This is a genomic window from Nonomuraea basaltis, assembly GCF_005893125.1.
GTDB lineage: Bacteria > Actinomycetota > Actinomycetes > Streptosporangiales > Streptosporangiaceae > Nonomuraea > Nonomuraea basaltis.
In genome coordinates, this window is sequence record NZ_VCJS01000032.1 from 1 (window position 1) to 54488 (window position 54488).

Annotated in this window: 67 protein-coding genes (1 of these 67 running past the window's edge); 18 read left to right on the top strand and 49 right to left on the bottom strand. The window is 68.7% G+C overall.

Annotation, left to right across the window (positions count from 1 at the left end):
* Nucleotides 1-23 precede the first annotated feature (23 nt).
* Nucleotides 24-833, top strand: coding sequence for an SDR family NAD(P)-dependent oxidoreductase (locus EJK15_RS17330; RefSeq protein WP_138711471.1), 810 nt, complete (start codon nt 24-26; stop codon nt 831-833).
* 263 nt (nt 834-1096) lie between these two features.
* Nucleotides 1097-1462 (top strand): cupin domain-containing protein, encoded by a 366-nt coding sequence (locus EJK15_RS17335; RefSeq protein WP_138711472.1) that lies wholly within the window; start codon nt 1097-1099, stop codon nt 1460-1462.
* 155 nt (nt 1463-1617) lie between these two features.
* Here the strand turns inward: EJK15_RS17335 and EJK15_RS17340 are convergent, their stop codons facing one another.
* Complete coding sequence (locus EJK15_RS17340) at nt 1618-1959, bottom strand: VOC family protein (protein ID WP_171074359.1); 342 nt, start codon at nt 1957-1959, stop codon at nt 1618-1620.
* Nucleotides 1960-2057: 98 nt separating this feature from the next.
* Here EJK15_RS17340 and EJK15_RS17345 point away from each other — a divergent pair, with 98 nt between their 5' ends.
* Entirely contained in the window at nt 2058-2357 is a 300-nt protein-coding gene (locus tag EJK15_RS17345) for an ArsR/SmtB family transcription factor (RefSeq protein ID WP_276615401.1), read from the top strand.
* Nucleotides 2354-2776 carry an SRPBCC domain-containing protein gene (locus EJK15_RS17350; RefSeq protein ID WP_171074360.1) on the top strand — a complete coding sequence of 141 codons (423 nt, stop codon included), beginning with the start codon at nt 2354-2356 and terminating at the stop codon, nt 2774-2776. Before EJK15_RS17345 ends, EJK15_RS17350 begins: the two co-directional genes overlap by 4 nt.
* Here the strand turns inward: EJK15_RS17350 and EJK15_RS17355 are convergent.
* Genes EJK15_RS17355 through EJK15_RS17365 form a run of 4 tightly spaced genes read right to left on the bottom strand, consistent with a single transcriptional unit; the run spans nt 2773 to nt 4794 of the window.
* Nucleotides 2773-2985, bottom strand: a complete 213-nt coding sequence (locus tag EJK15_RS17355; protein WP_138711476.1) for a hypothetical protein — start codon at nt 2983-2985, stop codon at nt 2773-2775. The genes EJK15_RS17350 and EJK15_RS17355 overlap by 4 nt on opposite strands.
* 3 nt (nt 2986-2988) lie before the next feature.
* Nucleotides 2989-3162: an alpha/beta fold hydrolase gene (locus EJK15_RS70620; protein ID WP_171074361.1), complete on the bottom strand. Its 174-nt coding sequence runs from the start codon at nt 3160-3162 to the stop codon at nt 2989-2991.
* Complete coding sequence (locus EJK15_RS17360; protein WP_138711477.1) at nt 3159-3770, bottom strand: LysE family translocator; 612 nt, start codon at nt 3768-3770, stop codon at nt 3159-3161. Before EJK15_RS17360 ends, EJK15_RS70620 begins: the two co-directional genes overlap by 4 nt.
* Nucleotides 3771-3822: 52 nt before the next feature.
* Entirely contained in the window at nt 3823-4794 is a 972-nt protein-coding gene (locus EJK15_RS17365) for a helix-turn-helix transcriptional regulator (protein ID WP_138711478.1), read from the bottom strand.
* A gap of 43 nt (nt 4795-4837) precedes the next feature.
* Here EJK15_RS17365 and EJK15_RS17370 point away from each other — a divergent pair, with 43 nt between their 5' ends.
* Nucleotides 4838-5593: a DeoR/GlpR family DNA-binding transcription regulator gene (locus EJK15_RS17370; RefSeq protein ID WP_138711479.1), complete on the top strand. Its 756-nt coding sequence runs from the start codon at nt 4838-4840 to the stop codon at nt 5591-5593.
* 46 nt (nt 5594-5639) lie between these two features.
* Entirely contained in the window at nt 5640-6782 is a 1143-nt protein-coding gene (locus tag EJK15_RS17375) for an MFS transporter (protein ID WP_240777034.1), read from the top strand.
* A gap of 29 nt (nt 6783-6811) precedes the next feature.
* Here the strand turns inward: EJK15_RS17375 and EJK15_RS17380 are convergent, their stop codons facing one another.
* From EJK15_RS17380 to EJK15_RS17405, 6 genes are all read right to left on the bottom strand, one after another.
* A complete protein-coding gene (locus tag EJK15_RS17380) occupies nt 6812-7573 on the bottom strand; it encodes a sulfite exporter TauE/SafE family protein (protein ID WP_138711481.1) in 762 nt (253 codons plus the stop codon).
* Between the two features lie 88 nt (nt 7574-7661).
* The gene (locus EJK15_RS17385; protein ID WP_138711482.1) at nt 7662-8867 is read right to left on the bottom strand and encodes a M20 family metallopeptidase; all 1206 of its coding nucleotides are present in this window, start codon (nt 8865-8867) and stop codon (nt 7662-7664) included.
* A gap of 312 nt (nt 8868-9179) precedes the next feature.
* On the bottom strand, nt 9180-9797 hold the full coding sequence (locus EJK15_RS17390; protein ID WP_138711483.1) for an ATP-dependent Clp protease proteolytic subunit: 618 nt from the start codon (nt 9795-9797) through the stop codon (nt 9180-9182).
* 1 nt (nt 9798) lies between these two features.
* Entirely contained in the window at nt 9799-10362 is a 564-nt protein-coding gene (locus EJK15_RS17395) for a ClpP family protease (RefSeq protein ID WP_138711484.1), read from the bottom strand.
* A 193-nt stretch (nt 10363-10555) separates the two neighbouring features.
* A complete protein-coding gene (locus EJK15_RS17400) occupies nt 10556-11416 on the bottom strand; it encodes a DUF2268 domain-containing putative Zn-dependent protease (protein ID WP_138711485.1) in 861 nt (286 codons plus the stop codon).
* 46 nt (nt 11417-11462) lie between these two features.
* Nucleotides 11463-12233: a hypothetical protein gene (locus EJK15_RS17405; RefSeq protein WP_171074362.1), complete on the bottom strand. Its 771-nt coding sequence runs from the start codon at nt 12231-12233 to the stop codon at nt 11463-11465.
* Between the two features lie 56 nt (nt 12234-12289).
* Between EJK15_RS17405 and EJK15_RS17410 the strand changes: the two genes are divergently transcribed.
* From EJK15_RS17410 to EJK15_RS17435, 6 genes are read left to right on the top strand one after another with little or no spacing between them, the layout of a single operon-like run.
* Nucleotides 12290-13291, top strand: coding sequence for an AAA family ATPase (locus tag EJK15_RS17410; RefSeq protein WP_138711486.1), 1002 nt, complete (start codon nt 12290-12292; stop codon nt 13289-13291).
* Nucleotides 13292-13336: 45 nt separating this feature from the next.
* A complete protein-coding gene (locus tag EJK15_RS17415; protein ID WP_138711487.1) occupies nt 13337-14275 on the top strand; it encodes a DUF58 domain-containing protein in 939 nt (312 codons plus the stop codon).
* Nucleotide 14276: 1 nt separating this feature from the next.
* Nucleotides 14277-15224, top strand: a complete 948-nt coding sequence (locus EJK15_RS17420) for a VWA domain-containing protein (protein WP_138711488.1) — start codon at nt 14277-14279, stop codon at nt 15222-15224.
* Nucleotides 15225-15235: 11 nt separating this feature from the next.
* Nucleotides 15236-15826 (top strand): class I SAM-dependent methyltransferase, encoded by a 591-nt coding sequence (locus EJK15_RS17425; RefSeq protein WP_138711489.1) that lies wholly within the window; start codon nt 15236-15238, stop codon nt 15824-15826.
* On the top strand, nt 15823-16359 hold the full coding sequence (locus tag EJK15_RS17430) for a TrmH family RNA methyltransferase (protein WP_138711490.1): 537 nt from the start codon (nt 15823-15825) through the stop codon (nt 16357-16359). The genes EJK15_RS17425 and EJK15_RS17430 overlap by 4 nt, the downstream gene beginning before the upstream one ends.
* 39 nt (nt 16360-16398) lie before the next feature.
* Nucleotides 16399-17199: a glycerophosphodiester phosphodiesterase family protein gene (locus EJK15_RS17435; protein WP_138711491.1), complete on the top strand. Its 801-nt coding sequence runs from the start codon at nt 16399-16401 to the stop codon at nt 17197-17199.
* A 293-nt stretch (nt 17200-17492) separates the two neighbouring features.
* On the opposite strand, the gene EJK15_RS17440 is transcribed toward EJK15_RS17435, so the two are convergent.
* The 8 genes from EJK15_RS17440 to EJK15_RS17475 form a co-directional block, all read right to left on the bottom strand.
* Nucleotides 17493-17717, bottom strand: a complete 225-nt coding sequence (locus EJK15_RS17440; protein WP_138711492.1) for a hypothetical protein — start codon at nt 17715-17717, stop codon at nt 17493-17495.
* 11 nt (nt 17718-17728) lie between these two features.
* On the bottom strand, nt 17729-19510 hold the full coding sequence (locus EJK15_RS17445) for a QueT transporter family protein (RefSeq protein ID WP_138711493.1): 1782 nt from the start codon (nt 19508-19510) through the stop codon (nt 17729-17731).
* Nucleotides 19511-19513: 3 nt separating this feature from the next.
* Entirely contained in the window at nt 19514-20377 is an 864-nt protein-coding gene (locus EJK15_RS17450) for a hypothetical protein (RefSeq protein ID WP_138711494.1), read from the bottom strand.
* Nucleotides 20374-20781 carry a hypothetical protein gene (locus EJK15_RS17455; protein ID WP_138711495.1) on the bottom strand — a complete coding sequence of 136 codons (408 nt, stop codon included), beginning with the start codon at nt 20779-20781 and terminating at the stop codon, nt 20374-20376. The genes EJK15_RS17450 and EJK15_RS17455 overlap by 4 nt, the downstream gene beginning before the upstream one ends.
* A 27-nt stretch (nt 20782-20808) precedes the next feature.
* Nucleotides 20809-21324, bottom strand: coding sequence for a hypothetical protein (locus tag EJK15_RS17460; protein WP_138711496.1), 516 nt, complete (start codon nt 21322-21324; stop codon nt 20809-20811).
* Nucleotides 21324-21542, bottom strand: a complete 219-nt coding sequence (locus tag EJK15_RS17465) for a hypothetical protein (protein ID WP_138711497.1) — start codon at nt 21540-21542, stop codon at nt 21324-21326. The genes EJK15_RS17460 and EJK15_RS17465 overlap by 1 nt, the downstream gene beginning before the upstream one ends.
* A 152-nt stretch (nt 21543-21694) precedes the next feature.
* A complete protein-coding gene (locus EJK15_RS17470) occupies nt 21695-22096 on the bottom strand; it encodes an SsgA family sporulation/cell division regulator (protein ID WP_138711498.1) in 402 nt (133 codons plus the stop codon).
* Nucleotides 22093-23124, bottom strand: coding sequence for a DUF2637 domain-containing protein (locus EJK15_RS17475; RefSeq protein WP_138711499.1), 1032 nt, complete (start codon nt 23122-23124; stop codon nt 22093-22095). Before EJK15_RS17475 ends, EJK15_RS17470 begins: the two co-directional genes overlap by 4 nt.
* Nucleotides 23125-23619: 495 nt before the next feature.
* On the opposite strand from EJK15_RS17475, the gene EJK15_RS17480 reads away from it, so the two are divergent.
* Both EJK15_RS17480 and EJK15_RS17485 read left to right on the top strand, forming a co-directional pair.
* Nucleotides 23620-24378 (top strand): GntR family transcriptional regulator, encoded by a 759-nt coding sequence (locus EJK15_RS17480; protein WP_138711500.1) that lies wholly within the window; start codon nt 23620-23622, stop codon nt 24376-24378.
* 759 nt (nt 24379-25137) lie between these two features.
* The gene (locus EJK15_RS17485) at nt 25138-26817 is read left to right on the top strand and encodes a TROVE domain-containing protein (RefSeq protein ID WP_138711501.1); all 1680 of its coding nucleotides are present in this window, start codon (nt 25138-25140) and stop codon (nt 26815-26817) included.
* Between the two features lie 178 nt (nt 26818-26995).
* On the opposite strand, the gene EJK15_RS17490 is transcribed toward EJK15_RS17485, so the two are convergent.
* Nucleotides 26996-27583 (bottom strand): hypothetical protein, encoded by a 588-nt coding sequence (locus EJK15_RS17490; protein WP_138711502.1) that lies wholly within the window; start codon nt 27581-27583, stop codon nt 26996-26998.
* 339 nt (nt 27584-27922) lie between these two features.
* Between EJK15_RS17490 and EJK15_RS17495 the strand changes: the two genes are divergently transcribed.
* On the top strand, nt 27923-28234 hold the full coding sequence (locus EJK15_RS17495; protein ID WP_138711503.1) for a PadR family transcriptional regulator: 312 nt from the start codon (nt 27923-27925) through the stop codon (nt 28232-28234).
* Nucleotides 28231-29223, top strand: coding sequence for a GAF domain-containing protein (locus tag EJK15_RS17500; RefSeq protein ID WP_138711504.1), 993 nt, complete (start codon nt 28231-28233; stop codon nt 29221-29223). Before EJK15_RS17495 ends, EJK15_RS17500 begins: the two co-directional genes overlap by 4 nt.
* Before the next feature lie 222 nt (nt 29224-29445).
* Here EJK15_RS17500 and EJK15_RS17505 read toward each other — a convergent pair whose 3' ends face one another.
* Nucleotides 29446-29646, bottom strand: a complete 201-nt coding sequence (locus EJK15_RS17505) for a hypothetical protein (RefSeq protein ID WP_138711505.1) — start codon at nt 29644-29646, stop codon at nt 29446-29448.
* 138 nt (nt 29647-29784) lie between these two features.
* Here EJK15_RS17505 and EJK15_RS17510 point away from each other — a divergent pair, with 138 nt between their 5' ends.
* Nucleotides 29785-30954 carry a pentapeptide repeat-containing protein gene (locus EJK15_RS17510; protein WP_138711506.1) on the top strand — a complete coding sequence of 390 codons (1170 nt, stop codon included), beginning with the start codon at nt 29785-29787 and terminating at the stop codon, nt 30952-30954.
* A gap of 8 nt (nt 30955-30962) precedes the next feature.
* On the opposite strand, the gene EJK15_RS17515 is transcribed toward EJK15_RS17510, so the two are convergent.
* The 10 genes from EJK15_RS17515 to EJK15_RS17550 all read right to left on the bottom strand — a co-directional run bounded on the left by EJK15_RS17515 (nt 30963) and on the right by EJK15_RS17550 (nt 40727).
* On the bottom strand, nt 30963-31718 hold the full coding sequence (locus tag EJK15_RS17515; protein ID WP_138711507.1) for a CHAP domain-containing protein: 756 nt from the start codon (nt 31716-31718) through the stop codon (nt 30963-30965).
* Nucleotides 31702-31950: a hypothetical protein gene (locus tag EJK15_RS17520; protein ID WP_206060918.1), complete on the bottom strand. Its 249-nt coding sequence runs from the start codon at nt 31948-31950 to the stop codon at nt 31702-31704. Before EJK15_RS17520 ends, EJK15_RS17515 begins: the two co-directional genes overlap by 17 nt.
* On the bottom strand, nt 31947-32078 hold the full coding sequence (locus EJK15_RS76315; protein WP_276615400.1) for a hypothetical protein: 132 nt from the start codon (nt 32076-32078) through the stop codon (nt 31947-31949). The genes EJK15_RS17520 and EJK15_RS76315 overlap by 4 nt, the downstream gene beginning before the upstream one ends.
* An 81-nt stretch (nt 32079-32159) precedes the next feature.
* On the bottom strand, nt 32160-32456 hold the full coding sequence (locus EJK15_RS17525) for a hypothetical protein (RefSeq protein ID WP_138711508.1): 297 nt from the start codon (nt 32454-32456) through the stop codon (nt 32160-32162).
* The gene (locus tag EJK15_RS17530) at nt 32449-33123 is read right to left on the bottom strand and encodes a hypothetical protein (protein ID WP_138711509.1); all 675 of its coding nucleotides are present in this window, start codon (nt 33121-33123) and stop codon (nt 32449-32451) included. The genes EJK15_RS17525 and EJK15_RS17530 overlap by 8 nt, the downstream gene beginning before the upstream one ends.
* 24 nt (nt 33124-33147) lie before the next feature.
* A complete protein-coding gene (locus EJK15_RS17535; protein ID WP_138711510.1) occupies nt 33148-35937 on the bottom strand; it encodes a phage tail protein in 2790 nt (929 codons plus the stop codon).
* Nucleotides 35922-36077, bottom strand: a complete 156-nt coding sequence (locus EJK15_RS70625) for a hypothetical protein (RefSeq protein ID WP_171074363.1) — start codon at nt 36075-36077, stop codon at nt 35922-35924. Before EJK15_RS70625 ends, EJK15_RS17535 begins: the two co-directional genes overlap by 16 nt.
* Complete coding sequence (locus EJK15_RS17540; RefSeq protein ID WP_138711511.1) at nt 36074-36565, bottom strand: hypothetical protein; 492 nt, start codon at nt 36563-36565, stop codon at nt 36074-36076. Before EJK15_RS17540 ends, EJK15_RS70625 begins: the two co-directional genes overlap by 4 nt.
* Before the next feature lie 28 nt (nt 36566-36593).
* Nucleotides 36594-39245 carry a phage tail protein gene (locus EJK15_RS17545; protein ID WP_138711512.1) on the bottom strand — a complete coding sequence of 884 codons (2652 nt, stop codon included), beginning with the start codon at nt 39243-39245 and terminating at the stop codon, nt 36594-36596.
* A gap of 123 nt (nt 39246-39368) precedes the next feature.
* Nucleotides 39369-40727: a helix-turn-helix domain-containing protein gene (locus tag EJK15_RS17550; RefSeq protein ID WP_171074364.1), complete on the bottom strand. Its 1359-nt coding sequence runs from the start codon at nt 40725-40727 to the stop codon at nt 39369-39371.
* Nucleotides 40728-41667: 940 nt separating this feature from the next.
* Between EJK15_RS17550 and EJK15_RS72795 the strand changes: the two genes are divergently transcribed.
* Nucleotides 41668-42006 (top strand): hypothetical protein, encoded by a 339-nt coding sequence (locus EJK15_RS72795; protein WP_206060919.1) that lies wholly within the window; start codon nt 41668-41670, stop codon nt 42004-42006.
* A gap of 140 nt (nt 42007-42146) precedes the next feature.
* On the opposite strand, the gene EJK15_RS17560 is transcribed toward EJK15_RS72795, so the two are convergent.
* From EJK15_RS17560 to EJK15_RS76320, 18 genes are all read right to left on the bottom strand, one after another.
* Nucleotides 42147-43037, bottom strand: coding sequence for a hypothetical protein (locus EJK15_RS17560; RefSeq protein WP_171074365.1), 891 nt, complete (start codon nt 43035-43037; stop codon nt 42147-42149).
* Complete coding sequence (locus tag EJK15_RS17565; RefSeq protein ID WP_138711515.1) at nt 43025-44704, bottom strand: hypothetical protein; 1680 nt, start codon at nt 44702-44704, stop codon at nt 43025-43027. The genes EJK15_RS17560 and EJK15_RS17565 overlap by 13 nt, the downstream gene beginning before the upstream one ends.
* A gap of 52 nt (nt 44705-44756) precedes the next feature.
* Entirely contained in the window at nt 44757-45311 is a 555-nt protein-coding gene (locus EJK15_RS17570) for a hypothetical protein (RefSeq protein WP_138711516.1), read from the bottom strand.
* 236 nt (nt 45312-45547) lie between these two features.
* Entirely contained in the window at nt 45548-46867 is a 1320-nt protein-coding gene (locus EJK15_RS17575; RefSeq protein WP_138711517.1) for a hypothetical protein, read from the bottom strand.
* 35 nt (nt 46868-46902) lie between these two features.
* Nucleotides 46903-47115 (bottom strand): hypothetical protein, encoded by a 213-nt coding sequence (locus tag EJK15_RS17580; RefSeq protein ID WP_138711518.1) that lies wholly within the window; start codon nt 47113-47115, stop codon nt 46903-46905.
* Nucleotides 47116-47156: 41 nt separating this feature from the next.
* Nucleotides 47157-47555, bottom strand: a complete 399-nt coding sequence (locus EJK15_RS17585) for a DUF7426 family protein (RefSeq protein WP_138711519.1) — start codon at nt 47553-47555, stop codon at nt 47157-47159.
* A gap of 3 nt (nt 47556-47558) precedes the next feature.
* The gene (locus EJK15_RS17590) at nt 47559-48026 is read right to left on the bottom strand and encodes a phage tail tube protein (RefSeq protein WP_171074366.1); all 468 of its coding nucleotides are present in this window, start codon (nt 48024-48026) and stop codon (nt 47559-47561) included.
* Nucleotides 48027-48089: 63 nt separating this feature from the next.
* Nucleotides 48090-48533, bottom strand: coding sequence for a minor capsid protein (locus EJK15_RS17595; RefSeq protein WP_138711521.1), 444 nt, complete (start codon nt 48531-48533; stop codon nt 48090-48092).
* 21 nt (nt 48534-48554) lie between these two features.
* A complete protein-coding gene (locus tag EJK15_RS17600; protein WP_138711522.1) occupies nt 48555-48908 on the bottom strand; it encodes a hypothetical protein in 354 nt (117 codons plus the stop codon).
* Nucleotides 48905-49228 (bottom strand): hypothetical protein, encoded by a 324-nt coding sequence (locus EJK15_RS17605; RefSeq protein ID WP_138711523.1) that lies wholly within the window; start codon nt 49226-49228, stop codon nt 48905-48907. Before EJK15_RS17605 ends, EJK15_RS17600 begins: the two co-directional genes overlap by 4 nt.
* Before the next feature lie 7 nt (nt 49229-49235).
* Nucleotides 49236-49640, bottom strand: coding sequence for a head-tail connector protein (locus EJK15_RS17610; protein ID WP_138711524.1), 405 nt, complete (start codon nt 49638-49640; stop codon nt 49236-49238).
* A 1-nt stretch (nt 49641) separates the two neighbouring features.
* Nucleotides 49642-49989 (bottom strand): hypothetical protein, encoded by a 348-nt coding sequence (locus tag EJK15_RS17615; protein ID WP_138711525.1) that lies wholly within the window; start codon nt 49987-49989, stop codon nt 49642-49644.
* Complete coding sequence (locus EJK15_RS17620) at nt 49976-50317, bottom strand: hypothetical protein (protein ID WP_138711526.1); 342 nt, start codon at nt 50315-50317, stop codon at nt 49976-49978. Before EJK15_RS17620 ends, EJK15_RS17615 begins: the two co-directional genes overlap by 14 nt.
* Nucleotides 50317-50670: a hypothetical protein gene (locus tag EJK15_RS17625; RefSeq protein ID WP_138711527.1), complete on the bottom strand. Its 354-nt coding sequence runs from the start codon at nt 50668-50670 to the stop codon at nt 50317-50319. The genes EJK15_RS17620 and EJK15_RS17625 overlap by 1 nt, the downstream gene beginning before the upstream one ends.
* Before the next feature lie 70 nt (nt 50671-50740).
* Nucleotides 50741-51664 carry a major capsid protein gene (locus EJK15_RS17630; RefSeq protein ID WP_138711528.1) on the bottom strand — a complete coding sequence of 308 codons (924 nt, stop codon included), beginning with the start codon at nt 51662-51664 and terminating at the stop codon, nt 50741-50743.
* An 11-nt stretch (nt 51665-51675) separates the two neighbouring features.
* Nucleotides 51676-52455: a hypothetical protein gene (locus EJK15_RS17635; RefSeq protein WP_138711529.1), complete on the bottom strand. Its 780-nt coding sequence runs from the start codon at nt 52453-52455 to the stop codon at nt 51676-51678.
* Nucleotides 52456-52587: 132 nt separating this feature from the next.
* Complete coding sequence (locus tag EJK15_RS17640; RefSeq protein ID WP_138711530.1) at nt 52588-52875, bottom strand: hypothetical protein; 288 nt, start codon at nt 52873-52875, stop codon at nt 52588-52590.
* A protein-coding gene (locus EJK15_RS76320; RefSeq protein ID WP_138711531.1) for a phage minor capsid protein crosses the window boundary here: on the bottom strand, nt 52875-54488 show its 3' portion. The gene runs 1053 nt beyond the window's last position; only the last 1614 of its 2667 coding nucleotides appear in the window; its start codon lies beyond the right edge, outside the window — the gene reads right to left on this strand; its stop codon occupies nt 52875-52877. The genes EJK15_RS17640 and EJK15_RS76320 overlap by 1 nt, the downstream gene beginning before the upstream one ends.

Here is a 54488-nt window from a genome sequence, read left to right on the forward strand (position 1 = left end):
AGAGGTGTATAAGAGCCAGGAGCATGCCCGCCCGTCCCCCGGAAAGTGGAGGGCTGCTAACTTGTGCGACCGTGCCCGACTATCTCCATGAGCTCTTCTCCCTTCACGGCCGCCGCGCCCTCGTGACCGGCGGCAGCTCCGGCATCGGGCACGCCATCGCCGAGGCGATCGGCCGGGCCGGGGCCGAGATCGTGCTGGTCGCCCGCAGGCCCGGCGAGCTCGACCAGGCCGTCGCCCGGCTGCGCGAGCACGGCGTCACCGCGAGCCGGATCAGCGCCGACCTCGGCGACCGCGACGACGTCCAGAGGGTCTGCGCCGCGGCCGGCGAGATCGACATCCTGGTCAACAACGCCGGCAACAACATCCGCAAGCCCATGGCCGAGCTCACCGTCGACGACTACGAGCGGACCCTCGCCGTCAACCTCACCGCCCCCTACCTCCTCGGCCAGCACTTCGGCCCGAAAATGGCCGCACGCGGCTGGGGCCGCATCATCAACCTCGGCTCGCAGCAGTCCGTCAGCGCCTTCGGCGACAGCGGCGCGTACGGCGCCGCCAAGGCCGCCATCGCCGGGCTGACCCGCTCCCAGGCCGAGGCGTGGTCGGCCGACGGCGTGTGCGTCAACACGATCATCCCCGGGTTCGTGCTGACTCCGCTGACCGAGCCCGCCCAGGCCATCCCGGGTCGCGTCGAAGCGCTGGCCGCCCGCCACATGGTCAGGCGCAACGGCGTGCCCGCGGACTTCGCGGGAGCCGCGGTGTTCCTGGCCGGTGACGCCTCCGCGTTTGTCACCGGCCAGATGCTCTTCGTCGACGGCGGTTTCTTCGTGCACTGAGATGCGTCAAAACCAGCGCGACCGCCTTTACATTGTAGATTACGTACGGCGGATCCGGGACTCCGTCATGGCTGCCGCTGTTCGGCCCGCTCGGCGGCGACGTCCCGCTCGGACACGTGTCGACCAAGGTGTTCGGCGCGGGTGTCGTCCAGTCCACCTACCGCGTCGAGCACACGGCCGTCATATGAGGTGTCTGCCCAGGTCACACGCCTTGTAGCGGCATATTCCCGGTGCAAGACTGGATTTGACGGAAGGGGGACATCATGATCGAAGTCAAGAGCATCGACAAGCCGGACGAGCGCCGCGACTTCTCGCGGGGTCACCTGGACGTGTGCAACCTGACCGGGCTGACCTTCGGCGTGGCCACATTCGAACCGGGCTGGCGCTGGTCCGAATCGGTCAAGCCGATCGCCGGCACGGACTCATGCGAGATCCACCACAACGGGTTCGTGCTCGCGGGGCGGCTGCGCCTCCGGATGAACGACGGCACCGAGGCCGAGGTCGGCCCCGGAGAGGTGTTCGTCTGCCCGCCGGGGCACGACGCCTGGGTGGTCGGCGACGAGCAAACCGTCGTGTTCGACTTCGCGGGTGGCATGGCCGAGTACGCGAAGACGGCCACGAGCGGCTAGCCCTTTCACCACGACGTGGGCCGGGATACTCCGGCCCACGCCGCGAGCGCGGCGCGGCACAAGCATCTGCTCCGCAGCCCTCGACGAGGTGGAGCGGTCTGGCGGGTGAGAACGCCTTCCCAGCAGGTGACGCTCGCCTCGGTCGGGCGCGGGCTCTACGCGAACCCGGGGTCGGGCTGCCAGAGGCTGATCTGCGTCCCCTGGTCGTCGGTGCAGGAGCAGCCGCGCCCCGACTTGCTCTCGATCACCTCGCCGGTGCTGCCGCCCAGCTTGCGCACGTGCTCGACGGCCGCGTCGATGTCGCTCACGTGGTAGTAGAGGTTCGGCTGCGCGGAGGGCCCGCCCGCGACGAAGCCCATGGGCACGGCCGTGTTGGTGACGTGCAGGTACGTCTCGTGCTCCCGCTTGAACTCCCAGCCGAACAGCGCCCCGTAGAAGGCGGCCGCCCGGTCCAGGTCCTGGACGGAGAGGGTGTAGTAGTGGAGCTCGACAGCCATGTACATTCCTCCGCAATAATTGCCGCTATCGTTAAGCATCAACAGCCTAACGGAAGCAGGCAAATATTAACAGTAACGTTAACGATATCGACGCCACCCTGGCGGCCCTCGCCGACCCGACCCGGCGCAAGGTGATCGACCTGCTGCGCGAGGGCCCTCGCCCGGCCGGCGAGCTGGCCCAGGCCGTGCAGATGAGCGCACCCGCGCTCAGCAGGCATCTGCGCGTGCTGCGGGCCGGCGGGCTCGTACGGGCCGAGGCGGGCGGCGCGGACGCCCGGCTGCGGCTCTACACGCTGCGCCAGGAGCCGTTCACCGCGCTGCAGGCGTGGCTGGACCAGGTGCAGGCGTTCTGGGCCGAGCAGCTCGGCTCGTTCAAGGACCACGTGGAACGCCGGTGAACGCCGTCCAGGCCAGCGTCACCGTGCCGGTCGATCCGGCGACCGCGTTCCGGATCTTCACCGACGAGATCGACAGCTGGTACGTCCGCGGCCCCCACAGCTGGGTCGACCCCGCCCGCGCCGTCGCCATCCGGTTCCAGGACGGCTACCTGCGCGAGCTGTGGTCCGACGGCGGCCACGTCGACACCGGCAAGATCCTCACCTGGGAGCCGCCGCGCCGCCTCGTCTGGGCCGACCTGATCAACGAGACCGGCCGGATGGAGATCGAGGTGGCCTTCAGCCCGGTCGAGGGCGGCACCGAGGTGCTGCTGGAGCACCGCGGCCTGGACACGCTGCCCACGGACGTGGCCGGGCGGATCCGCCGCGGCTACTCCTGGAACATCGTGCTGCGCTGGTACGCCGACCAGTGGAAGGACTAGCGCCGGCCGTACTTCTTGTGCACCGCCTGCTTGCTCACGCCGATCGCGTCGGCGATCTGCGCCCAGGCCAGCCCGGCCACGCGGGCCCGCCGCACCTGGACCGCCTCCAGACGCTCGATCTCGCGGCGCAGCGCGGTGGTGGCGTGCAGTGCCCGCAGCGGATCGTCGTCCTGCGCCTGCCGCATCAGGGTCGCCAGGTCGTTCGTCATGCACTAAAGGTAGTCCAGGAGCAGCCGGTTGATCTCCTCCGGACGTTCCAGAGCGGGCAGGTGCCCGGCCCACTCCAGCTCGACCAGCCGCCCCCGCGGCAGCTCACCGGCCAGGTGGCGGGCGCAGAGCAGCACCACGGGCTCGCCCGCGCCGCGCTCGGCGCACCAGATCGTCACCTGGACTCCACCACCAGCCGTACGCCCAGCCCGATCAGCACCACGCCGGAGATCTGCTCCAGCCGGCGCCGCACCGCCGGACGGCCCAGCCACTCCTTGGCCTTGGCGACCGTCCAGATGAGCAGGGTGTACCAGAGCAGGTCGATCAGCACCCACACGACGGCGAGCGTCACCAGCGTCACGGGCACGTTCTGCCCGGCCGGGACGAACTGCGGCAGGAACGACATCGCGAACACCGCCGCCTTCGGGTTGGCCAGGCACGTCCCGACCCCGGCCAGGTACGATCCGCGCCGGCCCGGCGCCGTCGCCACCTCGGGAGCCGGCGCCCCCTTGCGGGCCTGCCACAGCGACTGCGCGCCCATCACGACCAGCACCACCGCCCCGGCCACCCGCATGACGTCGTAGGCCAGCTGCGAGGCCACCAGCAGCGCCGACAGCCCGAACGCGGCGGCCAGGCCCCACAGCAGGATCCCGGTCTCGTTGCCCAGGGTGGCGGCCAGGCCGCTGCCCCGGCCGGCGCGCAGGGTCTGGCGGAGGATGATGGCGGTGCTGACCCCGGGCACCATCGCCACCAGGACGCACGCGCCCGCGAACGCAAGTAGATACATGCCCGGCATCGTGGCAGAACCGCGCCGGAATCTCGCGTGGATTATCCCCGGCCTACTCGTACAGTTTGCGAAGCTCGGCGACCGCCTCGCACATCAGCGCGCGCAGCTCGGGCGGGCCGAGCACCTCGACGCCGGCCCCCATGCGCAGCAGCAGCCAGCGCGCGTACGTCATCGACTCGACCGGCACGGTGAGCGTGCGCCAGCCCTCCGGGTCGGGCGCCTCCGCCGCGGCCAGCGCGGCGTCCACGACGTCACGGCCCATCGTGTACGCCAGCAGCTCCTCCTTGCCGGGGGCGAGCTTGATGACGGCCTCGGCGGTGTACATCCGCTCGCGGAACTCCTTGGCGTACGCGCTCCAGAACGCGGCCAGCTCGAACCCGGCCGGCCGCTGGAAGTGCCCCGGCAGCGTCTCCAGCGTCAGGATGCGCGCCACCCGGTACGTGCGCGGCGACGCGTCCGGCGGGGCGGCCACCAGATACCAGGAGCCGCCCTTGAGCACCAGCCCGTACGGGTGGATCACCCGGTCGACCTCCTGGCGGCCCCACCGCCGGTAGGTCATGTGCAGCGGCCGCTGACCCCACACCGCCTCGGCCACCTCGCTCAGATGCGGCACGTCGTCGGCCGACCGGTACCAGCTCGGCACGTCCAGCAGGAACCGCTCGCGCATCCGCGAGGCGTGCGAGCGCGGCTCGGGCGGCAGCGCGGCCAGCAGCTTCAGCTCCGCGGTGGCCGCCACCTCCCCCAGCCCCAGCTCGGCCGCCGGTCCGGGCAGCCCCGCCAGGAACAGCGACGACGCCTCCTCGGCGGTCAGCCCGTTGAGCCTGGTGCGGTAGCCGTCCAGCAGCTGGTAGCCGCCCGCGGGCCCGCGATCGGCGTACACCGGCACGCCGGCCGCCGACAGCGCCTCCACGTCGCGGTAGACCGTGCGGACCGACACCTCCAGCTCGGCGGCCAGCTCGGGCGCGGTCATGCGACCGCGCGTCTGCAGGAGCAGGAGGAGGGAGAGGAGGCGGCTGGCGCGCATGTCCCCATTGTATTGCGCACATATGTCGTGTTTGTATGAACATATGGAGCGTTTGCGGGCCATCATGAACGCGTTGCGGGTGCAGGACAGCGTGTCGGTCGCCGAACTGGCCGCCGAGCACGGCGTGTCAGAGATGACGATCAGGCGTGACCTGGACGAGCTGGCCCAGCAGGGAGTGGTGCGCCGGGTCAGGGGCGGCGCGCTGTCCTTACTGCTGCGCGGCGAGGAGCCGCCGTTCGGCGTGCGCGAGCGGGAGGCGGTGGAGGCCAAGCGGCGCATCGGCGCCGAGGTGGCCGGGTTGATCGCCGACGGCGAGGCGGTGGTGCTGGACGGCGGCTCGACCGCGCTGGAGGTGGCCCGCGCCCTGGCCGACCGCCGCCTGACCGTGCTGCCGCTGGCCCTGCAGTCGGTGTCGATGCTGGCCGCGGCGCCGCGCGTGCGGCTGGTGCTGCCAGGCGGTGAGGTACGCCAAGGGGAGCTGAACTTCACGGGCCCGCTGACCGAGAGCTCCATCAAGGCGTTGCGCTTCGACACGGCGGTGATCGGCTGCTGCGGCCTGTCGGCCGAGCACGGCCTGACCGCGCACGACCTGCCGGAGGTGGCCGTCAAGCAGGCGGCCATCGCCTCGGCCCGGCGGGTGATCGTGGCCTGCGATTCCGGCAAGTTCTCGCGTACGTCATTCGGGGCGGTGTGCCCGATCTCGCGGCTGGACGTGGTGGTGACCGACTCCGGCATACCGCGAGAGGAACGCGACGCCCTGGTGGCGGCCGGCGTGGCGGTCAGGGAGGTCGCCGAATGAGCCGCGGACATGCCGCCGGCGGGTGCGCGGAAGCCGGGGTGGTCGCGTGAGGCGCGAACGCACGGCCGTCTACCTGCTGTTCTTCCTGGCCGGCGCGGCCATCGGCATGTGGACCGCGCGCATCCCCGCCATCAAGGAACGCCTCGGCCTCGGCGACGGCCAGTTCAGCCTCGCCCTGCTGGCCATCGCCGCCGGCGCGGTCATCGGCATGACGGCGGTGGGCCGCCTGGTGGACCGGCACGGCAGCTACCGCGTCATGATCCCGGCGGCACTGGTGCAGGGCCTGGCGCTCGTCCCCGCCGCCCACGCCGGGAACCTGGGCGTGCTGGCCGGGTCGCTGCTGCTGTTCGGGATCGTGCACGGGATCCTGGACGTGGCCATGAACGCCAACGCCGTCGAGGTGGAGCGGGCCTGCGGGCGGCCGATCATGTCGTCGTTCCACGCCGTCTTCAGCATCGGCGGGTTCGCCGGAGCCACGGGCGGCGGCCTGTTCGCGCACTTCGAGCTCACGCCCGCGGCCACGTTCTGGTCGGTGGGGGCGCTCATCGCGGTGCTCGCGTTCTGGGCCGCGCGGTGGGCGCTGCGCTCGGCTCCGCCTGGGAGTCCGGCCTCGGGTGGCCGGGGCAGGCGGCCCAAGGGGATCGTGTTCCTGGGCGTGCTCGCGTTCTGCTGCCTGGTGGGCGAGGGGGCGGCGGCCGACTGGAGCTCGGTCTACCTGCGCGAGGACCTGGCCGCCTCGCCGGCGTTCGCCGCCGCCGGGTACGCCGCCTTCTCCATCATGATGACGGCGGGCCGGCTGGCGGGAGACCGGCTGGCGGCCAGGTTCGGGCCGGTGCCACTGGTGCGCTGCTGCGGGCTGCTGGCCGCCGTGGGGCTGGGGCTGGCGCTGCTCGGCGGGCATCCGGTGGCGGGCGTGGCCGGGTTCGGCTGCTTCGGGGCCGGGCTGTCGTGCATCGTGCCGCAGGTGTTCTCGGCCGCGGGGCACCGGGATCCGGCGTTCGCCGGGCGGGCGCTGGCGGGGGTGGCCTCCATCGGGTATCTGGGGTTCCTGTCGGGGCCGGTGTTCATCGGGGCGGCGGCCGAGCTGGTGGGACTGCCGCGCGCGCTGGCCATCCCGGCGCTGCTGGCCGCGTTCGTCGCCCTGGCCGCCACGGCGCTGCGCACGCGTACGGCGGAACCCGTCGGCTGACCCGTACGCGTGAATTCGGGCGGCGGGACTCAGCCGAACTGCTGCCAGCCCAGTCGGACCACCATGGCCGCCACCACGCACAACAGCACGATCCGCACGAACGCGGCACCCCGCTTGAGCGCCATCCGGGCGCCGAGCTGGGCGCCGGCGATGTTGCACACCGCCATGCCGAGCCCCAGCGCCCAGTGCACGTGCCCCTGCGTCCCGAACACCACGAGCGCGCCGAGATTCGTCCCGACGTTGATGATCTTCGCGGAGGCGGAGGCCGAGACGAAGTCCAGCCCGAGGATGGTGGTGAAGGCGATGATCAGGAACGTTCCCGTGCCCGGCCCCATGATCCCGTCATAGAACGCGATCCCCACCCCGCCCACCACCACCGCGGCCAGCACCCTGGCGTTGGTACGCAAGTGAGGCTCCGGCACGGCCCCCATCGACGGCCGCAACGTCACGAACGCGGCCACCCCTAACAGCACCACCATCACGGCGGGCCGCAGCGCCTCGGCCGAGATCGCCGCCGCGGCCCACGCCCCCAGGCCCGCGCTCAGCACGGCCAGCCCGGCGCCGGGCAGCGCCACCTGACGGTCGACCTTGGTGGAGCGCGCGTACGCCACGGCCGCCGAGGCGGTGCCGAACACCGACGACAGCTTCGTGGTGGCCATCGCCTCGACGGTCGGCATCCCGGTCATCATGATGGCGGGGAGCTGCAGCAACCCGCCGCCGCCCACGACGGCATCGATCCACCCGGCGCCCGCCGCTGCGACCAGCAACACCAGGACCTGCTCCAGCGGCACGCCACTCCCCCGTTTCCCCCAAGAAACCCCACGAGTGTACAAGCGGCGCATTCGCTTGGTTTCGGCCCCCGCCCGGCGGACCCGCTGATCAGTCTGGCAAGGCCAGCGCCCGGAGCAGGCCGGCGGTGAGGGCGGCGCGTTCGACCATGCCGTCCACGCTGATGTGCTCGTGCCGGGCATGGGCGCCCGCCCCCACGGCGCCGAGCCCGTCCAGGACGGGCACGCCGAGGGCCGCGGCGAAGTTGCCGTCGCTGGCCCCGCCGACCGAGCACTCGCGCAGGTCGAGGCCCATCTCCGCGGCCACCGCACAGGCCAGCGCGAACAGGCGCGCCGTGCCCGGCCCGCGTTCCATGGCGGGACGGTTCCAGCCCCCGCGGACCTGGATCGAGGCCCGGGGATCGTGCGGACGCAGGCCGGCGAGCGCGGCGTCCACGCGGGCGGCCTCGGCCTGACTGGAGACGCGTACGTCGACCTCGGCGCGGGCCGCACCCGCGACCACGTTCGAGCCCGTGCCACCGGCCACGACCCCCACGTTGACGGTCGTGCCCGCGCCGGGGTCGGCGAGGTCGTGCAGCCGCCGCACGGCCCTGGCCAGCTCGTCGATCGCGCTGGCGCCGTTGGCCGGCTCGAGCCCGGCGTGCGCCTCCACCCCGGTGAAGGCCAGCTGGAAGATGCCGACGCCCTTGCGCGCGGTCTTCAGCGCGCCGTCCGCGCTGGCCTCGAACACCAGCACCGCCGCGGCGTCGCGGGCCGCCTCCTCGATCAGGGGCCGCGAGACCGGGCTGCCGATCTCCTCGTCGCCGTTGAGCAGCAGCCGCAGCGGCGGGCGGGGCAACCCTGTGGCGTCGAGCGCGCGCAACGCCCAGACGAGTTGTACCAGGCCCGCCTTCATGTCGAACGTCCCTGGCCCAGTGGCGCGGTCGCCTTCGACGGTGAACGGCCACGAGGCGAGCGTCCCCGCGGGCCACACCGTGTCGTAGTGCGCGAGCAGCACGATGGGGGCGTTCCCCTGGCCCGGGTAGTCGTTGATGCGGGCGTCGCCGTACACGCCGATGTCGCCCCGCCCGCCGATGCCGCCGAACGCGCCGCCGTCGGCCCGCCGGGTGGCCGCGGGGGCGCCGAGCCGGGCCGCCAGGTAGCCGTCGAGCCAGTCCAGGCCCGCGTCGAGCAGCGCCTTGTCGTTGCTGGGCGTCTCCAGCGAGACGTACGCGGCCAGGTCGGCGAGCATCTCGGCGCGGTGCCCGGCGATCCAGGCGCGCAGTTCCCCGGCCTCCACGTCGTTTCCCACGGTCATCGGCGGGCCTCCAGTCCGGCGAGATGGTCCTCGCTCATCGGCGCCGCCCGGCCTCGGCGTCGGCCAGGCGGGCGAACGTGTCGAACGGCTCCAGCCGCACACCCAGTTTCGCAGCCTCCGCGAACACGGCGGCCACCAGGGCATGCGTCAGCGGCCTTGGCGGGAGCAGCCGAAGACCAGCTCCACGCGGCCGCATGGAGCCGTGCCGGCGCTGATGCCGCTCATGTGCCGCACCGGTGCTCGTGCCGGGGCATGTGCCAGGAAGCAGAAAGGCGGCGCGCCTTCCACGAAGGCGCGCCGCCACAGGCAAGGTCAGCGGGACGGGACCAGCGTGCGCTTCCGCGACGCGTAGATGTCGTCGATCAGCTGGTACGTGCGCGCCTGCTCGGCCGTGAAGATCCGATCGCGCTCGATGTCCTTCCTGATCTCCAGTGACGACCGCCCGGTGTGCCGCGCCAGGATCTCCTCCTGCTGGTCGCGCATCCGCAGGATCTCCCTGGCGTGGATCTCCAGGTCGCTGGACTGCCCCCGCCCGCCCTCGGTGTGCGGCTGGTGCAGCAGGACGCGGGCGTGCGGGAGCGCGGCCCGCTTGCCCGGCGTGCCGGCCGCCAGCAGGACGGCCGCCGCCGAGGCCGCCTCGCCGATGCAGACCGTGTGGATCTCCGGCCGGACGTACTGCATCGTGTCGTAGATGGCGGTCATCGACGTGAGCGAGCCGCCCGGCGAGTTGATGTAGATGTTGATGTCCTGGTCGGGATCGATCGACTCCAGCGTCAGCAACTGCGCCATCACGTCGTTGGCGACGGTGTCGTCGATCGGCGCCCCCAGGAAGATGACCCTGTCCTCGAACAGCTTGTTGTACGGGTTCAGCTCCTTGATGCCGTACGAGGTGCGCTCCGTGAACGACGGCAGCACGTAGCGGCCACTCATATCAGTTCATCCCTTCTGAGATGTGGTCGACGATCCCGTACTCCTGCGCCTCCTTGGCGGTGAACCAGCGATCGCGGTCGGAGTCGGCCTGGATGCGCTCCAGCGGCTGGCCCGTGTGGTGGGCGATGAGCTCGGCCATCTTGCGCTTGGTGTAGATCATGTTCTCGGCCTGGATCTGGATGTCGGTGGCCGAGCCCCCAATGCCGCCCAGCGGCTGGTGCATGACGATGCGGGCGTTGGGCAGGGCGTAGCGCTTGCCCTTCGCGCCCGCCGTCAGCAGCAGCTGGCCCATGGACGCGGCGAACCCCATCGCGACCGTCGCCACGTCGCACGGAATGAACTGCATCATGTCGTAGAGCGCCATCCCGGCGTGCACCGAACCGCCCGGGGAATTGATGTAAAGGGTTATGTCGCGCTTGGGGTCCTGGGCCGCCAGCAATAGGAGCTCCCCGCAGAGCCGGTTGCAAATCTCATCGTCCACCTCTTGGCCGAGGACGACGATGCGCTCGTTCAGCAGGCGCTGGCTTAGCTGGTCAGGCCAGGCCGCGCGCTGGGTCTCCGTCATGACGGTCGCCTTTCTGTGCGGGTATTACCGTGAAAAACGCTAGACCCAGCGGGCGTGAATTATGGAATCTTTTCGCTGGCGGCGCATTTCTCTAAGCGCGCATTCCTCCGAGAGCGAATAATCATCGACATACAATCGCGGATGTGAGAGGGAACTTTCTCCGGCGATGGGCGTGCCTCATCCTGGGGGCGCGCTACCGGACGCCACCGCGCCGCATGAGCTCCGCCGCGGGCAGCAGGGTGGCCTCGGCGGCGGTCAGGCCGGTGGCGGCCAGGGCCTGGTCGACGAGCCGCAACCCCACCCCGTACCCCGCCATGTCGGGAATGCCGCGAGGCTCCTGCCCGAAGTTCCGCATGGCGCTGTCCCCCAGCACGTACGCCGAGGTGTGCTGCATCCCCGCCAGGTCGAAGTCCGCCATGATCAGCTCGTACGCCCGGTCGAACTCCTCCCCCGTCACCATCGACGACCACGGGCCCATGGCCGCCGGCCCCGACAGCTCCCGTACGAACGCCTCGGCCAGCCCTTCGGCCACCACGTGCTCGCCGACGGTCACCGTGACCGGGTTCCACTCCACGTTGGTGAAGCGCACGTTGTGGTGGAACTCGTGCACCGCGAGGTGCGCGATCCTCCCGATCACCTCGTCGGAGGGCCATGCCAGCAGGTACAGCCAGCCGGGCGCGCCGCCCATGCCGTAGTAGCCACCGACGACCTTCATCAGGTGCTCGTCGCCGGGATTGCCCATCACGAACATGACCTGCAGCGACTCGGCCTGCTTGGCCTCGCCCAGCCGGTCGGAGGCGCGCTCCAGCTCGCGCCGGACCCGCCCGAGCACGTCGGCCTCGATCATGCGCCGGACGGCGGGCAGGTAGCGCGGGTCGTCGGCGTCGACGCGGAAGCCGCCGCCCTGGTGGTGGATGCCGACGATGTCGCCGGGCATCGGGATCGCCGCGCGCATGGGCGCCAGCATGTCCCGCAGCGCCTCGGGCCGGCGTTCGAGCGGCCGCCCGAGCAGCTCGGCCATCGCCGTGAGCGTGTCATGAATGATGAATTCCATGCCGCGGACGCTAAAGCCTCACGTCACGTGAGACTCAAGCCGGATTTCAGAGCGGCGACTCCTCGCCGGGATCGTCCCCGGGCGAGCGGCCCGGCGTGGCCTGCCCGCTCTCGGTCGGCGACGGCGACGGCGACGGCGACGGCCGCGGCTCCGTGGTCTCCGGAACAGGCGGCGGAGTCGGCACGAACACCGTCGGCGGCAGCTGCCGGGGTTGCGGCTCACTGTCGCGCCTGCCCAGCAGCAGGAGCAGCAGGATGGAGGTCACCAGCAGCAACAGCAGCGCCAGCGCCAGCGCGGCCATCAGCACCCGCTTGCGGGTCTCGGTCAGCGGCCGGCGCCGCCTGGTCGGCCCGGGCAGCGCGGGCGCGCGGTCGGTCAGCCAGTACGGTACGAAGTCCGGGCCGTGCGCCTGCCCGATCAGCGTGCCGCCCACCATGACCGGCTCCAGGAACCGCTCGGCCCCCGGCCGGCCCGGCACGTACGGCACCGCCACCCACGGCGCCCGCCCACCGTTGCTGTCGATCACCTCGGGCATGCCGTCCAGGACCGCGCCCCGCGACCTGGACGCCCGATTCAGCCAGCCGCGCATCCCGGACCGCTCGCCGGCGGACTCCTTGATCGCGGTGACGAACCGGTCGCGCGCCGCGGCGTCGAGCGCGGCCCCTCTCGTCAGCACGGCCAGCGACACCGCACGCCCGTCGGGCGCCTGGCCCAGGTACACGAAACCGGCCGGCGCCTGGTGCAGGCGCGCCTGCACCACGAAGGGCCCCAACCGGGGCGGATCGCCGTACTGCAGCGGACTTGCCACGTTTGCCATGAAAGCACAGACGTGGCGTCGTGCACGTTTCCGGCATTGTTTGGTGGAATGGCGTCATGAGCGTCGCCGAAGAGTTGCCAGGCGGAACCGATGCGGCCCTGCTGCGTCAGAGTCTCGACGAGGTCCGGCGAGTGATCGTCGGCCAGGACCATATGGTGGAAAGGCTCATCGTGGCCCTGGTCGCCCGGGGGCACTGCCTGCTCGAAGGAGTCCCCGGCGTCGCCAAGACCCTCGCCGCCTCCACCCTGGCCACCGTCGTGGGCGGCACGTTCGCCCGCATCCAGTTCACCCCCGACCTGGTGCCGAGCGACATCATCGGCACCCGCGTCTACCATCCCTCCAACGAGAAGTTCGACGTCGAGCTCGGCCCCGTGTTCGTCAATTTCCTGCTCGCCGACGAGATCAACCGCGCCCCCGCCAAGGTCCAGTCCGCGCTGCTGGAGGTGATGGCCGAGCGCCAGGTCACCCTCGCCGGCGTCACCCACCCGCTGCCCAAGCCGTTCATCGTGCTGGCCACCCAGAACCCCATCGAGTCCGAGGGCGTCTACCCGCTGCCGGAGGTGCAGCGCGACCGGTTCCTGTTCCGGGTCCGCGTGCCGCACCCCACCGCGCACGAGGAGCTGGAGATCCTGCACCGCATGAGCGTCACCCCGCCCGTGGCGGAGCGGGTGCTCGACCCCGACAAGCTCCTGGCCCTGCAGGAGGCGGCCGAGCAGGTCTCCGTCCACCAGCTCGTCGCCGACTACGTGGTACGCCTCGTCATGTCCACCCGCGCCCCCGCCGAGTACGGCCTGGCCGACCTCGCAGAGACCATCGAGATCGGCGTCAGCCCCCGCGCCACCCTCGGCCTGGTCTCGGCCGGGCGGGCGCTGGCCCTGCTGCGCGGCCGCGACTACCTGCTGCCCGACGACGTCCGCGACGTGGCCGTGGACGTCATGTCGCACCGGATGATGCTCACCTTCGACGCCCTGGCCGACGGCGTCGACCCCGAACAGGTCGTCAAGCAGATCCTGCACGCCGTGCCTCCGCCCCTCGTCGTCTGGAACCAGAACCGTTGACCGGCGCGGAGCGAATGAGGAGCGTCGAGGAGCGGTGAGCGACCGATGAGCACAGCCGAACAAGCACTTCGGCGCCTCGAACTGACGGTCACCCGGCGGCTGGACGGGCTGCTGCACGGCGCCCACCAGGGCCTGCTGCCCGGCACCGGCAGCGAGGCCGGCGACAGCCGCGTCTACGTGCCCGGCGAGGACGACGTGCGCCGCATGGACTGGAACGTCACCGCCCGCACCACCGTCCCCCATGTCCGCGACCTGATCGCGGACCGCGAGCTGGAGACCTGGGCGCTGGCCGACCTGTCGCCCAGCATGGACTTCGGCACCGCCGACACCGACAAGCGCGACCTGGTCGTGGCCGCGGTCGGCGCGATCGGGTTCCTGTCGAGCCGGATGGGCGACCGGTTCGGCGCCCTGGTACTGCACGACGAGTACGTCCACCGCATGCCCGCCCGCACCGGCCGCCCCGCCCTGTACGGGCTGCTGCACTCCCTCATGGACGCCCCCCGCGGCCGGATCGTGCCGGATCCGCCCGACCTGGCCGAGGGTCTCGACGTGCTGTCGGCCAGCCGCCGGCGTCGCGGCATGCGGTTGATCGTGTCCGACTTCCTCGACGCCCACCCCGACCTCGACCCCGACGCCGAACGCCCATGGGAGCGCCCCATCCGCCGCCTGGCCGCCCGCCACCAGGTCCTGGCCGTAGAGATCATCGACCCGCGCGAGCTCGAACTGCCGGACGTGGGCCGCGTCGCGTTCGCCGACCCTGAGACCGGGAAGGTACGCGAAGTGCACCTTTCACCCAAAATCCGGCAGGCGTACGCGGAGGCGGCGGCCCTCCAGCGCGAGGGCACCCGCCTCGCGCTCCGCCGCGCCGGCATCGCCCACCTGGTGCTGCGGACCGACCGGGACTGGGTGTTCGACATCGCACAGTTCGTCCTGCGCCAGCGCCGCATGAGCCACCTTGCCCACACAAGGCCCACCGGAAGGTGACATGACGTTCCTCGCCCCCGCCTGGCTGTGGCTGTTCGTCCTGGTCGCGCTGCTCATCGCCGGCTACATCGCGGCGATGTTCGCCCGCCGCCGCTACACCGTGCGCTTCACCAACCTGGCCCTGCTCAACCTCGTCGCCCCGGCCGGGCCAGGCTGGCGCCGCCACGTCGCGCCGGCGCTGTTCCTCGTCATGATGTCGTTCCTGGTCGTCGGCGCCGCCAAGCCCGCCGACCAGGTACGCGTGCCACGCGACCGCGCCACCATCATGATCGCTCTGGACGTGTCCCTGTCCATGGACGCCGACGACGTCCAGCCCAACCGGATCACCGCCGCCAAGGCCGCCGCGCAGGCGTTCGCCAGGGAGCTGCCCGACCGCTTCAACGTCGGCGTGGTCTCCTTCGCCCGCTCCGCCAACGTCGTCATCTCCCCCACCACTGACCACCAGGCCGTGATCACGGCGATCGGCAACCTCACCACCCGCCCGGGCACCGCGATCGGCGAGGCCGTCTTCAACGCACTCGACTCACTGCGCTCCTTCGACCAGCAGGCCGCCACCGACCCGCCACCGGCCGCGATCGTGCTGCTCTCCGACGGGGACAACACCTCCGGCAGGTCCGTCAACGAGGCCATCGAGGCGGCCCAGCAGGCGCGCGTGCCGGTCTCCACGATCGCGTACGGCACCCAGGAGGGCACCGTCAGCATCGACGGCAGGCCGGTGAACGTGCCGGTCAACAAGCAGACCCTGCAGTCGCTGTCCGACGGCACCAGCGGCCGCGCCTACGCCGCCGAATCCGGCAGCGAGCTGCGCGAGGTCTACGAGCAGATCGGCACCTCGCTCGGCTACAAGCTGGTCAACCAGGAGATCACCCAGTGGTTCATCGTGGCCGCGATCCTGGCCGGGCTGCTGGTGGCCGGCGCCGCGGTCATGTTCGGTTCCCGAATCCCGTAACGTTTTGCCACGTGGCCCACTACTTCTCCGAGCGGCCGAGCACCGCGAGCAAGCCGGGCTCGGTCGACCTGGTCCTGCCCGACCTGCACCTGCGGCTGGAGACCGACACCGGCGTGTTCTCGGCGGAGCGGGTCGACGTCGGCACCCGCGTGCTGCTGGAGACCGTCCCGCCGCCGCCGCAGGAGGGCGACCTGCTCGACCTGGGCTGCGGCTACGGCCCGATCGCGCTGACCATGGCGTCGCGGGCGCCCGAGGCGACCGTGTGGGCCGTCGATGTGAACCGGCGCAGCGTGGAGCTCACTCAGCGGAACGCCCAGGCCGCCGGCCTTTACAAAGTAAGGTCAGTGCATGTTGATGAAATGCCAGATGACGTGAAATTCCGTGCCATCTGGTCAAATCCTGCGATCCGGATCGGGAAGCAGGCCCTGCACGACATGCTCACCAGGTGGCTGTCCCGCCTCACGCCCGACGGCGTGGCCTACCTGGTCGTCCAGAAACACCTCGGCTCGGACTCCCTGCAGCGCTGGCTCGGCGAGCAGGGCTGGCAGGCCTCCCGCGAGGCCAGCCGGGCCGCCTACCGGATCCTGAAGGTGACCCGATGAGAAGGCAACTGCGCCCCACCGACGTCAAGCGGCTCAACCGCACCTGGCGCAGGAACACGGCCAACCGTCTCGGCCTGATCCTGGAGTCGGTCACCGGCCCGTTCAACGTCGGCTCGATCTTCCGCAGCGCCGCCGCGTTCGGCGTGGACGAGATCTGGCTGGCCGGCAACGCCACGCCGCCGACCAACCCCAAGGTGGGCAAGACCGCACTGGGCACCGAACGCCTGGTCACCTGGCACGAGCCGGTGCCGGCCACCGAGGCGGTCAAGGCCGCCAGGGAGAGCGGCTACACCGTGCTGGCCATCGAGCTCACCGGCGGGGCCGTGCCACTGCACAAGGCCGGTCTCGGCCGCGACGTGTGCCTGGTGGTCGGCAGCGAGGACCACGGCTGCTCCCCCGCCCTGCTCGACGCCGTCGACGGCGTCTGCTACATCCCGCAGGTCGGCCGGGTCGGCTCGTTCAACGTGGCGGTGGCCGCGGCCATCGCGCTGGCCGAGGCGCGCCGCCAGGAGTGGCAGAATCTCCCCGATTAGTAATCGCAGCGTTCACCCACGAAGGGCATACTTCAGGACGTGCTCAGCCGCCGATTCGCCTTTCTCGACCACCCGGGGCCGCTGGCCTTCGCACACCGCGGGGGCGCCACGGATGGCGCGGAGAACTCCGTGGCCGCCTTCGAGCGGGCGGTCGAGCTGGGATACACCTATCTGGAGACCGACGCGCACGCCACGTCTGACGGCGTGCTGGTCGCCTTCCACGACCACACGCTCGACCGCGTGACCGACCAGCGCGGCCGCATCTCGGAGCTGCCCTACCGGGCGGTCCGGCAGGCCCGCATCGGCGGCGTCCACGAGATCCCGCTGCTGGAGGACCTCCTCGGCACCTGGCCGGAGATCCGCTTCAACATCGATGTCAAGGAGGCGGCGGCGATCGCCCCGCTGGCCGAGGCGATCCGGCGTACCGACTCCTACGATCGCGTCTGCCTGACCTCCTTCTCCGACGAACGCCTGGTGCTGGCCAGGGCGGCGCTGGGCAGGGAGGTGTGCTCGGCGCTCGGGCCGCGCGGCGTGGCCGCGCTGCGCGCGGCGGCCGCCACCTCCGGCTACGGCCGGCTGCTCACCCGCCTGTCACGCGCCGGGATCCCCTGCGCGCAGGTGCCGGTGGGCTTCCGCGGCCTGCGCGTCACCACCCGGCGCCTGATCCGCACCGCGCACGCCATCGGCATGCAGGTGCACGTGTGGACCGTGAACGACCCCGCCCGCATGGAGCGCCTGCTCGATCTGGGCGTGGACGGCATCATGACCGACAACGTCACCGGCCTGCGCGAGGTGCTCGACCGCCGCGGACAGTGGTATCCCCACGGCATGGCAGCCTGACAGGTCGTCCGGCGGGTTGTCGCAGCTTGACGGGCCTTCCCGATGGTCGCCGATCGCGTTCGTCCATGACCGCTCGGTTGGTCGTCCTTGGTAAAGGATAGTAGCCTCTGGCAGCCCTGCGCATGGGTCTTTCATGGGTTCGGGGTTGTCGCAGCCCATATTTCTCCCCTCCAAAGACCGAACCCATGACGATCATTGGTGGAGTGCCGCCATGGGCTAGGCCCCGGCCCATACGGAAGACCCGGACCTCACCACAGAGATCCGGGTCTTCGTACGGCCGTGCAGGCGTTCCGCTACAGATCCAGCCCTGTCGCAGCCGCCCACTCATCCCAGACACGCAGATACTTGATCCCGGGCGGGACGGCAGCCGCCCCCTCCAGCACAGCCAGCGACATCTGAGCCAGCTCGACATGCAGCAGACTCACCCGTGCCGTCGCCTCGGCCTTCGCCAGCTCGCCCTCGCCGAGCAGCTTCAACGCCATCGCCGCCAAGTCTCGCGCGGTCCTCAGGTCCTCCACCCCGGGGCGTCCTAGCCACGATCCACCGCCTCGTATCCGTCGCCGATCCTGATGACGGTGTCGTCAGCGACACCCCGGCGCAGCGCGTCCTTCACCGCCGACAGCGGGCACCCCGGCACAGCCTCGTTCACGGCGAACCCGATCGACGCCAAATCCAGCGGCCCACCAGCTCGCGCGAGCGCCGCTTCCACGGCGGCCTGCACATCACCCGGCGCAGGCGGCTCCACACGGAGCTTGGGCGGCTTCGGCGCTCGCCCCTTTCTCTTCTGCGCCCGGTACTCCTCCAGCAGATCCAACGTCACCTGCGACAAGCCACCCTTCGCCGGCCGCTGCGCGATGCTGAACGGGTCCGCGGTGAGCAGGCCGCGGAACGTCGCGTGCCTGCGGTCCACGCTCGCGATGTAGGCCAGGCCGTGCGTCTTGCTGCCGTCACGGAAGAACTGCGGCAACTTGCTGGGGTCGGCCGCCATGCCGAGCTGGCTCTGCGCCACCCGCGCCGACGTCCGGAACGCGACCACCGTGCCATTACCACGCAACTGCGCCCGGAACGCCTGCGACTTCAGCTCAGCCAAGTCCGGAAGCTGCACCACGCCATGCACCCGGCCGCCCGCCTTGCGCCACGTCTTCGCCCCGTTCGCGAGGATCTTCGTTGTGCGCTTGCCGTAGGTGTCGTCGGTCAGCAGCATCGGCAGCTCCTCCAGCACGATGTTCAACAGCTCCATAGAGTCGAGATCCGGATCGCCCGGCAGCAGAAACGGCTTGCCGCGCGTCCGCTCCCGCCCCTGCGCGTCGATCCACGGCCCCGGGTGGGCAACCCGCCACGCGCGGCGGCGCAGCACAAAATCCAGCGCCTGCAACGTCTCGAAACACTCCTCTACGCCCTCGGCGTACAACGGGACGGCGTCGGCGAAGTCCGGCTGACTGGAGCCGTCCTGGGCGTCCAGGAGGACGTTGCCGATCAGCGGGCAGTCGTGCGCCAGCGCGAGGTCGGTTTCGACGTAGCGCGACTTGCCGCTGTTGGAGTCGCCCGCCGTGAGCGCGAACGCAGCGCCGCCGGTCGACGTCCAGTACAGGGTGTGGGTCGGGGACAGGTCCCCGAAGTAGCCGACCCGCGCCTTGCCGGTTTCCAGGTCGATGGACGGCCCGTCGTCTTCCAGGGTTCGCACCTGGGCGAGGTTGTCCCGTGCGATGACCGTGAGCCGTCCGGCCGCGTTGTCGGTGTCGGACGGCTCGGGCATCACCTGCGAGATGGACGCGCGGTAGGCGGAGGCGACATTGCCCACACGCTGCACCACGAGCGAAGCCTGCTGGTCGCCCGGCTCGACCTCATACGGCGCGGACCAGCCGCCCGGCACGGCGGTGATCGGCCCGAGCGTGACGCCCTGCAACGGCTTGCCGGGAGCGGCGAGCTTCGTCTCCCACGTGACCCGGCGCGGATCAGGCGGCTGCTCATGCGGATCACGAGGCCGGTCGATGAGGCGTGGCCGGCTGGCCTGGCGCAGATAGCTGAGCACCGCCGAACCGACCAGCAGCGCCAGGGCCATGGCGCCGAACGGCCCCAGCCACGTAGCGGCCAGCAGCCACAACGCGGCCCCGATCGTGTTGATCGCGCTGGGCTGGGTGTCGCGGCGGATCAGGACGACCAGGACCGCCAACATGCCCGCGCCGACCGTCAGCAGTGTCCCGAGGACGCCGAACGCGGCCAGGTGCAGGGCCGCGCCGAACAGCTCCAAGGCGACGACCGAGACGGCCCACGCAGCGACCGGCGAGCCGTGTCCAGCGACCAAGCTCACCGGCTATCCCTCGTAGGTTTCGGCGTCGGTCACGTTGCCGGCGCCGCCCACCGCGGCGTGCGCTTCGGCGACGACGCTGACCTGGTCGGTGGCGTTGTCGGCCATCTTCGCGGCAAGCGCTGCCATGTCGGCCTGGATGGCGGTGAGCTGCCCGCAGTAGTCCTGGTACTGCGACAGCAGAGCGATCATCGACGCGGCCGACGTCATGCCCTTGCTGATGAAGCTGCCCGTCAGGCCGTCGCACGCCTCCTGACGTTCGGACGCCTCCTCGCTGGCGGCGGTCATCTGCTCGACTTCGTCGGTCAGGTCTTCGACGAGTGCCTGCCACGTGGTGAATTCAGAGGGAATCACGGCGGGTCCTTCCGTGGTGGCCGTGTCGTGCGGGGGTGACGCGGGAGCTGCGGCTTCAGGGCGGGCCGCAGGCGGAGCGGCGGGTGGGGTGTCGTCGACGGCCGGAGGAGGAGGCGCGGGTGGTGGCTCGGTGCTGGGCTTGGCGGGCGGCTTCTCCAAGCGCCGCGCTTGGGGACGGTCGCGGACCGCCTCAGGCTCGACCACCTCGGACGCGGCTTTGTGATCGCGGTAGCCGCCCGCTGCGCCGCGCCCGAAGGCGGCTGCCACGCGGACGGCGCCACGGGCCGTCAGCGCGACTCCATAGGCGGTCGCCAGCGCCTCGGACAGCAAGTGTGAGAACCGTCCGACGTCGGGCCGGTTCAGGTGCCGCTGGCCGCGCTCGTAGCCGTCCAGGAACTCCTTACGGGCCTGCGCTGCCCCCGCCTGCCAGCCGCTGGTGACGGCCGCTCGTGACGGTTTGAAGATCAGGCTCGTCGCGAGCGCGGCCACGATCAGGATGAGGAGGCCGGAGATCATCGCTGACCTCCCGCTATCAGGGTCTGCTGCCCAACCTGCTTGACGTCGCGCACGAGCTGGTCGGGATCGACGCCGAACACCGACACGGGCATAACGACCAGCAGCAGGGGCGTGATGAGGGCGACGACGGCCGTGGGACGTCCGGCGTGGTTGCGCCTGCCCCAGCAGTCGCCGAAGCAGATGATCACGCACAGCACGCCGGCGAAACCGACAACGGCGCCCGGCAACCGGGTCGCCAGGCCGGTGATCAACGACTCGAAGAACGTGCCGACCGTCCCGAATCCGGCGAGCCCGCTGAAGAACACACTCGACCGGGGCGCTTTCTGGCGCCAGAAGAAGTAGACGGCGGGCGCGAGGCAGACGCCGGTGAAGGTGAGCCCGGCGAAGATCTGGATGAGAGTCACGATGAGGGGCCTTCCGAGGAGAGGGGGTTATCCGGTGAGGGCCGGGATCACGAACACGAGCAGCAGCGCCACGGAGGCGATGGCCAGGGCGGCAGCGAAGCGTTTCGGCGGCCAGAGCACGCCGAGCAGCGATTCGACGACGGCGTAGATGAGCAACACCGGCGTGCCGTAGGCGACATGACCGGCCTTGCCGAGCAGCGACGGGCTGGCCTGCACCCGAACCTTGAGCTGACGGAACACGGTGGCGACCGACGCCGGGCGACGCTCGGGCAGCGCGTGGTCGCCGACGACGGCCACCCCGAACGCCGTCTTGGTCCGCCCCCAGACGGGTCGCAGCACGTCACGAGCCGAGCGACGCGCGACAGGCGGGGAGGCGGTCGGGGCGGGCGCCGCCTCCTCAGGGGATTCCTGCTCGTCCGTCGCGTCCGGGTTGGCGCGCGGAAAGGGCAGCACGACGGCCGCCGGTTCGGTGTCGCCGCCCTGCTCCGGTGCGGGGTCGGTGGTGTTGTCGAACAGGCCGCCGATCTTCACAGGGTCTCCCATCAGGTGATCTCCGCTTCGATCTCGTCGGCCGTCGCCTTGAGCTGGGCGGCGAGTTTGCGTCGGGCGGTGGCCGCCTTCGTTGCGTGGCGGGCGTGCAGCACGGCAAGCGCGAGGCGGATGCGGTCCCAGTGGATGGCCATCCGCTCCTGGTCGGTCGTCGCCGCGGCCAGCTTTTCGGCAGCCCGATGCTGTCGGTCGCGGAAGCTCCTGCGCCCCACGTTCTCCTCACTCCCTGTGATCGCTGTTAAGGTTGCCTCGCGCGCCTGTGCGCCTGCGCGCCTCGCGCGCCTGCGTTGGCGGCCGGTCCTCCGCCTCACCGGAAGCGACCGGCGCGCGGCAGGGCCGCGCGGCCCGTCACGCTGAGCGATGTTCATGGCTGCTCCCCCGCGATCTCGGCGAGGCCGCCGTCCCAGTCGATGCGCATCCCCTCGCAGCCGTAGGGCACGGCGCGACAGGTGCGGCCCAGGAACGCCACCACGGTGAGCAGAGGGATCCGCCACACCTGGCCCTCGGTGTCGAACCGCCCAAGCAGGAACGTGGGATCGTAGGCACACGGCTGGACGTCGGCGTTGCCATACCGGGTGGCGAACGCGCGGCTGTCGTCGAGCAGGGCGCGCGGGTACGCGGTGAACCGGCCGGGCTCGTGGTCGATGCGGACCAGCAGCGGATCGGCGGTCCGGTAGGTGAGGCTGCCGATGACGAACCGCTCGGGGTCGTCCTCACGCCATAGCGGGAGCGGCGCCCACAGCGAGCTGGCGGCTGCGGTCTTCACGGCTGGTTTCCCTTCATGTACTCGTCGCGCAGCAGTCGCGCCGAGTCGGGCGCGCATTCCAAGGTCTTGCGGATCGACTCGGCGGAAGTCGGGTTGAGCTGCCCGGCCGCCCGCGCGTCGTCGAACTCCGCGCGCAACTCGTCGAGGGTTCGCCGCCGCTTGGCCCGATTCGATAGGCCCTTGCTGCCTCGATTCGGTCCAGGGCGGCGGGTCGATCCATTGGGGGTCGATGGAACCGATGCATTGACCCTCGATCGAGTCGATCCATTGAGGGCCGCCGAGGTCGATGGATCGAGCCTCGCGGGGGTCGATCCATCGAGGTCGATCGGCATCTGATCTGCGTGGACGGCTGGTGCGAGTTCGCCGAGCCGGTACAGGGCGCGCTGCCGGCGGGTAGCTCTGAAACGCCAGCCGTAGCCGAGCCAGCCGTGCGCGTCCTGAAGGTCGGTCTTGGCGAGCACCCGGTCGCGCTCCCGGTGGAGCGCTGCCGGGTAGGAGCGGACCTCCCACAGCACCATGCGCCTCCACAGCAGGAACGTGCTGCGCGGCGCGAGCAGCCAGCGGGACACGCGGATGCCGTCCATGCGGGTGCCTGCCGCCACCCCGGCCCAGACGCGGGCGACGTGCGCGCCGATCTCGACACCGACCACCCACAGCAGCGGCAGCGCAGCGTGCGCGACCATCCCGAACAGGTCGGCGGCCCCGGCAACGTTGAGGTAGATGGTCGCGCCGGCCAGCGACCACGGGATCAGGCGCAGCCAGGCGAGGCGCATGTTGAGCCGGGCGAGCAGGATGTCGAGCGCAGAGAACACGAGGATGCCCAGGTCGATGCCGACCGGGACGAGGAAGGAGAACACGCCGAACCTCGGGTGGGCAGCCTCGGCCACGGTGCCGAAGCTGACGACGAAGCCGATCAGTCCGAGCAGAGCGACCCCGGCGATCACGACGATGGCGAGACGTTGCGCGGCTGCGGAAAGGGTGGGGAGGACTCGGGAGGGCAGGCTGGGTGTGCGTGAGGACGGAGTCACAGTCGGGCCCCTTTACGTTGTATGCAAGCTCTAGTGCTTACGTCAACGGCCGGGGTGACTGCGGGCGTGCGGCAGGTGGCGGGCACGAGTGTAATGGCAGGCGGGAACACTGCCATGATGTGGCTCATCCCGGTTCGCGTCCTTTCAGCAGAGTGGACCGGGTAGGGCTCCGCCTCCGGGGGCAACCGGGGGCGGAGCCTGCTGGCATTCGGTTGTGATCTTTGGCGTCCACCCGTGTGATACTGGCGGGACCGATTCGCGTTTTGGTCGGCGCGAGTGGGATTGGTCCCTTCGGGTGGGACTTCCGGGCGGTTCTGGCGTTGAGCCGGGGCCGCCCTGTTCTACTTTGAATACTTTTAGTTACCTAGGCAACTATTGCTTGTGCGGGCAGCATGCATCGCGCCCACCAAGGCTGTCAAGCAGACCAGGCAGGCGAAGTGATCAAAGGCGCGGTACTCTCGCCGAGAATGCCCGCCGTCGCAGCAGGAGCCGCCCGTGGCCGCCATCCGCTATCGCGAGATCGCCGACCAGTTGCGAGACGCGATCAGCGACGGCACCTACCGGCCCGGCGACCTACTCCCCCAGCAAGACGAGCTGATGAGAACTCACCACGCGTCCAAGGGCACGATCAACACTGCGATCCGGGAACTCCGATACGAGGGACTGATCAGCCGGGCGGCGCAACGCGGACGGCTCGTGGTCCTGGACAACCGGCCCGTGCTCATCGACCTGTCCTTGACGGCCAGCACGGGCGGCGGGCTCGGCCCATGGGAGACCGCATGCAAACGGGCGGGCATGGACGGCCGGATGACCGTGACGGCCGCCGCGACCGTCGAGAGCGACCCAGACATCGCGCAAGCCCTCCAGATCCGAACGGGCCAGCCGGTGATACGGCGCGACCGGCGCGCTCTGCTCGGCGGCCAGTCGGTCATGCTCGACACGGCCTTCTACCCGGCGTCCCTTGTGGAGAGCACGCCCCTCGCCGGCGAGGGATCGGTCTCGGGCGGCGTCTACGCGGCGCTGATCGACGCCGGACTGCTCGACCCGGCGACGGCCACGACGACCGACATGATCCGATCTCGGGCTGCCACGGCACGAGAAGCTGAAAGGCTGAAGGTGCGGCCCGGCAGCCCGGTCTTGGACATCGAGCGGATCACGCGCGACGGCGAGGGCCGCCCGGTCGAGCTGCTGCGCCGGGTGGCGAACGGCGCACGTGTCCGAGTCGTTCATGACGCGCGCACCATCACTGTCTAATCACCAACGTCGCGACCTGCGTATTTACGTCTTACCGCGTGACCGCGCAAGCAAAAGAACTTGCGCTCTCATCGGCCTCCCATGCTACGGTTTCGATCAGTTAAACCCCTCCGAAATCCACCATCCCGTCGGGCTCGGAGCGGGTACGGATCGAATGGCGTCGGTTATCTCTTTCTGCAAAAAAGATCACACCCGGTGCCGCTTCTCACATCCGTATCCGCTCCCTGCTCGACGGTCGTCGGCGCGGTTCGGAGAGGGCACGGGTCGAAGTTCGTCGGTTACCACTTCTAATGGGGCGGTCGCAGGTTCGAGTCCTGCCCGGGGCTAACGCTCCGGTAGCTCAGTTGGCAGAGCACCTAAACGCCGGTGAACATCCCACATCCGTGTCTTCTCCGAACCACACCGATCCACTCGTCAGCCCTATCGGGAGCACGGGTCGAATTCTGTCGGTTACCACACAGGTAAAGGTTCGACTCCTTTCCGGCCCACTCGTGGGCCAGACGCCCAGGTCGGCTGGGCACCCGGCAGGAGCCCCACATCCGTGCCACCGGCAAGGCTGACGATCACGGGGAGTGCGGGTCGAAGTCGTTCGGTTATCCTCCGGAACCGGCGGTCGCGGGGTTCAAGTCCCCGCTGCGCGGCCTGGCCGCGCGTAGCTCAGCGGTAGAGCTCCGGTCTTGATCCGGTCGGCACACCCATATCCGCCCTCCCCTCCCCCACATCCGCCACCTGGCGGGTCGAACCCCTTGGAGATCCTTCATGGCCCGCAACCGTGACCCTCTCGCAAGCGTTTCCGCATTCGCCACCCCGCAGACCCAGCGGCTGCCCGGACGCACCGAGCAGGTGAAGAACGCGGCGGGCGGCTATGTCTTCGACAAGGACCTGTGGCGCAAGCTGGAGGACTTCCTGATCCTCGGCACCACTGGCGGCACCTACTACGTCAGCGAGAACAAGCTGACCGCCGACAACGCCGACGTGCTGTTCAACGCGATCGCCGAGGACGGCCCGCGCGTCGTCGAACTGCTCACCGACATCTCGACCGCACGCCCGCCGCGCGCCCCGAAGCAGCGCCCGGCGCTGTTCGCGCTGGCCGCCGCTTACGCCAAGGGCGACCAGGCCACCCGCCAGGCGGCCAAGCTGGCGCTGCCAAAGGTGGCGCGCACCACCGACCACCTCGCCCAGTTCTTCGGCTACTACAAGAACCTCGGCGGCAAGCCGACCGCTCACGGCACCGCGCCGATCGTCGGCCGGTCACTGCGCACGGCGCTCGCCTCCTGGTTCCTGTCGGACCGCGCGGACACCGTCGCGTTCAAGGTGTGCAAGGCCCGCCAGCGGAAGACCCCGCAGGGCGAGGCGTTCGACCTGCGCGACGTGCTGCGCATCGCCCACCCCAAGGCGGACAGCCCGGAGCGGGCGCGGCTGTTCGGCTGGATCGCCGGGAACGTCTCCGACGAGGACGCGCGCGACGTGCTGGAGTCGGTGGACCGGTTCCTGACCGCCAAGGCCGTCACCACGGCCCGCGAGGCGATCCGCGTGGTCAACGAGCGCAAGGTGCCGTGGGAGTTCCTACCGGACGCGATGCTGCGCGAGCCTGCCGTGTGGGACGCCCTGATCGACACGGTCGGCATGACCGCGCTCATCCGCAACCTGTCCCGCATGACCCGCATCGGCACGCTCAAGCCCATGAGCGACGCCACGCGGCGCGCGATCGCCCGGCTCACCAACCAGGAGGCGCTCCTTCGGGCGCGCATCCACCCCATGGACGCCTTCCTCGCGCTGCGCGTCTACGGCTCCGGCCGGTCCCAGCCCAACCCGCGCGCCGACGCGCAGACGTGGACGCCGGTCCCGGCGATCCTCGACGCGCTGGAGGAGACGTACGAGCTGTCGTTCGGCAGCGTCGAGCCCTCGGGCCGGCGACTGCTGGTCGCGGTGGACTCGTCCAGGTCGATGTCCGGGAATTGGGGCGGCAGCGGTGTCGTGGTCGGCGGTTCGTCGATCGGTTCGCCGTACGAGGTCGGCTGCGCTCTGGCCGTCATGCTGGCCCGCATCGAGAAGGGGAACGTGCACGTCATCGACGTGGACACCAGTGTTCACGCCTCGAAGGTGACGCCGCGCACCAACCTGCGGGAGATCAAGAGCTGGCGGCCGTCCGGCGGCGGCACCGACCTGTCGTTGCCGTTCCGGTGGGCGCGCGAGCAGCGCATGGCGGTGGACGGGGTCGTCCTGTTCACTGACAACGAGACGTGGGCCGGGCGGTCTCACCCGTCGCAGGAGCTCGAAGCCTACCGGCGTACGGTGGCGCGTGACGCCCGCGTGATCGTGGCGGCGATGACGGCGGCGGGCTACTCGATCGGCGACCCTGCCGACGCGGGGGTGCTGAACGTGGCGGGCCTGGACGCGTCGCTGCCACTGATCGTGAACGGGTTCATCCGCTCATAGGGACCCGCCCCGCCAACAACACGCAAGAATGGCCCGCCTCCCAAAGTGGGAGGCGGGCCGTTGAGTTCGTCATGTCAACGTGAAGCATCGGGGCAAGACTCGACGTAGCTGCCGCATCAGCGCATGTAGAACTCGATGTCGAGAACGTTTATGAGTTGTCCACAGGCCGCCTGTCAAGCTAAGCGGATATGGTTGGGCCAAGCTCCTTGACTGCTTCTTCCGCTGTTTTGATCACTAGTCCGAGGCTACGACGGAGCTCGTCTCTGTTCTTGAGCATTCTACCGTCGCGAGTCACGAAGACATCGTGTCCCTGCATGAGATGTGTGGTCAGGTGATGAACATCGTCGATCTTTTTGGCCTGTGCCTGCCGGTGGCCCAAATTCGTCTCATCGAGGTGGCCGACTTGGAGATGCTGAGGCAGCAAGATGCGCTGGATCTCCTGGTCGGATGCAGCTGTATCGTCTCCCGCCAGGAAAACGCCGCCGTCTAGCGTACTCATTGCGTAGCCCAGTCGCAGCGGCCCGCGGGTATATCTAATCTCGGGTCGGGCGGCCAACCACGCAAGATTGGCCACGCGGTGGCCATCGTTCGTGACGCGCAGTTGGTCGGCTGTAAATGCCTCGGTGATCCACATTTCGATCCGACCTTGCCGCGCAAGCTCAACAAGACGATCGACAGCTTCCCAGTGGAACTGCTGTCTCACGGAGTCGATGATCGCATTAGTGTCGAGAGTGTACTTTGGCGCTGCTGGAAACTGCTCGGTCATGGGACCATCGTCCCGCTCGATTCGCTGGCGCGCCCGCTTTTTGGGAAGCTTCGCCCACTTGAACAGCGACTAGCACAACCGGACACCATCCGCTCGCGTGTAGGCGAGGCTGCATCCGAGTCCAGCCAGTGGGCGCCCACCCCTGGAAACGCGCACTGGATCTTCGAGGCAATACGCGACCCGGACGAACAGCCCGGCGAGGTGCGGTACCCCGCGCCCCGGAACAAGGAGGCAGGGAACCGGAGACCGGCGTGGACTCTGGCAGCGCGCGATCGCCTTCACTAGGTTGAACTCTAACTAGCCCATAGTTAGAGTTAGAGCATGGGTACTACGCCCCGCATGACCATCCCCACCCAGCTCGTCCTCCGCGCCCTGCTCGAAGATCCCACGCGGGAGATGTACGGGCTGGAAATCTGCCGGGCCGCCGGCCTCGCGCCCGGCACCATCCACCCCATCCTCGCCCGCTTCGAGGGCATCGGCTGGCTGGAGTCGCGCTTTGAGGATGTGGAGCCGCGCGAGGCGGGCCGACCTCGCCGCCGGTACTATCGACTTACGCCGCATGGGGCAGAAAACGCACGCAATACTCTTCTCCGCACATCAGCCAGGTGGATGACTCTTGTGGCGCGTTCGCGAATGGCAGATGGCGCATGATGGAGATGGATCCTTCTGCGGCCAACGCTGTCATCGGCAAGGCCTCCACCGATAGCTTAGCTCGCATCATCGCAGTAGCGCTGATGGACGCCCTAAACATCATTCAGTTCGCGCGTAGACACAGCGGAGACGATGGGCTTTGCAGCGAAAACTGCGTCTCACAGTGCGATGTCGGTCTATATAGATGGAAAGTACTTGATGCCCACAGATATACTGCGGCCGCACTAGCGATAACTCGGCAACTTACCGAGAATCTGGCCAGCGAGATCGCAGATAGATCAAAGAGAATTCCTTCTCTTAGTGTTCTCTCCGTCGCGTCAAGCCTTGTCGGGAGTTTGGAAACCATCAATCGACTCACGTATGGGCTTAATTCCGCTGATTCTATGTTCGGCGGAGGCAATAGGCGCATCTACGGCACCAAGGATGCTCTGGAGTTGCATGAGCGGCTAGAGGCGGCCACCCAGATCGCTTGCACACTTGCCGCTAGCATGGACGCTGATGTAGCGGAAATCGGCGGGCTTCGACGGCAAGGCAATACGTCCTACACCGCCGAATGGCTCATCCTCAAAATAATTCAGCAAGTCCCTCCACGCCACCGAGCGCGTTACGCCGAGGAGTTTTGGACGGAACTACGCGAACTGGCAATGGCCAACACTTCCCGTCCGTTCCAAATTCTCTACGCCGTTCAGCAGTTGTCACAGGTGCGGCAGCTTCGGGCAGCCCTCCAGGCACTCGACCAGTCACGCTTCTACCGGCTTCGCCGCATGGCGTGCTGGATTCTCGCTTCCGACTGGCGAACCTGGGGATTCCTCGGCCCACTGATGGCGTTCGCGATCGTGAACGTGCATCTCCGGCAGGGTTGGGGCTCGGCGTTCTTCACGATCCCAGGTGTCGTGGCCTTCTATGCGGGCGTGGAGTGGCTGAGAAAGCGCTGGGTGGTGGAGTTCAAGCGGCGGGGCCGGTCGCGCGAGAGATCTTCCAGCGAATGAGCACGCAAAATGTGCCCTACCATCCCCGGCGAGGGACGGCAGGGCGCGTGAGTCCATGTAGCGGGTGCGGGCTGATCCGGCTTATGAGGCCGTCGAGCACAGCCGGTGCTCCTACCCGCGTCGCATGGCAGATCGAGAACCTAGGATCGGTCTGCCATGGCCGACACCTCACGATACCGGGCTCTCGATGGCGAGAGGGCCCAGATTACGCAAGCAGAACTGCTAGTGCGAGTCGTCGATCCGCTGTGGCTTGGACTGTTCGGCGTTCGGCACCGCGTATACGCCGAGCGCCGTCAGCACGGCGAGGACCGCGTTGACGATCTCGGTGGCGGTGAACACATCGTCGGACACCGCGCCGTTCACGGCCACGATTGCGGCGAACAGGGCGGCGACGATGGTCTTGGCGTATCGGCTTATCTTCATGAATGCCTCCAGGCATGCGAAAGGCCCGCCGTTTGGCAGGGCCTCGGTTCTCACTTGCAAGTTGAGTGGCCTGGTTCGGCCAACTCTGTCATTCACAAATCGGTGTCCGGCGCTGGCGTATCGGTTACCGTCCCGACCATGACCACGCCCGACGACCCTACAGTCCGGCTGCAGCTCCCCACGCAGCCGCCGCAGCCGGTTGTGAGCAGTTCGCCGCCGAAGCAGCAGCGGCGCGTGACAAGGACATTCAAGAACCTGGCGCGGCCGACGCCTGCCCCGGCTCCAGCGCCTCCCGAGAAGCGTCGATGGCTCAGTGGGCACAGACCGCGCGTGACACCACCGACGCAGGCCGAACTGGACACGTTACCCGTCAAGGACCGGCAGGAGCTGTACGACACGCGACGGCAGCGGCCCTGGCAGCACCTCACATCGCTGGGGGTGCTGTTCGGCGTGCTGTTCACCGCAGGTGGGCTTGTCTACACGGCCAAGACCTGGGAGACAGGGCAGGAAACGCTCCGGACCACGCAGCAGCAGCAGATCACGGATCGCTATACAAGGGCCGTCGAGCAGATCGGGGCGGACAAGTCGGTCGAGGTGCGCATCGGCGGACTCTACGCCCTCGGACGGATTACTAGGGACTCTAGCGCTGACGCTACGACTGTTGAGGAAATCATGGTGGCGTACATCTTGGAGCATGACGGCAAGACCGGAGCCACCCGCACTTTTACTCCGTCCGAGGACGTACCTTCCTGGAAACCCGGCGCTGACGTTCGTACCGCCGTGAGAGTGCTCGGAACGATCCCCCGGGCTGGCTGGGGAACGCCCATCCTCTTCACCGCTGATTTTGTAAGCGCGGACTGGCGTGGTGTGAATCTCCGTGATGCATATCTGTCCTACGCGAACCTAAGCCGCGCACGCCTGAACGTCGCGGACCTGGCCAGCGCGGACCTGTCCCACACGGTGTTGACTAGGGTGAATCTGTTCGGCGCGCGTTTGAGCGACGCGAACCTGATCGGTGCGAACCTGACCGAGGCGGAGTTGATCCACGCATACTTGGCAGACGCGGTCTTGACCGACGCGTACCTGGCCGACGCCGTCCTAACCGGCGCTGTTCTAACCGGCGCCAACTTGACTGGCGCTGACCTAAACGGCGCCAAGCTGACTGGCGCGGACCTGCGCGGCGCCGTCCTGACCGGCGCAGACCTGACTGAGGCGCACCTCAACGGCGCAGACCTGCGGAACGCCAAGGGCATGAGCCCAGAGCAGATCCGCAAAGTCGCGATCACGGACAGCACCACCAAGTTCTAAGCCAGCGATCACACCACCCGCAGCAGTGCCGCCCACGTCTTCGGCCCGCACACACCATCGGTGGGCAGCTTCGCGGCCTTCTGGAACTCCTTCAGCGCGTCGTACAGCGGGTCACCAAACTGCGTGTCGTCCACGCCGCCGTTCAACCCGTAGTCCCGCGCGTGCAGCAGGTAGAACAACGTCTTGACGTGCCAACGCAGCGGGTCGTCTGCCGTTTTGCCTGCGCCGTGACGCAGCGTGGGCAGTTGCTTCACGATCTCCTCCATCCAGGTCAGCTCAGGGGCCGGCGCGGGCTTCACGCCCGAATAGGCGGGGTATCCGTAGCCGGAGATGCAGGCGTGGGAGCGGCGGTGCCGCATGACGCGGTTGCTGGTGTTGCCCTCGATCGTCGTGATCGTGCCGTCGCGGTGGACCGCTTCGACGATGCCGACGTGATCGATCGCGCCGATCATGTTCTTGCTTCCGGCCCAGTCGAAAAAGACGATCGCGCCGCGCCGTGGCGCCTGCCCCCAGCGGCCCCTGTCCTTGAACCAGTCGGCGTAGGTGGGGGTGTAAGCGAAATCGCCTACGTCAGGCAACAGCTTCGCCTTGTCGGCGGCCCAGGCGAGGAACATCGCGCACCACGGCTGCTTGGCCCACCAGTCCGGCTTGTCGTGCCGCTCGGCCCACCACGCGCCGTACCGGGTCCAGCCGTCGCGGCGCTCGCCCTGGCCGAGTTCGCCGCGGACGATGTCGAGCAGGACGTCTTCAGGCCGCTTCGGCATGCGTCACCTCCCCCGCGTCGATCCAGACGATCTGTGTCGCTCCCCCGTGGCCGTGGATGGCTTCGACGTCGTCGAGGCAGCTCCAGTGGACGAGGGAAGGTCGTGCGCCGCGCCAGCGCACCGAGACGGAACCGTCCGGCCAGAGCACGCCGTCTGCCACCCGGCCGGTGCCGGAGATGCCGCTGACGTCGTGGTCGCGTTGCAGGAAGAACAGGCGTGGATAGATGTTCACTGCTCCTCCTGGGATTCGTCTTCGACGACGGAGCCGGGCTCTTGTGGCACCTCGTCCTGGGGCGGGTCGCCGGCGGTCAGTGCTGCGGCGTTGTAGGGCGCAAGCGGCAGCGCCTCGTGTTCAGGCATGGGGAACCTCGGTAAGGGGTCGATTTGATGAGATCAATTCGGTGGTGTCGCCACTGATCAAGGCGACGAAGGGCTGCCGCGTCAGCCTTGGGTGAGCTGGATCAGCGCGATCACCGCGCTGGCCACGGTCACCAGCAGGCCGACGACGGCGATGATCTGCCGGGTGCGCTCGGTGAGCTGCGCGTTCGTGACGGCGGTTTTCTCGACCTCCGCCAGCCGCATCTCCAGGCCGCCAACCTGTTCGACCAGCGCGGCATGCCGGTCCTCAACCTGCTTGAGCTGATGCAAGACCAACCTCATCTGCCCATCAGTCCGCTCGAACCCGACCTCAAGCAGACGACGCAACTCGGCCAGCGACAGCGCCAGGTTTTCATCCATCAGTCGGCCCCCACGGCTTGCGGCCCATCCACGTCGCCGGCGGCTTGATGTCGAAGTCGGGTGTGACGGGTCCGGCACGTCCGGCGCGGTAGTAGTCCACGCTCCTGCGGCGGGCCGCCACCCGGGCCGAATCCAGCCGGGTCAGCGTCTTGACCGGCTCCAGCGGATCTTCAGGCACGACCACGTCCAGCCCCACATAGGCGACGACGTCCTGACGGAACTGCCGGTTCTCCGGCACCATGCGGACGCGGTGGGTCTTGACCGCCTCGATCCTGGCCAGGTGCGCGGCGAGCCGATCGGCGTCGGACACCCCAAGAGTCCACGTCGTCGGCAGCCCGTGCGTGGCCTCCAGCTGCGCGGCCACCACAGGATTCAGCCGGGCGAGCGCGTCGTCCGACGACGGGATCCACGGCTCGTGCAGCACTACGTCCAGCAGCGTGTCCATGTCGTCGGGGTCGATGCCATACTCGGCGCACCGCCACTCGAACGTGCTGTGCGGAATGATGTGCACGTGGGCGACGCCGTCCGGCCGCACCCGGCTAATCCCCCACATCGGCTCAGCGCCGTCGTGGCCGGCACCCGGGCCGGGCTGCTCTCCCCCTGCCTGCAACAGGCTGGTCGTGCTGTAGCCAAGCTCGGCATCCCAAATGGTCCAGATTTCGGCCACGCGGCCACCCCCTTGTGATGATCGTTAATGGCGGTGCGACCACCAATAGAACGCCTTGCCGCTGTACACGCCGCCGCCCGACGACCAGCCGAACGAGAAGTCGGTCTGATTGCTGAGGTCCAGACACCAGTAGAAATTCGGGTTGGCCGCACCGTCTCGGACCGTCGAGACGGGCCCCATATTGGAGGCCATGGTCGGCCCGTAGTGGATGGTCACGCCCCCGGTGTCCGGCGGGACCACGCCGCTACCGGCGTGCACGGTGTCGTACGGGTCGGCAGTATTGGTGTCCCACACACGGCCGCGCAGATACCAGCGGCCCGAGCTGTTGCAGTGGATGTAGGACTGGCTGGAGGAGAAGCCGTCGTCGTAGCCGAACCGGCCGTAGCCTTCGGCGACGTCGAGGCCGCCGCCACGGCGGTTGGAGTTCGAGGCGTTGCGGATGCCGAGCCGGACGAGTCCTGCGGCGACCTGGAGCTCGGCGCGGGCGGTGCCGCCCGAGTTGGTGCCCGACGTGATGAACGTGGTCGTCTCGCCCGGATACAGGCCGTCCACGGCGTAGAAGCGCGAGTAGTTGGTGTTGCCGAGCCCGCCCGGGTAGAAGCGCAAGTCGAGCGTCGACGAGTCGAGCACAAACCGCTGCCCTGTCGCCGAGCTGCGGACAATCGAGCCCGTAATGGTCTTGCCGTTGATCGCGTCAGCGGTGATCTTGTCGGCGGTGACCGATCCGGCGGCCAACTTGTCGGCCGTGATCGCCGAAGCGGCAACGTGCCCCGCCTGGATTGAGCCAGCCTGGATCTTGTCGGCCGTGACTGCGTTGGCGTTGATGTGGCCCGCGTTGATCGCGAGCGCCTGGATCAGACCGGCCGTGACCGTCCCGGCAGTGATCTTCGCCTCGCCGGGGATGGTGCCGTCGATGATGTGCGTCGCGCCGTCGATCACCTGGCCGATCACGTCGGTGTCCACCAGCGGCTTCGTCTGCGCCGTGACGTGCGCGGACTCCCCCGAGATGTTGCCCGACCGGTCGAGCGCGACCAGCCACAGCTCCCGATCCGTGTTGTACGGCTGGCCCGGCACCACGGCGGTGCCCGCCCGCTCCAGCCACTCGACGGACTTGCCTGCGTCCTGAGAGTCGAGCGGATCCTTCATCATCACCAGGACGCGCGCGAAGTCCTTCGGCATGCCGGTGCCCGAGCTGGTCAGCCCATCCCAGGCCACCCGGAAGATGCCCAGCCGCGAGTCCACGACGGGCGTGGACGGCTGCGGAGGCGGCGTCTCATCATCGGGGATGACGATCACCGCTGAGACCGCGAGCTGCCCCTTGACGCCCTCGTTGGTGGCGCGCACGCCGAACCGCCACGACGACTTCGGCGTCAACGGACTGTAGGAGATCGACGTGCCGTCCGTGTGACCCAGCACCCGCTGGGCGCCCGTGCCCGGCGGCGTCTGCCCGATCAGCTCATAGCCATCCACCTGCAACGACGTCCCGTTGACATCCGTGGTGACCGGCACCCAAGACACGATGATCAGCCCATGACTGTATCCCTCGTCATCCAGGTACGCCGACGGGGACACGATCAGGCCCGTCGGCGCAGCCGGGACGCGGTCCTTGGATTCCGGCGCGGGCTCGCCACCGTTGCCGCCCTCAGAGACGCCACCAGTCAGGATGCCCGCCGCCCGCCGGGCAATCCTGATGTCTCTTTCCAGGAAACGATCATTCAGGGTGACGTTGCCGCCGATCAGGCCGTCCCCGCCCACGGACAGCGTGATCTGCCTGACCCGCAACCCCTGCATGACCGCCTGGTCGCCAGGGGCGCGCACCGTGTCGCCCACCCGGTAGTCCACGAACGGCAGGAACCGGGCCGCGTACGGCTTGATCTGCCGGGTGAGCTGCACCCGCTCCCCCGACGCCCGATCCAGCGCGTACTGAGCCAGCAGCCGGGCCGTCCCCTCATCCTTCACGCCGCCCTGGCTCTGGTACGCCTCCCACCGGCCCCACGGCCGCAGCGCGGCCGGGTTGGTGACCTCGACGGACAGGCCCTCTTCGCCGGTGATGAGGATCGCCGACGCGGCGTCCTCGAACGTGGCGTCGTCAGGGGCCTGGTCGATATCGCGCCCCAACCGCAGTTCGACCGGGCTGGGGCCAGTGGAAAGCTGGCGGCCGAGCGTGGAGTTCTCGTTGAACACCTGCAAGGTTCGGCCCTGCATCTGCCAGTCGCACACGCCCTGCTCGGACAGGTTCAGCAGCAACTGGAGCAGGTCGGTGCCGGGTTCCAGCCCCAGCGTAAGGGTCGCCGACCACGGGTGTCCGGCCGAGTCCTCGAAGGCGTCGAAGTCGTAGCTGAGGCCGGGCAGCGCGCCGCGGCCCTGGCCTTCGTCGATGACTTGACGCAGGATGTCGCCCACTTTGGCGGCCGGGAACTGGCGCTTGCCGTCGACCATGCCGAGGCCGGGGTAGAGCACCAGCTTGCGCAACTGCCACGCCCAGCCGGGCATGTCGAACGACAGCGCCGCCATCAGGTCCGTCGTGTCGGACGCCCGCTTGATCCGCAGGAACCGCGCGTTCGCGGGTTTCGCCCACCCGCCGCCGCCCGCCGACCATTCGACCGCGACCTCACACGGCGACGCCAGCCACTGCGCGCCGGCCGCATGAGCTGAGTAGGACAGCCGCAAGCTGGAGACGTCGTTGAGCGGAAGGCCCGTTTCCCAGCCGAGATGCTGGCCGAGCACGCCGAGACGGGCACCGTTCGGCTGGTAGGCGACCAGACGGAGCCCGTAGATGTCAGGCTTACCGGGGATGATCACCTGCTGCGGCATCCGTTCCCCTCCCCCCGGGGCTGGGCCTGGACCTGTTCCACGGCGGCGGCAAGGAGCGCGTTCTCGTACATGAGCTCGTCGCAGCGCCGCCGGTAAGCCGCCACCACGGCGGCCAGATCTACGTGCAGATCGCAATTCACTTGCGCCCCTCGCCTCTCGCCTGAGCCATCCGGTGCCGGTCGATCTCCATCCGCAGCTCCGCTGTGCGGATCGGGTCGATCCGGCAGGCGTCGCGGATCGCCTGAAGCGGGTCCACGGCTCGGGCGTTGCTGTGCTTCCGCTGGGCGGCGACCGCGCCGTGCCGCTCGCGACACGCAGCGATCTGCTGGCGCACCAGCTCCCGCGCGGCAGCCGCATCCGTGAGCGACGGCGTCAGCGGCGGCAGCACGCCGGCGGACTGAAGCTCGATCAGCAGCGGCTCATGCACCAGCACGTCGAGGACTTCATCGACGTCGGTCAGCCCGTACTCAGCGGCCCGGTACTCCACGGCCTCTTTCGGCACGTAGTAACGCCACTGCCCATCCGGTGCAACCTCGACCGGCACCTCGTAGACGATCACCCAGTACGGGGTGCGGCCGTCGTCCCCCGTGGTCTCCTCAACCCCGGTCACCGTCCACTCGTGCGCCAACGCCTCTCCCTCCTTGCGGGCGGGAGCGTCATGCGCGCCACGCCCAGATCATTGCTGTCGCCGAACCGGCTGCGCCGCTGCTGTCGCACCGGATGGTGAAGCCCGACGTGCTGCGGGCCGTCATGTACGTGGTGACCACGCCTGAACCGGCGTAATGCAGGCTGACCACGGCGAACGGGATCGACGTCATGACGGGGGCGCTCCATGCGATGGTGCCCAGGCTCGTGCCGATGGTGATCGTCACCGACTTCATGATCAGCCCGGCTTCGGCGCCGCTGTGCGTCCACATGCCCCGGTACTCGGCCGCCGCCTGCGTGAACCGGAACCGGTTCAACGCCGGAGTTGGGTCGTTGTAGCCGATCTCCAACTCGGCGGGCTTGGCGAACATGTAGCCGCCCGCGCCCAGGTTCGGGCTCGATGTCACGTCGAAGATCTGCATCCGGTACTCGTCGCCCCGCAACCAGGTGACCGAGCGCCGGTTATTGCCGGCGTTCAGCCCGGACACCGACACGATCGCGCCATCGGTGTCGCAGTAGATCCTGGCGAAGTTCGTGCCGGTCCCTGGCATGAACCTGACTTCCGGGTCAGTCGAGCCTGCTGGGTTGACGATGATGCGCCGCCCCGTGGCGCCGGTGGCGAGCTGCCCGACGATCGACACCGCGCCTGTCGCCGACGACACCGCGACCGTCTGAACGCTGGAGGCGTCGTACGCTTCCAGACCCGTAGCGTTGATCTCGACTCGCGCGCCGGCCGGGTTGCCGGCCACGATCCGCGTCGCCAAGGCGAGCACGGCTTCGAGCTTGTCGGCTGTCACCGCGTTCGCCGCGATGTGGCTGGCTTCGATCGCGCCGACCGCGATCTTCGTGGCCGTGACGGCGTTGGCTACCAGGTTGCCGGTCGTGATGCTGCCATCTGCGGCGTCGCCGGAGACGAGCTGCACGGCCTGGATGGTTGCCGACGCGCTGCGGGCGGACTCGTTGCCGCTGTAGTCGATCGCCGAGAACGCGAACTTCCGGTCGACGCCGTACGGCAAACCGGGCACGACGATCGAACCCGCGGACTCCAGATACCCGATCTCCGACCAGCCCGGCGCAAGCGGGTCCTGCACCCAGACGCGTACCCTCGCGAAGTCCGACGGCATCGGCTCGCTGCCGACGCCGACGCCGTCCCATTCGACGTGGACCACGCCGAGTCTCGTGGACAGCACGGGCGCGGTCGGCACGGGCGGCGCGTCGGCGTCGTCCGGGATCGTCACCGCGACCGACGAAGAGAAGGGCCCCTTCTTGCCGAGATTGATCGCGCGCACCTTGAACTGGTACTGCTGCCCCACGGTGAGAGGGCTGTAAGTGGCGTTGGTGTCGCCCGCCTCGGTGAGCGCGATCAGGAACCACAACGCCCCCACATCGTTGACCCGGGCGTACACCTCGTAGCCGCCGACGTTCAACGCGACGCCGCTGGTGTCCTGGGTGACTGGGTTCCAGCTCACCGACACCTGGCCCTGCGGGAAGCCGCTGGAGTCGATGTAGGCGGCCGGGTTGACCAGCAAACCGGTGGGCGCGGCCGGGGTCCTGGGCGCCGGGCTTTCCGGTGCGGGCTTGGCTCCGGAGCCGCCGTCCGCCGTGCTGCCACCGACGATCCCGGCCGCGCGGCGCGACAAGCGGATCTCCCGTTCGAGCAGCCTGTCGTTGAGGACGACGTTGCCGCCGAGCACGCCCTTGGCGTCCCGTGTCACCGTCATCTGCCGGACGCGCAGGCTTTCCATTACGCCGTTCGTGCCGGGGGCGAGGATGCGGTCGCCGGGCCGGTAGTCGCGCCACGGCAGCCATCGCGTGTCCGGGCCGATGACGATGCTGCGGGTGCGCTGCACCCGTTCCGCGCCGGAGCGGGCGAGCGCCGCGTCCGCGAGCAGGATCGCTGTCCCCGGATCGGACACGCCGCCCTGGCCGACGTAGGTCTCCCACTTACCCCACGGTCCGTGGTTGGAGCTGCTGACGGTGATCTGGAATCCGTTGTCGCCGCGCACCAGGACGGCACTCGCGCGGTCCTCCAGGGTGCCGGTTTCGGGCGCTTCGCCGATGTCCCTGCCGTATCGAAGATCGACCGGCGCGGCTCCGCTGGCGAGATCACGCCCCAGCTCGATGTCCGGGTTGAACAGCTGCACCGTCCGCCCGGACGTGCGGAAATCGAGGACTCCTTGTTCGGCCAAGTTGATCAGGCAGGTGAGCGCGTCCATGCCAGGCTCATAGTAGATACTGAGGATCTTGCTCCAGGACTGGCCGGCGCTGTCGAGTGTGGGCGTGAAGTCCCACGCGACGCCTGGCACAACTCCCCTGGCCTGCGCCTCAGCCAGAAACGTTTGGAGGATCGCGCCTGCTGTGGTCGTCAGGAAAGCGCGCTTACCGTCCACCAGTGGGGCGCTGCCAGGGTAGAGCACCACCTTGCGTAGCTGCCAGATCCAGCCGGGCAGCTCGAACTGCGTCACCCCGGCCTGGTCGGTGCCGTCGCTGCGCCGCCTGATGAGCAGGAACCGCGAGTCGCACGCCTCGGTCCACGTGGTGCCGTCGTCGGACCATTCGACGGCGACCTCGCATGGCTGGGCGAGCAGGTCGGCGTTCGTCGCCTCGCTGCTGTGGCTCAGCTTCAACGCTGGTACATCGTTGAGTGGGCCGGCGATCTCCACGCTCAGAGGATGCGGGAGTGTGCCGAAGGGGTCCCCATTCGGGGTATGCACAACGAGCCGAAGGTTGAACACCGCACCCCCTTGATACTCATGAGGGCGCCGTGGCCGGGCCGTCGCCTGTCCCTATCGTCGCGGCCCTGCACCGAGTTCAGCGAGCCCCTGACGGAATTGCGCGACCACAGCCGCTTGGGGATACGAGCGCTCCAAGAGGGAAGCCAGATCTGTGCTTCTGCTAAAGATCGCCGCAGCGTAGCGCGGTGTTGAGATCGCGGCCGATCCGTGAGCGACGGCTTGCTCCGCGTTGCCTAGCCGGGCGCAGGCGACGCCCAGGTCCAGCGCGGCAATCGCTCGTCTGGTGGGAGACGCCTGCGGGTCCCGTTCGTATACCTGCATGGCTTGCTCAGCGAAGTCGCGGGCCTGTTCGACGTGGCCGAGCCACAAGCTCGACGTCGCGGCGACCGACCAGACTCGTGCGGCATCAGCGCTGAACAACCCCATCGAGTGTGGTGAGAGGTGTTCAGCCTGGTCTCGCAACGTCTTCAACATGTCAGAAGCCGGTCCAGAGCGGCCGAGCCGGGCATACCCTCGGACCAGTTGCCCAGTAAGGCGCGCGTGCGCAGCACTTCCACGAGAGGCTAGGGCCGCACCCTGCTGCGCAGCGCTCAGCGCTTCGTCTGGCCGGTCGGCGTACAAGAGGGTTGTGGCCTCGACATCCCACGCCCACGCCACCGCTTCATGATGATCCGCTTCGCCGGCGTGGTGGCGGGCATCAGCAGCGTAGGCGAGCGAAGCACGGGCATCTCCGCGGTCGTGGGCGGCCCACGCCAGGATCAGCGACAGCCAAGCCGCAGCGATGTACAACTCGCGACGCTGCTTGAGCGTCATACGTAGTTGCAGCAGGTGGGCGACCTGACGGCGGTCACCGCGTGCCGACCGCCACAGCTCATCTGCGCTGTAGCGGGCGTAGTGGAGCCCGTAATCACCGATGACCTTGTGCAGGTACGCGAGACTGCTCGGTCCGAGATCAGTCTCCTCGCTGCGGCGGGTCAGCTCGCGCGCCTCGTGTTCAGCGCTCGTGATCAGCAATTCGGGAGTGGCAAGAGCGGCAACACCGAGACGCAGAGCGTCACGACGATTCGTAGGATCACCTCCAGGTGCGCGCGGTCGGCGATCTGTCGCGTCCTCCCCATCGTCGCCAGAGTCCTTCACGTCCAGAGTAGGCAGCGAGTCCGTCGCAGCGACAGAGGGCTGAAACTCCGCAATTCGATCAGACGTCTCACCAGCGTCGTAAGCCGCAATGAGTTCTCCGTCGGCGTTCGTGGCGGCGTCCAACGCTACGACAATCTCTCTGGACGGCCATTTCCGGTCTTTTTCCAGATCGTCGATATAGCTCTTGCCGACGCTGGCCGACCGGGCAACATCCCGCAGCGATTGAGAGCCGCGCAGACGCCGCAATGCCTCGCCGAACGTCTCACCAGCCATACCGCCGCCACCCGCCTGACCCGTGCCCGCCATGTCCGCCGTGTCCGCTGATAGGTGGCGGACATGCGGCGGACAGGCGATCTCTAGACCTGACCGTTCGTGGCGACAACGCTACTCCTGAGCGCGCAAACGCCCTGCTGAATCGGCAGCAAACAATCCCATTCGAGATCAAAAATCGACGCCCCGACCGGTTTTTCCTACCCCATCGGAGATGTTCCACCGTGCTCCCATCTGACCTAAACGCCCTACTACCTCCTACGGTTCGCCAGAAAAGCGATGTCCTCTACTCATGGAGAGCACGCGAGAACCGCGATCGGGGCGCGGGCGGCGTGACGAGCGAACTGGAGCGGGCCGGCATCCTGCTGCGTGACGCGATGGCCATGTTCGCCCCTGGAGCACGGGGCTGCATTCGCCGCGTGAGCCTCGACCGAGAGGCCCGTGAGCCGAGCTACCTCGAAGGACCCGTACTGATCGAAGCGCACAACGACCGGAAATCCGGCACCGTCGTATTCGCGGCGAAAGCCAGCGGCTCCCGCCGCTCACCTGATCGACCCGGACTGGTGGTCGGGACCACGACCGCTCCGGAGGCTGCGAATGCCGCCGCAGCAGCTCCCCTCCCTGCCACCAGCTCTGGGTCCCCATCCGCGTCCGGCATCCCTCCGTGGCCCATGCCGGGCAGTCCGGTCTCATCCGGGTGAGACCGGCCGTACTACCTCCACCGCCTCCGTGGGTGGAGAGGGTGGCCAGGACGCGACGCCCTCGTCCGCGTCCTGGCCACCTATGCCTTTCCGCCCTCAACGAGCCCAGCTCAGCAAGCTCGGGAGGGCGGGTCGCAACCCCGTGGACGGCCAGCCTGTGCTGGAGATTTCCGGCGGTGCGGACAGCGTCGGCCGTCCACGGCCCGCAAGAAACAGCAATTCTCAAAACGAAAGGACCAGTCATGGCCGACACGAAAGACAGTTGCGTTCCTCTGGTGCAACGCGTCAACGACCACATCGAGCTTCGAGACCAGAGTCTCGGCGACAAGTCGCCCGTTCTCGCCGCGTCGCCCGAAGAGTGGAAGGACTTCCTTGCTTCAGTAGAGGACGGGACGCCGAGCGCGGGCGCGGTACGGGCGAGGACCGCCCAGGACGGCGTGACCACCATCTGGCGCGTCGATGCGTCCGAGGAGCCCTTGACGCTCACGGCCAGTTCCTGGACCCAGTTCGAGGAACACGTCAAGCGCGGCGACTACGCCATCGAGAAGCTCCCCCGCCAGGCGGCGGACACGTCCGCCTGACGTTCGACCTTTCCAGCCTGGCAAGCAGCCCCCGCCTGCCCTACCAGGCTCCCAGGCCCTGGATGTGCCCGGCATCTGGGGCGCGGAGGGCCGAGGCCGCTGCCTCCTGTCACGGTCTCGGCCCTCTCCAACCGCCCGTGTCACAAATAGGAGCGTCGCGCCCGGATCTCCAACGCGGACGCGCCCGTGGTGGAAGTGGCCGCCGCCGTGACGAGCACCGTCCGGGAATGCGGATCCCCCACAGCAACGGAAGGCGTGAGGTGCAGCCAACGGAATGCGCTGCCCGGCCCCGTCGCGGAGATCTGCCCGGTCACATCCGTGCCCGCGCTCAAGCTCCACGTGTCCGTGTTCACCAGCCGGGCCTGCATCTTCCCGCAGTCGATCAGCAGCCGCTCGCCCGCGAGCAGCCCAGAGGACCGCGAAACAACACCGCCCGTCGCCACATCGGTCACGCTGGGATTCACGGCGGGACCGCTGATCCGCACGAGAGCGTCGACGATCGGACCGGTGCTTCCGGCCAGAGTGGTCACCGGCTGGTTCGGCGCGTTCGCCGATCCCGCCCACGTGGTCTCGACCTCGTCCCGCCACACAACGCCGGGCACCTTCACCACAGACGTGAACCGGGCAATGGCCGCGCCGACATTGACCTCCACCTCGGACGCCGGCTCCACGGTGACGTCGGCGACTCGGACGATGGACCCAGCCTCGTACCGGAGCTGCATCAGCCGATGCCGTACCCCGACCAACGCGGCGACGGCCTCCAGGTTGCGTTCCATCTGCTCAAATCCGCCGAACATCCCTGCCGGGGTGTAGCCGTACACGGCGCACGCGAGCGGCAACGTCGTCGCTTCCAAGTCCAGGCCGTGTATCGGGATCTCGCCGTGACGGCCCGGCACCGTCAACGACACGCCGCGGATGCCCGGCAGCGGGCGACGCTTGGTCCCCAGTTTCAGCCGCCAGCAGCGGGCCGGGTGATCGAGGGCGACCCCATCGAGCGTGTACGTCGGCATCGCCACCCCTATTTCTGACATCGCATTAGAGGACGCCGAGCATCCCGGCGTAGGCCAAGCCGCGATTCACGACGTCGCTCGTGGGTTCGGCGACCGGGTTGATCGAGGTGACCGTGATGTTCACCGGCCCCGCCGTCCGGCCCGCCCCGGTCGCCGCCCGGCCCGTGGAGCCCAAATGGACGCCCAGTTCGGGCGCGAACGCTCCGCTCAACCGCCGGGCGATGCCGCGCGCGTCGGTCAGCACCCGCTTGGACTGGCCGAGCATGCCGGCGCTCATACCCATCATCGTGTTCCGACCGATCTCCATGAAGATCCGGCTCGGGCTGGCGATCCCGAGGGCCTGCCTCACCCAGTCCGGTAGGAGATCGCGGAAGAAGTTCACGATGACCCCGCGGAACCACTCGCCCGCCGCCTGGAGGCCGTGCCACAAGCCTTCGAGCAGCCGCCACGCGAACGTGCCGATCACCTCGACGAAGGCTGGCCAGCGCAGGAACCAGGGCGTGAATCGCCGCAGTTAGGATCGGGCCGACCTGCTGAGCCAGCAGCCCAAGCAGCGGCGCCAGCATCCCGACGCCCTCAGCGAGAGCGACCAAAACGGGACCGAGCGCGCCTGCCGCCTGCCCCATCGCGACGAAGATCGCGGTCAGCGTCTGCTGGCCGGACGCCGAGTTCACCCAGGCGTTCAGCCGGTCCAGGATCGAGCCGAGCACGCCGAGGGCGTCGCCGCCCGCCCGGCGCATCGCCGCGAAGACTCCCGACAGGACGCCCCACACGTCGAGCGCGACCGAGCCAAGCTGCTTCAGGACGTCGACGGCGCCCTGCATCCAGCCGAGCGCCCGCCCGGAGTCCGCGGCAGCCGTCAGCCACTCGCCGAACCGAGCCGCCGCCTGCGCGATCCCGGGCGCGAGACTCGCGGAGAAGCCCGCCCCCACCTCGACCAGCCGGGCCAGCCCGGCGCCGAGCGGCTCGATCGCCACCGACAGGTCGTTGATGATCTGACGGGTGGCGTCGAACACCGCATTCAGAGCGGAGACGGCGACGGACGAGCGGGCGAACTCCGCCGCTCTCGCGCCGGCCATGCCGAGCGCGTCGGCGACGTTCGCCAGTCCTGAGGTAAGCGGAATCGCTAGCGTCGCCGCCAGTGCGGAAAGCTGGCCGACCAGCGGGGCGAACAGCGCCTCCTGCACGGTGACGCGGATACCGTCGAGCAGCGGCTTCAGCGAGCGCAGCTCGCGCGCCACCGCCTGGGCGGCCGGGGCCAGCTTGGCGACGGCCTCCTCGAACTTGGCGGCGTCGTCCCCGAGGGCCGCCGAGAAGGCGTCCTTCACTCCGTACAAAGCGACCGTGAGAGCGACGAGCGCCGCCGCACCGATAGCGACAGCCCCGGGCAGGGCGGCGACCGCCCCGACCAGAGGGGCGAGGCTTGCGCCGAGCGACACCACGCCGTTCGCGACGCCTGCCGTCGCCGAGCTGAGCAGCGCCCACTTGGCTGCCGTCACGGTCAACGCGATCCCGAGCCGGGCGGCGTCGGCCACCATCGATGCGACCGAGGATGTGAACCTGGCCGCGTGCCGGCCCAGCTCGTCGCCGGAGTTGCGCAGACTGGTCATCGCCCGCCGCAGGTGCAGGCTGAACCGCTTGTCGCGCAAGTCCAGCGTGACGAAGAGTTCGCCCACGTTGATCGCCACCACGCACCCCCTTGCGGAGTCGTGCGGAAGGCGGTGGACGGCGGGCGAAGTGCTAGACGCCCCAGGCCGGAATGGTAACGACGGTCTTACGCGGGTAGTCTGCCATCTGGCTCACGATGATGGCGGGGGGCTGGGCGACCAGATTACCGAGCCCCTGACAGAAGCCCCAGAGGTCGATGACGAAGGCTTCCTGGTTCCAGTCGGAAAGCTTGCCGTTGATGGTGCCGGTCTTCCGGCCAGCGACGAGGATGTAGTGGTTGTCGTGGAGCTTTTTCATCTCGACGACCTCGATGGGGACGGTGAATTTCGGCGCGGTGCTCTTGAGCGCGTAGACGCATAGGTGGGCGAACAGGATGCACGTCAGCGGCCGGGTGAGGTCCTGTGCGACGATCTCGCCGCCGGCGACCCAGTACTCGGGAGTGGATTTCCAACGATTGGCCTCGGCGAGGCTCACATTGTCGTCCGAGGGGTGGCTGAGCGCGATCTTCTTTTCGATCTGCCCGGCGGCCTTGAGGTTCGCCTGGTCCGCTGTCTGATTGATGGGATTGGCGACCTGTAACTTCGCGTACGAACTCAGCACGTCGCGTGCGACCTGGACATCGCTCATCTGCATACCCCTTCATCGTGCGCGGTGCGTTCCTCGGCCCCCGACGCAATTCCGCGTAGACCCCCAATTCTGTGCCTACGCGCCACGACGCTGAGTGTCCACGGACACTCTTAGGTGAAATGCGTGTCCCGCAGGAGTCGTCTTGAGGTCTGACCTGCGCTCCATCCAGCCCGGCTACCACGATCTGCATCGCCGCGATCGACGAATGGCTGTGAACCCCACTTCTGCAGCACGTTCTAAGCGAGTCCCAACACGGCCGCGTACTGCAAGCCCCGATTCACCGTCCTGCTGGTGGGCTCAGCCTGCGGGAAGTGGTTGGTGACGTTCACCGTCACCTGGCCGCCCGTCTGGCTGCCGGTCGCCTGATAGCCGGTCGAACGCAGCTCCGGCGCGAACGAACCCGTGAGCTGTCCCGCGATGCCGCGCGCCGACTTCATCACCGCCGCGGCCGAACCCACCATGCCGAGACGCAGTCCCGTCATGGCGTTGGCGCCGATGTCCATGAACACGCGGGACGGCGACTTCTGCTTGAGCTGCTTCTTGATCTGGTTCACCAAGGAGGTGGCGATGTCCTTCATCGCCGCCTCGATCTGCTTCTTTTGGCTGATCAAGCCTGTCAGGAAACCCTTGCCAGCATTTTTGCCTGCGTCAAACATGGCGTCGGCCGCGTTCTTCCCGGCCTGCTTGGCGGCCTTATCGATCGCGCCAGCGGTGCTGTTGATGGACTTGAACGTCGCGGCATCCGCTTCCAGCAGTGCTTGCCCGAGTTCGACGCCGCCATCGGGGCCGGCCTCGATGACCTGCGCCATGATGCTCTTGGACAGGCCACGCTTGGCCAGCTTCTTGATCACCGAGGCGAAGAGGCGGACGCGCGCCAGCTTCGCCTGCAACCCAGCCTGGATGTTCTCGGCCGTGAGCGGCTTCTGCCCGTCGCCCGAGCCGAGGTTGAGGCTGGACAGCGACGCCCAGTCGCGAACCTGATCGGAGACTTGGGTGACGTAGGCCATGGCGTCGGCGAGCGTCTTGCCGATCTGCTCGCGCTGCTTGGCCAGCGCGAACAGCTTGTCGTTATCTGCCTTGACGGCTTCGACCAAGCTGTCCTTGACGCCCTCGCTGATCTTGCCGGATTTGAAGGCGCCCACGACGGCGTCGGTGAGCTTGCTGGCCGTCTCCTTGATCTTGGACTCTTCGCCCATGAGGCAAGACACGGAGCTGATGAAGCCGTTCCAGGCGTTGACGAACCCGTTCTTGATGCCAATGACCAGGTCCTTGCCCAGCTCCCACAGCTTCTTGAAGGCGCCGGTGATCGTCTTTCCGAAGTTGCCGACAGCGTCCTTCATGATTGTCAGGGCGCCCTTGAAGTCGCCCTGGAAGATCTTGACGACGGACACCATGGACGAGCCCATGCGCGTGGCCGCGATCCCGGCGGCGATCATGGCGGCGTGTATGCCGCTGGCCTGGACCTTGATCCCGGCTGCGGCCTTGCCCAGCGGCCCCGTGAGCTGGTTTCGCAGTTCAAGCGTGGCGTACAGCTCGCCGATCTTCAGCGCCACCACCCACACCTCCTTGCAAGCGAAAAAGCTTGCGTTGCCTACGGGCGGCGGTCCCCGTCGGGACTGAGCGCACGGCACAGGCGGGTGTCTGCGGCCAGCAGGCCGAAAATGCGGTTACGCAGCCACCGCCAGGTGCGCGAGGCGAGCAGGCCGGGGGTATCCAGGTCGATGCCGTACTCGCTGTGCAGGTCGGCCTCGATCAGCGCCCACTGGGACAGCAGCGCCGCCCACGTGACGGCCGAGCCGTCCACCGACAGGCCGTCGTCCGGGTCGTAGTACTCCCTCAGCCCCGTCAGTTCGTCGATCGGGCCGCCGCGCGACCCTTCGCCGCTTCCGGGGCCGCCGCTTCCGGGCCTCGCTCCCAGTAGGCCGCGGCGGCATCCGAACTGCCGGCCACCCACATGAACGCGGTCACACCGCAGTGCTTGATCTTCGGCCAGGACACGCCGTCAGCGATCAGCTCGTCATAGACGGGACCGAGGACGCGGCGGTACAGGTCCAGTTCGCGTACGTCGTCCAGTGCCGCTTCGGGGTTGTCCTTGCCGTTCGCGGCGTCCATCCCGGATTCGGCGAGCGTCTGGCAGTACAGGCCCACCTCAGCGCTCGGGGCGGGGATCCGGTACAGCTTGCCGCCCACGGGGAGCGACAAGCCGTCGTCGAAGAAGGAGTCGAGGTCTGCGAAGTTCGCCATCGGCTACGCCACCGGGTTGGTGATCGCGAGCGGCTTGCCCTGGCCGGTCAGTTCACACTCGAAAGGTTCGAGGTCGGTGACCTCTCCGCCCGCGCCCTTGTACTGGACGGCCGCCACACCCTCGAACGCGTCCGGGCTGCCATCCTTGCGATACCAGCGCAGATGCGCGTTCGCCGTGATCCCGACGACGAGGCCGGCGGCGCGAAGGAATTCCTGTCCGGCGTCCGGCACGAACGTGGCCGAAGCGGTGTCACGCTTACGACGACCCTCGATCTCCAGCTTCCAACTGCGCTGGGTGACGACTTCGCTCGCCCAGCCGTCGCTGTCAAAGTCGCTGTCGTCCTCGGTTTCGCTGTCGAGGCTGAATTCGAGCTTCGTGAGTCCCCGGACGGTAGTCCAGGCCGGAGTGGTCGTGCTGGAGGTATCGACTTCCAGCGTCCAATCCTTGGCGAGCAGAGAACGCAGCGCCATGATGCCTCCTTGCGGCATGCGAAAACCGCAAGCGAAACCGCTTGCGGCAGAGGAATGAGAAGGTCAGGGCCGGTGCGGGCTCGGCCGGTACACCATCAGTTCGTAGGAGTCAGCCCGTCCCCAGCGTCCCGAGGAGTCCCGGTCGAGCGGCGCGACGATGCGCCGCTGCGCCAGCAGCAGCCACACGCCGGTCGAAAGCTGCACGTTGGCCAGGCCGTGGAGTTCGTCGAACAGGTCGTCGGCCAGGTCGTCGGTGACGCGCGGATCATCGCTGCCCCGGATGCGGGCCTGCATCTGCACGTTGCTGTCCGGCTCGGTGACGTCGTCACCGCCCCGCCCAGCGCCGTACACGGCAAGCGAGATCGCTTTGTCGGGTGACGACGGCAGGCCGCCGATGGTCAGCGCCGTCTGCGCGGGGGTGTAGAGGCCATCCGGGTTCCAGTCGGCGACGCCCGCCGCGGCGAGCAGTTCGGCGACGCCGGTCAGCAGGTCACGGGTGAAGCTCACCGCTCACCCCCGCTCGCGTCATCACCGGAACGCCCGTCGCAGTTCCGCCGCGATGATGCCGCGCATCAGCTCGGCTTCCTCGTGCAGCGGGTTCTCCAGGTACTTCCAGGTGCGGCCCGGGTCGTGCTCCAGCTCCTCAACCTCGTGCTGGTACACGCTGTACGGGCTCGAATAGGACACGACGCCCTGAAGCGAGGATTCGTCCACGCCGGCCCACGCGGTGTCGTACAGGTCGTAGTTGTCCACCGGGACGCGGGACTGCGACACCGTCTTCAGATGCTGGACCGCCTTGTTCAGGCCTTGTGCGGCAGCCCGCTTCCCTTTCAGTTCCAGCGCTTCGGGCGACATGTTCGCGTTGAACTCTGCTCGGCTCACTGGCACACCACCTCCACATGATCGGGAGTTGGCAAGCCGCCGCCGTCGCGCATGTACGAGCCGATCACCGTGGTTGTGCGGCCGTTCCGCTTTGCACGCGACCCGGCCGGGATGACAGCCCCGGGCAAAAGGGTCAAGGTCAGTTCCGAGACGACCTCGTTCCCTTCTGCGTCGCGCACCATCCGGCGTTCGTCGTCCGCGAGACACGGATACGTGACCGGCGGCCCGTAGACCGGGCCGTACGCGCCGTCCCCGAGATAGGGCTCGATCACCACTTGGTGGCGCAGCAGCCAGGCTGGAAGTGTCGTCATCGACGTCACCCCCAGGTCAGTGCCACGCGGATATGTCGATGACGTAACCCGGCAGCAGGCCCGTCGTTCGCAGGATCGACAAGGCGTCCTGCGCGTACCGGGGCGGCCCAGACTCGCCCGCGCCGCCCGCCCGGTCGAGCTTGACCGAGCCGATCGAGACCGACTTGAACGCAGAGGCGACGCCGTACGGATCGCCCACGGCGATCGTCCACGCCGCCTGCGCGCACGTCGCCCGCCGGATCGCTTCCCGGGTGTCGGCGTCGGCCGGCATCTCCGTCTCGTCGGTCTGGTAGACGGCGCCCATCAGGAGTTCGTCGATCCGTTCCGACGCTCGCGCGAGTACTTGGTCGATGCCGTCCGGCGCGGCCTGCCCGGTGTAGGTGGCGTAGTCGGCGGCCGTGGCGTACACGAGCGCCGCCATGTCAGGCCGCCGGGAGGTCGACGAGCTTCACCGACACGCCGGTCACGGCGCTGTAGTCGATGTTGACCTTGCCGTTGGGCTGGCGGTAGACCGGCTTGAACGGGCCGATCAGGAAGAACCCGGTGATCGCCGGGATGGTCACCTGCTTGTCCGGCACCGCCTGGCCCTCGATGAGGACGGGGATGTCGAACAGGAGCTGCTTGGCGGTGCCGTCCGTGTTCTTCGCGAACAGCACCATCCGGCCGTGGTCGGCGAACATGTGGCCGTCCACGTTCGCGGCCGTGAACCCCGTGGTGAGATCCACGCCCGACATCGACGACATCACCGAAGTGAGGTCAGTCCTCGCCATCGTCGTCCCCCTCTCCGCCGAACTCCTCGATCAACGCCGCCTTGGAAAGCACCGCGGCGTCCTTACGCGGCATGCCGCGCCTCATGGCGTAGGCGATCCACGCGGACTTGGGGGACGACGGGGACGGCCGGGGCATCGTGACCAGCCCCGCTCCGGCGTCTGGGTCGGGCTCGACGCCCGACTCGTCGGCCTCCACCGGCTCAGTGGACCCGGCTGGGGAGGCAATCAGTAGCCACACGGGCAGGTGGTCGAGCCGCACTGAACGCTCGGTGTACTCGACCACGTGACCGGTGCGCGTGTTCTTGTAGACCCACACGTCGGCGGACATCAGTAGGCCGCGTCCTTGCGGATGTCGATCTGCACGATGATGTCGGTCGGCGTGCCACCGAGCGCGCCGACGACGGCCGCGAGCGTGTCGCCCTCGGCCAGCCGCACCGAAGCCGGCGCGGCCAGGGTGCCGGACGCCCAGGTGGAAGCGGCCGGGGTGGTGCCGTTCGCGGTGAGCATGTTGACGCCGTTCTTCGTCGCGTTGAACGGCGTGTCGGTGCCGCCGACGCGGTAGGCGCGCACCGCGACCACCCGGCACGGCACGGTCGCGCGCCACAGCACGTAGCTGCCCGCGGCGACCGTCGCGCCCTTGAGCGTCAGCGTCTTCTCGGTGATTCTCGGCTTGTAGGCCATGGATCAGTCCCCTTCGTGGAGGCGTGGGAAGAGCCGCGAGCGCGGCTCGCGGGTTCGCAAGCGGAATTGCTTACGGGACGTCGGGGCCCTTGACCAGCACGGCACGGTCCGGGTCCAGGGTCTTGGTGCCGTACAGGCAGTCGATCGAGATGATGTCCTGCTTGAGGTCGATGTCGTAATCCATGACCACGCGCAACGAGAAGCCCTTGTAGTTCGCGACCGTGGCGCGGGCCGCGCCTTGCGGCAGCACCAGGGGCCTCATCACCAACGCCAGCGCCGTCCGGTGGAACGCGAGGCCGACCTCGGTAGTGCTGGCGCCGGTGACCGGCGTGGGCACCTTGATGTTCTGCGTGCCATAGCTGTCGAACCCGAAGATCCGCTTGCCCAGCGACGCCTCGCGCAGGCCGTCCGTGGTGCCGGAGGTGTCGGTCTGGTGGAACAGCGGGTCGGACAGCCAGTGAGCCTTCGTCTGCGGGCCGATCACCAGCGACCGCTGCGACGGCGGCACGTTCCGCTCGTTGAGGACGCGGTCGGCGTCGATCGCGACCTGCGGGAACTGGTACTGGTGGATGTTCGTGGGGCCGGGGACGCCGACCTCCTGGAGGATATCGTCCCGAAGCGCCAGCAGGTCGTTGTCGATCTTCTGGCTGATCGCTTCCATTGCGGGCGTCAGGAACTGGACGCCGAAGTCCTCGACCTCCAAGGTCATCTCTTCCGAGGTCACGCAAAACGAGACGTCGGCCAGGTGGTTGAGCGTCACGGGGATGGCGCCCTCGACGGCGTTCTGAATGTTGATGCCGTTCTGCCTGTTGTACTCGTCGGCAGTGAAAACCGCAGGCTTCCTCACCGTCACGGTGTCGCCCTGCTTGCCGGCGAATTCGGTGTCCAGGTCCCTGTGGACCAGCATCGCCATCACACACGTCTCGTACAGCGTGGCGAGCGCCTGCTTGGCGATCAGGTCCGGGGTGAGCAGCGTGTTGTTGCCCAAAGGCATAGCTTTACCTCTTAGGTCTCATCCGACTTCTTGCGCCTACGGGCGCGGAAGTCATCGACGGTCAGTGATTCCTCGGGGCGTGCGCCGGTCCCGCCGGCGAAATCCCCTCCCGACTTCGCGGGCGGGCCTGCCGTCTGCGATGCCTTGAACTTCGGGTTGTCCTCCACCGCGCGCTTGATCACGTCGTCGATGGCTGCGGCGTCGTCCGGGTCGAGCTCCCGCACATTGCGCAAGAACGAACGGCTGTCGAGCAGGGCGTCGGGGTCCGCGCCGAACTTCGTCGAGGACCGGTGGATCGCCAGCTCAACCCGCACCCTGCGGTGCAAATCCCGCTCCGCGTCGCGCTCCTGCTCGGTGGTGGACTTCTCCGTGGTGAGCCGGTCGATCACGGTCTGCGGGTCGGGCGGCGTCTCTTCTGCCTCGACCAGGCCGAGCGCGCGAGCGATCTGCTGCGCCACCTCCTGCTGCGCCGTCTTGACCAGGTCCTCAGCGGACGGCCCGGTCGGCACGGCGTCGGCCTGCTTCTTCAGGTCCCCGAGCTGCGTCCGGAAGTCGGCCGCCTCGGCTCTCGTGTCCTTGATGAGCTTCTGCGCCCAGTTCGGCAGCTCATCGACGCGCTTGGCGTCCGGATTCACCGGCTGCGGCTCGGCAGGCACCTCGGGAGCTTCCGGCTCCTGCGGGGGCTGCTCGGGCATGGTCTCGGAGCCGCCCGCGACCACACGGATCGCCCGGCCGTCCCTGCGGTAGCCGATCACCGCGCCTGGCGTGGTCGGCAGAGATTCGTGCATCACGACAAGGCCCTCCTGGAGCCGGACATGAAAAGAGCCCGCGCCTGGCGGGCTCCAACGAGGTTTGCCTATACGAGAAAGGCCCGCACCTGGCGGGCCTTTGAAAGATCAGCTATGGGGCGTTGTACTGGCCGGTCAGTAGACGGTGCCGGGTGGCGCGTCCGGATCGGGCTCCGGCATCGGCACTCGTGGCGGATCGCCCGACACCTCGGCCGCGGCGATCACGCCCACGGCTCGCAGGTAGACGGCCACCTCGTCGTCGGGGCCGGTCGGCGTGTAGTACGGGCCGGTCGGCGTCAACGGCTGCGGCTGGTCGAGCCTCACCACCATGTCCGCCCACGTGTCCGGGTCGGACGTCCAGTCCGACCCGTCGTAGGCGACCCACCGGCCCGCCATGGTCCGCGAATCCACACGCCACGCCATCAGAGCACCCCCAGCAGGCCGAGCACGAACCGCTGCAACTCAATGCCGCCGAACCGCTCGCTGCTCCGAGCGAAAACATCCTGCAACCCCACCTGGAACACCTCGCTCGACACGCCCGCTGGATCATCCGGCTTTGCCGACTCGTAGGTCTTGCCAGCGTAGGCGTCCGCCCACTCGTCGCGATAGGTGACCTCGTCGCTGGCATAGGAGCTGTACGCGTGGAGCTTCTTCAGCTGTTCCCGCTTCTCCAGCGTGCCGTTGCTGGTTGCGCGGCGGCGTACGAAGGTGTACTCCAACTCACGCAGGCCCGGCACGTAATCCTCCATCCGGTGGCCCAGCTCGTGCAGGAACACCTCAGCGTCCTCGGAACTGAACGCACCGTCGTTATCGCCCGCATTTGACGGAAGCGCGATCAGGTCGTCCACCGCCCGCTGGAATGCCCGCCCAGTACGAGAGTTGCCCAGCCACAGTGGCCGGCCGACTGTGCGGCGGATCCAGTCGGAGGGCAAGTTCGGCAGCGCTTCAGCCAGCAGACTCGTCCAGTCGTCCCGCACCTTGCTCACCCGCGCCGACAGGAGTCCACTTCCCGACAACGGCTTGGCTTCCATCCGGCCGCCCATACCACGCACCCGCGCAAGCAGGTCACGCACCAGCTCGGCCTCGCGCCGCCGCAGCTCGCGCAGCGCGTCATGGTGATCCGCAAGCGCGGCATCGCGCTCCCGCATGAGCCGTTCACGCTGGCCATACAGCTCATCCAGGCGCTTATCGCGTTCGTGGACGCCCGGCTCGCTGCGGGGCACCGCCTCCACCCGCTTTACCTCGCCCCTCGCCCGGTTGAGCTCGTCGTCAAGCTCGTACTGCCGCGTTCGCGCTCGGATCTGCCGCGCCCTCAGTTCGTCACGGCGCTGATCGCGGGTGAAGGCGTCCATCAGGTCGTCATGCAGCGCCTCGCCCGCCTCCATCACCCGGTCGAGGAACGTCTCATACGACTCGGGCGGCAGAAGGGCGCCGTTGGCGTCCTTCCGATACTGGAGGGTCCGGTACGGCCCGACGTCCTGAAGGTTCCGCTCGTCGCCCGGGAGGATCTGACCGGCCGCGAACCTCGCCGCCGCACTCTGTCTAGCCTTCAACGCGTCCTGCCACACCGCGATGTCGCTCTTGACCTTCTTCGTCTGACGCTTGGCTCGCAGCTCGACCAGCTTCTTTTCAGCGTCAGCGATGAGGTGGTCGATGCGCCGCCGCTTCGTCTCATCGGCACTGCTTCGAGCGTCCAGCCACGCGTCCCGCTCCACCGGCAGCTCGCGCCGCGCCCTGTTGATCCGGTCAGCGGCATCCTGCGACAGCATGCCGCCCGCGTGAACAGCAGCACGGCCCGCTCCGGGCTGCGGCTTCGCCGCCGCAGGAGTTGGCTCGTCTCCACGCGGCGGCTGGCCGCCCGTAGGTGGGGCCGGCGTCGGATCGGGCTTCGGTTCCGGCGCGGTGAACGGCTCGCGCGGCGGCTCGCCGCGCCGGACCTGCTCGCGGTCCTTCTTCCGCCGCAGACCCTTCTCGGCCAGATGCTGTTGAAGCTTCTCCTGCGCGGCCTTGGACTTCTCCTCAGCGAACCGGCGCGA

Bases quoted from the DNA above. Each gene is read 5' to 3' on its own strand.
- EJK15_RS17330 (WP_138711471.1), top strand. From the start codon at position 24: ATGCCCGCCCGTCCCCCGGAAAGTGGAGGGCTGCTAACTTGTGCGACC.
- EJK15_RS17335 (WP_138711472.1), top strand. From the start codon at position 1,097: ATGATCGAAGTCAAGAGCATCGACAAGCCGGACGAGCGCCGCGACTTC.
- EJK15_RS17340 (WP_171074359.1), bottom strand. From the start codon at position 1,959: ATGGCTGTCGAGCTCCACTACTACACCCTCTCCGTCCAGGACCTGGAC.
- EJK15_RS17355 (WP_138711476.1), bottom strand. From the start codon at position 2,985: ATGACGAACGACCTGGCGACCCTGATGCGGCAGGCGCAGGACGACGAT.
- EJK15_RS17360 (WP_138711477.1), bottom strand. From the start codon at position 3,770: ATGTATCTACTTGCGTTCGCGGGCGCGTGCGTCCTGGTGGCGATGGTG.
- EJK15_RS17365 (WP_138711478.1), bottom strand. From the start codon at position 4,794: ATGCGCGCCAGCCGCCTCCTCTCCCTCCTCCTGCTCCTGCAGACGCGC.
- EJK15_RS17370 (WP_138711479.1), top strand. From the start codon at position 4,838: ATGGAGCGTTTGCGGGCCATCATGAACGCGTTGCGGGTGCAGGACAGC.
- EJK15_RS17385 (WP_138711482.1), bottom strand. From the start codon at position 8,867: ATGACCGTGGGAAACGACGTGGAGGCCGGGGAACTGCGCGCCTGGATC.
- EJK15_RS17390 (WP_138711483.1), bottom strand. From the start codon at position 9,797: ATGAGTGGCCGCTACGTGCTGCCGTCGTTCACGGAGCGCACCTCGTAC.
- EJK15_RS17395 (WP_138711484.1), bottom strand. From the start codon at position 10,362: ATGACGGAGACCCAGCGCGCGGCCTGGCCTGACCAGCTAAGCCAGCGC.
- EJK15_RS17400 (WP_138711485.1), bottom strand. From the start codon at position 11,416: ATGGAATTCATCATTCATGACACGCTCACGGCGATGGCCGAGCTGCTC.
- EJK15_RS17405 (WP_171074362.1), bottom strand. From the start codon at position 12,233: ATGGCAAACGTGGCAAGTCCGCTGCAGTACGGCGATCCGCCCCGGTTG.
- EJK15_RS17410 (WP_138711486.1), top strand. From the start codon at position 12,290: ATGAGCGTCGCCGAAGAGTTGCCAGGCGGAACCGATGCGGCCCTGCTG.
- EJK15_RS17415 (WP_138711487.1), top strand. From the start codon at position 13,337: ATGAGCACAGCCGAACAAGCACTTCGGCGCCTCGAACTGACGGTCACC.
- EJK15_RS17420 (WP_138711488.1), top strand. From the start codon at position 14,277: ATGACGTTCCTCGCCCCCGCCTGGCTGTGGCTGTTCGTCCTGGTCGCG.
- EJK15_RS17430 (WP_138711490.1), top strand. From the start codon at position 15,823: ATGAGAAGGCAACTGCGCCCCACCGACGTCAAGCGGCTCAACCGCACC.
- EJK15_RS17450 (WP_138711494.1), bottom strand. From the start codon at position 20,377: ATGATCTCCGGCCTCCTCATCCTGATCGTGGCCGCGCTCGCGACGAGC.
- EJK15_RS17460 (WP_138711496.1), bottom strand. From the start codon at position 21,324: ATGGGAGACCCTGTGAAGATCGGCGGCCTGTTCGACAACACCACCGAC.
- EJK15_RS17485 (WP_138711501.1), top strand. From the start codon at position 25,138: ATGGCCCGCAACCGTGACCCTCTCGCAAGCGTTTCCGCATTCGCCACC.
- EJK15_RS17490 (WP_138711502.1), bottom strand. From the start codon at position 27,583: ATGACCGAGCAGTTTCCAGCAGCGCCAAAGTACACTCTCGACACTAAT.
- EJK15_RS17495 (WP_138711503.1), top strand. From the start codon at position 27,923: ATGACCATCCCCACCCAGCTCGTCCTCCGCGCCCTGCTCGAAGATCCC.
- EJK15_RS17500 (WP_138711504.1), top strand. From the start codon at position 28,231: ATGATGGAGATGGATCCTTCTGCGGCCAACGCTGTCATCGGCAAGGCC.
- EJK15_RS17505 (WP_138711505.1), bottom strand. From the start codon at position 29,646: ATGAAGATAAGCCGATACGCCAAGACCATCGTCGCCGCCCTGTTCGCC.
- EJK15_RS17510 (WP_138711506.1), top strand. From the start codon at position 29,785: ATGACCACGCCCGACGACCCTACAGTCCGGCTGCAGCTCCCCACGCAG.
- EJK15_RS17515 (WP_138711507.1), bottom strand. From the start codon at position 31,718: ATGCCGAAGCGGCCTGAAGACGTCCTGCTCGACATCGTCCGCGGCGAA.
- EJK15_RS76315 (WP_276615400.1), bottom strand. From the start codon at position 32,078: ATGCCTGAACACGAGGCGCTGCCGCTTGCGCCCTACAACGCCGCAGCA.
- EJK15_RS17525 (WP_138711508.1), bottom strand. From the start codon at position 32,456: ATGGATGAAAACCTGGCGCTGTCGCTGGCCGAGTTGCGTCGTCTGCTT.
- EJK15_RS17535 (WP_138711510.1), bottom strand. From the start codon at position 35,937: ATGCCGCAGCAGGTGATCATCCCCGGTAAGCCTGACATCTACGGGCTC.
- EJK15_RS17550 (WP_171074364.1), bottom strand. From the start codon at position 40,727: ATGGCTGGTGAGACGTTCGGCGAGGCATTGCGGCGTCTGCGCGGCTCT.
- EJK15_RS72795 (WP_206060919.1), top strand. From the start codon at position 41,668: ATGGCCGACACGAAAGACAGTTGCGTTCCTCTGGTGCAACGCGTCAAC.
- EJK15_RS17560 (WP_171074365.1), bottom strand. From the start codon at position 43,037: ATGTCAGAAATAGGGGTGGCGATGCCGACGTACACGCTCGATGGGGTC.
- EJK15_RS17570 (WP_138711516.1), bottom strand. From the start codon at position 45,311: ATGAGCGATGTCCAGGTCGCACGCGACGTGCTGAGTTCGTACGCGAAG.
- EJK15_RS17585 (WP_138711519.1), bottom strand. From the start codon at position 47,555: ATGGCGAACTTCGCAGACCTCGACTCCTTCTTCGACGACGGCTTGTCG.
- EJK15_RS17590 (WP_171074366.1), bottom strand. From the start codon at position 48,026: ATGGCGCTGCGTTCTCTGCTCGCCAAGGATTGGACGCTGGAAGTCGAT.
- EJK15_RS17610 (WP_138711524.1), bottom strand. From the start codon at position 49,640: ATGGCGGCGCTCGTGTACGCCACGGCCGCCGACTACGCCACCTACACC.
- EJK15_RS17615 (WP_138711525.1), bottom strand. From the start codon at position 49,989: ATGGCGAGGACTGACCTCACTTCGGTGATGTCGTCGATGTCGGGCGTG.
- EJK15_RS17620 (WP_138711526.1), bottom strand. From the start codon at position 50,317: ATGTCCGCCGACGTGTGGGTCTACAAGAACACGCGCACCGGTCACGTG.
- EJK15_RS17625 (WP_138711527.1), bottom strand. From the start codon at position 50,670: ATGGCCTACAAGCCGAGAATCACCGAGAAGACGCTGACGCTCAAGGGC.
- EJK15_RS17630 (WP_138711528.1), bottom strand. From the start codon at position 51,664: ATGCCTTTGGGCAACAACACGCTGCTCACCCCGGACCTGATCGCCAAG.
- EJK15_RS17640 (WP_138711530.1), bottom strand. From the start codon at position 52,875: ATGGCGTGGCGTGTGGATTCGCGGACCATGGCGGGCCGGTGGGTCGCC.